48 protein-coding genes, 1 other RNA gene and 1 pseudogene are annotated in these 49,873 nt (G+C 42.6%); 16 read left to right on the top strand and 34 right to left on the bottom strand.

Going from position 1 to position 49,873, the window contains the following annotated elements; all coding sequences use genetic code 11:
- Together ABZA00_RS00480 and ABZA00_RS00475 are read left to right on the top strand one after the other, a co-directional pair.
- Positions 1-269, top strand: a 269-nt coding sequence (locus ABZA00_RS00480) for an EamA family transporter (protein ID WP_372880173.1), incomplete at its 5' end; no start/stop codon positions are given.
- Between the two features lie 112 nt (positions 270-381).
- Complete coding sequence (locus ABZA00_RS00475; RefSeq protein WP_372880172.1) at positions 382-579, top strand: DUF2892 domain-containing protein; 198 nt, start codon at positions 382-384, stop codon at positions 577-579.
- A gap of 358 nt (positions 580-937) precedes the next feature.
- Here ABZA00_RS00475 and rnpB read toward each other — a convergent pair.
- An RNA gene (rnpB, locus tag ABZA00_RS00470) (RNase P RNA component class A) lies at positions 938-1,303 on the bottom strand.
- A 65-nt stretch (positions 1,304-1,368) separates the two neighbouring features.
- A complete protein-coding gene (gene rsmI / locus ABZA00_RS00465) occupies positions 1,369-2,229 on the bottom strand; it encodes a 16S rRNA (cytidine(1402)-2'-O)-methyltransferase (protein WP_372880171.1) in 861 nt (286 codons plus the stop codon).
- A 191-nt stretch (positions 2,230-2,420) separates the two neighbouring features.
- Here rsmI and ABZA00_RS00460 point away from each other — a divergent pair, with 191 nt between their 5' ends.
- From ABZA00_RS00460 to ABZA00_RS00445, 4 genes are read left to right on the top strand one after another with little or no spacing between them, the layout of a single operon-like run.
- On the top strand, positions 2,421-4,292 hold the full coding sequence (locus tag ABZA00_RS00460; protein ID WP_372880170.1) for a penicillin-binding protein activator: 1,872 nt from the start codon (positions 2,421-2,423) through the stop codon (positions 4,290-4,292).
- The gene (locus ABZA00_RS00455) at positions 4,261-4,629 is read left to right on the top strand and encodes a YraN family protein (protein WP_372880169.1); all 369 of its coding nucleotides are present in this window, start codon (positions 4,261-4,263) and stop codon (positions 4,627-4,629) included. The genes ABZA00_RS00460 and ABZA00_RS00455 overlap by 32 nt, the downstream gene beginning before the upstream one ends.
- A 17-nt stretch (positions 4,630-4,646) precedes the next feature.
- Positions 4,647-5,231, top strand: coding sequence for an SIS domain-containing protein (locus tag ABZA00_RS00450; protein ID WP_372880175.1), 585 nt, complete (start codon positions 4,647-4,649; stop codon positions 5,229-5,231).
- A gap of 8 nt (positions 5,232-5,239) precedes the next feature.
- Positions 5,240-5,833 (top strand): BON domain-containing protein, encoded by a 594-nt coding sequence (locus ABZA00_RS00445; protein ID WP_372880168.1) that lies wholly within the window; start codon positions 5,240-5,242, stop codon positions 5,831-5,833.
- Between the two features lie 67 nt (positions 5,834-5,900).
- On the opposite strand, the gene ABZA00_RS00440 is transcribed toward ABZA00_RS00445, so the two are convergent.
- From ABZA00_RS00440 to ABZA00_RS00400, 9 genes are all read right to left on the bottom strand, one after another.
- The gene (locus tag ABZA00_RS00440; protein WP_372880167.1) at positions 5,901-6,131 is read right to left on the bottom strand and encodes a zinc ribbon domain-containing protein; all 231 of its coding nucleotides are present in this window, start codon (positions 6,129-6,131) and stop codon (positions 5,901-5,903) included.
- The gene (gene der, locus ABZA00_RS00435) at positions 6,131-7,600 is read right to left on the bottom strand and encodes a ribosome biogenesis GTPase Der (protein ID WP_372880166.1); all 1,470 of its coding nucleotides are present in this window, start codon (positions 7,598-7,600) and stop codon (positions 6,131-6,133) included. The genes ABZA00_RS00440 and der overlap by 1 nt, the downstream gene beginning before the upstream one ends.
- 79 nt (positions 7,601-7,679) lie before the next feature.
- Positions 7,680-8,879 carry an outer membrane protein assembly factor BamB gene (gene bamB / locus ABZA00_RS00430; protein ID WP_372880165.1) on the bottom strand — a complete coding sequence of 400 codons (1,200 nt, stop codon included), beginning with the start codon at positions 8,877-8,879 and terminating at the stop codon, positions 7,680-7,682.
- Between the two features lie 13 nt (positions 8,880-8,892).
- Positions 8,893-9,573, bottom strand: a complete 681-nt coding sequence (locus ABZA00_RS00425; RefSeq protein WP_372880164.1) for a tetratricopeptide repeat protein — start codon at positions 9,571-9,573, stop codon at positions 8,893-8,895.
- Between the two features lie 52 nt (positions 9,574-9,625).
- Positions 9,626-10,900 (bottom strand): histidine--tRNA ligase, encoded by a 1,275-nt coding sequence (gene hisS / locus ABZA00_RS00420; protein WP_372880163.1) that lies wholly within the window; start codon positions 10,898-10,900, stop codon positions 9,626-9,628.
- Positions 10,901-11,081: 181 nt separating this feature from the next.
- Positions 11,082-12,191 carry a flavodoxin-dependent (E)-4-hydroxy-3-methylbut-2-enyl-diphosphate synthase gene (gene ispG / locus ABZA00_RS00415; RefSeq protein ID WP_372880162.1) on the bottom strand — a complete coding sequence of 370 codons (1,110 nt, stop codon included), beginning with the start codon at positions 12,189-12,191 and terminating at the stop codon, positions 11,082-11,084.
- Positions 12,192-12,245: 54 nt separating this feature from the next.
- A complete protein-coding gene (locus ABZA00_RS00410) occupies positions 12,246-13,202 on the bottom strand; it encodes a RodZ domain-containing protein (RefSeq protein ID WP_372880161.1) in 957 nt (318 codons plus the stop codon).
- 16 nt (positions 13,203-13,218) lie between these two features.
- Positions 13,219-14,004: a type IV pilus biogenesis/stability protein PilW gene (gene pilW / locus ABZA00_RS00405; RefSeq protein ID WP_372880160.1), complete on the bottom strand. Its 786-nt coding sequence runs from the start codon at positions 14,002-14,004 to the stop codon at positions 13,219-13,221.
- Between the two features lie 189 nt (positions 14,005-14,193).
- On the bottom strand, positions 14,194-15,312 hold the full coding sequence (locus tag ABZA00_RS00400) for a bifunctional tRNA (adenosine(37)-C2)-methyltransferase TrmG/ribosomal RNA large subunit methyltransferase RlmN (RefSeq protein ID WP_372880159.1): 1,119 nt from the start codon (positions 15,310-15,312) through the stop codon (positions 14,194-14,196).
- Between the two features lie 1,003 nt (positions 15,313-16,315).
- Here ABZA00_RS00400 and yciH point away from each other — a divergent pair.
- On the top strand, positions 16,316-16,642 hold the full coding sequence (gene yciH / locus ABZA00_RS00395) for a stress response translation initiation inhibitor YciH (RefSeq protein WP_372880158.1): 327 nt from the start codon (positions 16,316-16,318) through the stop codon (positions 16,640-16,642).
- 44 nt (positions 16,643-16,686) lie between these two features.
- Here the strand turns inward: yciH and ABZA00_RS00390 are convergent, their stop codons facing one another.
- The 4 genes from ABZA00_RS00390 to coaE all read right to left on the bottom strand — a co-directional run bounded on the left by ABZA00_RS00390 (position 16,687) and on the right by coaE (position 18,910).
- Positions 16,687-17,031, bottom strand: coding sequence for a HopJ type III effector protein (locus ABZA00_RS00390; protein ID WP_372880157.1), 345 nt, complete (start codon positions 17,029-17,031; stop codon positions 16,687-16,689).
- Between the two features lie 18 nt (positions 17,032-17,049).
- Positions 17,050-17,241, bottom strand: coding sequence for a DNA gyrase inhibitor YacG (gene yacG / locus ABZA00_RS00385; RefSeq protein ID WP_372880156.1), 192 nt, complete (start codon positions 17,239-17,241; stop codon positions 17,050-17,052).
- A gap of 269 nt (positions 17,242-17,510) precedes the next feature.
- Entirely contained in the window at positions 17,511-18,242 is a 732-nt protein-coding gene (zapD, locus tag ABZA00_RS00380; RefSeq protein ID WP_372880155.1) for a cell division protein ZapD, read from the bottom strand.
- A 71-nt stretch (positions 18,243-18,313) separates the two neighbouring features.
- Positions 18,314-18,910 carry a dephospho-CoA kinase gene (gene coaE / locus ABZA00_RS00375; RefSeq protein ID WP_372880154.1) on the bottom strand — a complete coding sequence of 199 codons (597 nt, stop codon included), beginning with the start codon at positions 18,908-18,910 and terminating at the stop codon, positions 18,314-18,316.
- 126 nt (positions 18,911-19,036) lie between these two features.
- On the opposite strand from coaE, the gene nadC reads away from it, so the two are divergent.
- Positions 19,037-19,891 (top strand): carboxylating nicotinate-nucleotide diphosphorylase, encoded by an 855-nt coding sequence (gene nadC / locus ABZA00_RS00370; RefSeq protein WP_372880153.1) that lies wholly within the window; start codon positions 19,037-19,039, stop codon positions 19,889-19,891.
- 54 nt (positions 19,892-19,945) lie between these two features.
- Positions 19,946-20,785 carry a DNA ligase gene (locus ABZA00_RS00365; protein WP_372880152.1) on the top strand — a complete coding sequence of 280 codons (840 nt, stop codon included), beginning with the start codon at positions 19,946-19,948 and terminating at the stop codon, positions 20,783-20,785.
- 67 nt (positions 20,786-20,852) lie between these two features.
- Here the strand turns inward: ABZA00_RS00365 and mutT are convergent, their stop codons facing one another.
- Both mutT and secA read right to left on the bottom strand, forming a co-directional pair.
- Positions 20,853-21,227 (bottom strand): 8-oxo-dGTP diphosphatase MutT, encoded by a 375-nt coding sequence (mutT, locus tag ABZA00_RS00360; RefSeq protein ID WP_372880151.1) that lies wholly within the window; start codon positions 21,225-21,227, stop codon positions 20,853-20,855.
- 70 nt (positions 21,228-21,297) lie between these two features.
- Positions 21,298-24,015 carry a preprotein translocase subunit SecA gene (gene secA, locus ABZA00_RS00355; protein ID WP_372880150.1) on the bottom strand — a complete coding sequence of 906 codons (2,718 nt, stop codon included), beginning with the start codon at positions 24,013-24,015 and terminating at the stop codon, positions 21,298-21,300.
- Between the two features lie 156 nt (positions 24,016-24,171).
- On the opposite strand from secA, the pseudogene ABZA00_RS00350 reads away from it, so the two are divergent.
- Positions 24,172-24,387 (top strand): annotated as a pseudogene (locus ABZA00_RS00350) (hypothetical protein).
- Between the two features lie 258 nt (positions 24,388-24,645).
- Positions 24,646-25,098, top strand: coding sequence for a DciA family protein (locus ABZA00_RS00345; protein ID WP_372880149.1), 453 nt, complete (start codon positions 24,646-24,648; stop codon positions 25,096-25,098).
- 57 nt (positions 25,099-25,155) lie between these two features.
- Here ABZA00_RS00345 and lpxC read toward each other — a convergent pair whose 3' ends face one another.
- The 16 genes from lpxC to mraZ form a co-directional block, all read right to left on the bottom strand.
- On the bottom strand, positions 25,156-26,082 hold the full coding sequence (gene lpxC / locus ABZA00_RS00340; protein ID WP_372880148.1) for a UDP-3-O-acyl-N-acetylglucosamine deacetylase: 927 nt from the start codon (positions 26,080-26,082) through the stop codon (positions 25,156-25,158).
- Positions 26,083-26,167: 85 nt separating this feature from the next.
- Positions 26,168-27,334 carry a cell division protein FtsZ gene (gene ftsZ / locus ABZA00_RS00335; RefSeq protein WP_372880147.1) on the bottom strand — a complete coding sequence of 389 codons (1,167 nt, stop codon included), beginning with the start codon at positions 27,332-27,334 and terminating at the stop codon, positions 26,168-26,170.
- Positions 27,335-27,403: 69 nt separating this feature from the next.
- A complete protein-coding gene (gene ftsA / locus ABZA00_RS00330) occupies positions 27,404-28,636 on the bottom strand; it encodes a cell division protein FtsA (RefSeq protein WP_372880146.1) in 1,233 nt (410 codons plus the stop codon).
- A 52-nt stretch (positions 28,637-28,688) separates the two neighbouring features.
- Positions 28,689-29,387, bottom strand: coding sequence for an FtsQ-type POTRA domain-containing protein (locus tag ABZA00_RS00325; protein ID WP_372880145.1), 699 nt, complete (start codon positions 29,385-29,387; stop codon positions 28,689-28,691).
- Between the two features lie 49 nt (positions 29,388-29,436).
- The gene (locus ABZA00_RS00320; RefSeq protein ID WP_372880144.1) at positions 29,437-30,357 is read right to left on the bottom strand and encodes a D-alanine--D-alanine ligase; all 921 of its coding nucleotides are present in this window, start codon (positions 30,355-30,357) and stop codon (positions 29,437-29,439) included.
- Positions 30,354-31,817 (bottom strand): UDP-N-acetylmuramate--L-alanine ligase, encoded by a 1,464-nt coding sequence (murC, locus tag ABZA00_RS00315; protein ID WP_372880143.1) that lies wholly within the window; start codon positions 31,815-31,817, stop codon positions 30,354-30,356. The genes ABZA00_RS00320 and murC overlap by 4 nt, the downstream gene beginning before the upstream one ends.
- 56 nt (positions 31,818-31,873) lie before the next feature.
- Positions 31,874-32,950, bottom strand: coding sequence for an undecaprenyldiphospho-muramoylpentapeptide beta-N-acetylglucosaminyltransferase (gene murG, locus ABZA00_RS00310; protein ID WP_372880142.1), 1,077 nt, complete (start codon positions 32,948-32,950; stop codon positions 31,874-31,876).
- Positions 32,931-34,148: a putative lipid II flippase FtsW gene (gene ftsW / locus ABZA00_RS00305; protein ID WP_372880141.1), complete on the bottom strand. Its 1,218-nt coding sequence runs from the start codon at positions 34,146-34,148 to the stop codon at positions 32,931-32,933. Before ftsW ends, murG begins: the two co-directional genes overlap by 20 nt.
- Complete coding sequence (gene murD / locus ABZA00_RS00300) at positions 34,135-35,484, bottom strand: UDP-N-acetylmuramoyl-L-alanine--D-glutamate ligase (protein ID WP_372880140.1); 1,350 nt, start codon at positions 35,482-35,484, stop codon at positions 34,135-34,137. The genes ftsW and murD overlap by 14 nt, the downstream gene beginning before the upstream one ends.
- A 1-nt stretch (position 35,485) precedes the next feature.
- The gene (mraY, locus tag ABZA00_RS00295) at positions 35,486-36,568 is read right to left on the bottom strand and encodes a phospho-N-acetylmuramoyl-pentapeptide-transferase (RefSeq protein ID WP_372880139.1); all 1,083 of its coding nucleotides are present in this window, start codon (positions 36,566-36,568) and stop codon (positions 35,486-35,488) included.
- A gap of 55 nt (positions 36,569-36,623) precedes the next feature.
- On the bottom strand, positions 36,624-38,042 hold the full coding sequence (murF, locus tag ABZA00_RS00290; protein WP_372880138.1) for a UDP-N-acetylmuramoyl-tripeptide--D-alanyl-D-alanine ligase: 1,419 nt from the start codon (positions 38,040-38,042) through the stop codon (positions 36,624-36,626).
- Positions 38,043-38,081: 39 nt separating this feature from the next.
- Positions 38,082-39,584 carry a UDP-N-acetylmuramoyl-L-alanyl-D-glutamate--2,6-diaminopimelate ligase gene (gene murE / locus ABZA00_RS00285; RefSeq protein WP_372880137.1) on the bottom strand — a complete coding sequence of 501 codons (1,503 nt, stop codon included), beginning with the start codon at positions 39,582-39,584 and terminating at the stop codon, positions 38,082-38,084.
- 2 nt (positions 39,585-39,586) lie between these two features.
- A complete protein-coding gene (locus ABZA00_RS00280) occupies positions 39,587-41,419 on the bottom strand; it encodes a peptidoglycan D,D-transpeptidase FtsI family protein (RefSeq protein ID WP_372880136.1) in 1,833 nt (610 codons plus the stop codon).
- The gene (ftsL, locus tag ABZA00_RS00275) at positions 41,416-41,730 is read right to left on the bottom strand and encodes a cell division protein FtsL (RefSeq protein WP_372880135.1); all 315 of its coding nucleotides are present in this window, start codon (positions 41,728-41,730) and stop codon (positions 41,416-41,418) included. The genes ABZA00_RS00280 and ftsL overlap by 4 nt, the downstream gene beginning before the upstream one ends.
- A gap of 1 nt (position 41,731) precedes the next feature.
- Positions 41,732-42,679 (bottom strand): 16S rRNA (cytosine(1402)-N(4))-methyltransferase RsmH, encoded by a 948-nt coding sequence (gene rsmH / locus ABZA00_RS00270; RefSeq protein WP_372880134.1) that lies wholly within the window; start codon positions 42,677-42,679, stop codon positions 41,732-41,734.
- Positions 42,679-43,137 (bottom strand): division/cell wall cluster transcriptional repressor MraZ, encoded by a 459-nt coding sequence (gene mraZ, locus ABZA00_RS00265; protein WP_372880133.1) that lies wholly within the window; start codon positions 43,135-43,137, stop codon positions 42,679-42,681. Before mraZ ends, rsmH begins: the two co-directional genes overlap by 1 nt.
- Positions 43,138-43,428: 291 nt before the next feature.
- Here mraZ and rsfS point away from each other — a divergent pair, with 291 nt between their 5' ends.
- From rsfS to ABZA00_RS00240, 5 genes are read left to right on the top strand one after another with little or no spacing between them, the layout of a single operon-like run.
- Positions 43,429-43,755 (top strand): ribosome silencing factor, encoded by a 327-nt coding sequence (gene rsfS, locus ABZA00_RS00260; RefSeq protein WP_372880132.1) that lies wholly within the window; start codon positions 43,429-43,431, stop codon positions 43,753-43,755.
- Positions 43,755-44,225 (top strand): 23S rRNA (pseudouridine(1915)-N(3))-methyltransferase RlmH, encoded by a 471-nt coding sequence (rlmH, locus tag ABZA00_RS00255; protein WP_372880131.1) that lies wholly within the window; start codon positions 43,755-43,757, stop codon positions 44,223-44,225. The genes rsfS and rlmH overlap by 1 nt, the downstream gene beginning before the upstream one ends.
- A 6-nt stretch (positions 44,226-44,231) precedes the next feature.
- Entirely contained in the window at positions 44,232-46,118 is a 1,887-nt protein-coding gene (gene mrdA / locus ABZA00_RS00250) for a penicillin-binding protein 2 (RefSeq protein WP_372880130.1), read from the top strand.
- A 2-nt stretch (positions 46,119-46,120) separates the two neighbouring features.
- Positions 46,121-47,221: a rod shape-determining protein RodA gene (gene rodA / locus ABZA00_RS00245; RefSeq protein WP_372880129.1), complete on the top strand. Its 1,101-nt coding sequence runs from the start codon at positions 46,121-46,123 to the stop codon at positions 47,219-47,221.
- 6 nt (positions 47,222-47,227) lie between these two features.
- Positions 47,228-48,007, top strand: a complete 780-nt coding sequence (locus tag ABZA00_RS00240) for a septal ring lytic transglycosylase RlpA family protein (protein ID WP_372880128.1) — start codon at positions 47,228-47,230, stop codon at positions 48,005-48,007.
- 52 nt (positions 48,008-48,059) lie between these two features.
- Here the strand turns inward: ABZA00_RS00240 and pmbA are convergent, their stop codons facing one another.
- Positions 48,060-49,385 carry a metalloprotease PmbA gene (gene pmbA / locus ABZA00_RS00235; protein WP_372880127.1) on the bottom strand — a complete coding sequence of 442 codons (1,326 nt, stop codon included), beginning with the start codon at positions 49,383-49,385 and terminating at the stop codon, positions 48,060-48,062.
- Between the last annotated feature and the right edge of the window lie 488 nt (positions 49,386-49,873).

Genomic DNA, 49,873 nt, shown 5'->3' with positions numbered 1-49,873 from the left:
GCACCTGGACACCCCCCTTCCTGGCCACCATGCTCTGGCTGATTATTGCCGTATCACTCACAGCATACGGGATCATGTGGCTGCTTTTACAGCGTATGGAGGCAACGCGAGTGGCCAGCCTGTTCTATTTCAGCCCACCCGTGACCATGATGATGGCGTGGCTCGCCTTTGGAGATAGCATCAGCACAACGGATCTGCTCGGTCTGTTAGTGGCGATCACTGGCGTGCTGCTGGTGATAACCTCAAAGAGCAAAACCTCGTTGCGGTAAACGCTATCGATAAGAGAGATTTGCGCTTGATCAATGGCAAGGCAAGATGCTCTTTACCAAGCAGGGATTTAGGTCTACGGTTTAATTTTAAGGCAGTCATAGGAGCTGTATTATGAAACATAATGTTGGTGGTCTTGATCGTGCAGCACGTATTATTGTCGGGCTGGTTATTATTGCTGCGGGATTTTATTTTCAGAGCTGGTGGGGCGTGCTGGGCTTAATTCCACTGTTAACTGGCAGTTTAGCCTGGTGCCCGGCTTATTTACCTTTTGGCATATCAAGCTGTGCCTGTGATAAAAAAGAAAAATAAATGCCAGGAAACTCAATAAAGCCGAGTTAGTCACTTATGCTAATAATTGCCATTAGAGAATAAGTCCCCATGCTTTTTACAGGCGGACTGAAGTCCGTGTCCCTGAAATGCAAAAACCGCTGCTAATTGCTCAGCAGCGGTTTTATATATTAGTGGAGTGTTGCCGATAAACAGGGAGCTGTTGAACATCGCCATTCGCGTATTTCTGCTATAGTCCTGCAATCGCTCACAGGCTTAAGCAAACCAATCGTTTGCAGATTGTACAACTCTGCAGTTCGCATATTAACAGGCGGACTGAAGTCCGCGCCCCTGTAATGCAAAAACCCCGTTACTGAAAACAGCAACGGGGTTTAAAAAGGTGGGGAGTTGGCCGATAAGCCGGGTTCTGTCGTGAATCGTCATTCGTCTAGGCCTGCAATCACTCACAGGCTCAAGCGACCTACCCGCTTCCAGTATGGGCCATACCTCAGGAAGCCTATTTGGTCTTGCTTCGGGTGGAGTTTACCCTGCACCAAACTATTACTAGCTGGCCGGTGCGCTCTTACCGCACCCTTTCACCCTTACCTGCATTTATTTGCATAAACACATAGGCGGTTTACTCTCTGCTGCACTTGTCGTTAGCTCACGCTACCCAGGCGTTACCTGGCACCCTGCCCTGTTGAAGCCCGGACTTTCCTCCCCCGTTATCCCGAAAGATAACAGCGGCGACGATCTGGTCAACTCCGCGGCGGATTATACGGGATAGGAACACACAAATACAAGAACTATCCAAAACTAGTTGATTATCGCTTACAAATTCTCCAATCCCCATTTATACAGTTCATTTTTTTTCTGATCATGAATCTGCGCCGTTAAAGCCGCCGCTTTTTTCAGGGGCAGTTGCTCTTTTAATAGGGTCAGGGTATTCAACGCCACCTGAGGAATACTTTGTTCATCTTTTTGCGCCCCAGCAACCATTAATACAAATTCACCACGGCAATGGTTTGTATCCTGCTTTAACCAGTCCAGCATCTCTTGCGCTGCAAATGTATAAAATGATTCAAAGGTTTTGGTCAATTCACGGGCGATAACCAGTTTACGCTCACCGCCAAATACATTGATAATTTGCTCAACGGTATCTTGTATACGCCGTGGTGATTCATAAAAAATCATGGTGCGGGTTTCTTCAATCAGGGCTTTTAATTTATCTTGCTTGCCTTTTTCCTTGGCCGGTAAAAAGCCCTCAAAAGAAAAGCGATCCGATGGCAAGCCTGCCGCGCTCAGTGCAGTTATTGCGGCGCAGGCCCCCGGAATAGGAACAACATCAATACCGGCTTCACGGCATTCATTGACTAAATGATAACCGGGATCACTAATTAATGGGGTACCTGCATCAGATATCAACGCGATTGACTGTCCGGCTTTTATCTTTTCAATCAAAATTTGTCCGCGCTGGCGCTCATTGTGGTCATGTAACGGAAACATCGGTTTTTTGATTTGATAATGGCTTAATAACTTACCGCTATGACGCGTATCTTCCGCAGCAATCAGATCCACCTGTTGTAACGTCTCTATCGCCCGGTAGGTTATGTCGCTGATATTGCCGATAGGCGTAGCAACAATATAAAGTTTTGCTGGAAGTTGAGAAAAGATTTGGCTAATTTCGGACATATAATCGCCTTGATAAAGTGAATAAGATTGTTTAACTGAGGCGGCAATATTACACTATAGATATCTTGATACCTACATCGAATACCTGCTAGCTCAAAAGGGATAATATTTTGAACTTGATAAACTCAGCAAAACGCTTTTCATACATACTAATCATGACCTTAACAATGACACTGTTAACGGCGTGTAGTATGGGCCCTTCATCACCCGAAAACGTAGCGGAAGAACTATTTTCTGAATTAGATAACAATTCAGCATTCTATATTCAAAAAGACCAACTCAATACAGATCCAAATAATGCAGATTGGCAGCTTCTGGCTGTTCAGGCGCTTATTGAAGAAGGTGAAACTAAGCTTGCAGATTCTATTATTACCTATCTGCAAAAAAGAGAGCTTTCATCTAATGATAAAGCATCACTAGATCTATTAGTCGCGCAAAGTTTATTTGCAAAAAAACAGTTCACTCAAGCGCAAAAAGCATTAAGAGCCATTGATCCGCAGCAATTATCCTATTTTGCATCCATTGCTTCGTTGTCACTGCAGGCTAACCTTTATTCACAGCAGAAAAACCATTCAGGTGCAGCCAAAACTCTACTTGCTTTAACCCCCCTGCTGAAGAGTGATAAACGCAAACAGCAATACAATGATCTGTTATTAAGCGAACTGTCTTTGTTACCGTCAGACACCCTGGAGCAGTACCAGAAAGAAGCTGCAGTTGCACGCAGCGATGCAAGTTTGGATGCAAAAAGCATGGAAAAAGCTTTATTTAAAGAAGGCTGGTATGCACTTGCAGGCATTTACCAACGTTACCAATTACGTGCCAGTCACTTAAAAAGCGCGCTAGAGGATTGGAAATATACCTATGCGCAGCACCCGGCAGTCCCCTTTATGCCAACACAGCTAGCTAATATCGTCGAGTTTAAATCTTTTCAACCTACAAATATCGCCGTATTGCTGCCGCTTTCTGGACGTTTTCAGCAGCAGGGTAAAGCCATTCAACAGGGGATATTTGATGCCTTTTACCGTCAGCAACAGGCTAGCAGTTCCGTCGTCAGCGACGGCCAGCGCGTTAACGCACCAACACTGCATTTTTATGATACCAATGCACAGCCGGTAACAGAAATTGCTCCACTGTTAGCGCAAAATAATATTGATTTTGTGATTGGTCCATTACTGAAAAATGATATTGACGTATTTCTGCCTCTGGTTGAGAAAATGCCGGTGTTAGCACTAAATAGTTTTTCAACGCTGCCATCTACAGATAATAATGCTCAAGCAGCGGCATCGCCCTGGCATTATTCATTTTCACTGTCCCCGGAGCAGGAAGCGAAACAAGCGGTACAGTTTATCAGTGAAAATCAGCACCAAAATCCACTCGTGATTGCACCGAATTCTGACTATGGCAGACGCGTCGCACAGACATTTAAAGATGAATGGCTGGCACAAAATCAGCGTGAAATTGAACAACATTTTTTCACCTCTAAATCAAAATTAGGTTCATTTATCGGCCGGGTTTTACAAACAGACGAGAGCAAGGCACGTATTAATCAAATGCAAAGCATCACCAACCTTCCGCTTGAAAAGGAAGTGCGCAGCCGCAGTGATATTGATGCGATTTACCTGGTGAGTAAACGTGATGAACTGATCCTGATTAAGCCCTTTATCGACGTATCGGTCAGCCCTTTTGCAGACAAGATCCCAATTTACGCAAGCTCCCGCTCACACGAATTTGACCGCGGTGGCCTGCAGAACAGAGAGTTATCAAATTTCAAATTTTCTGATCTGCCATTTCTGATCAATCAGCAAAATGCAATAATGACTGAGCTTAATAAGGTCTTGCCACGACAATCCTATTCTGAACTGCGCTTGTTTGCACTTGGTTTTGACAGCTATCAGTTAGTCGAACAATTAGTGCAACTGCAAAACAATACAGCGTATCGCTACCAGGGTCTGGTCGGGGAATTAAGATTAGATCTGAGCAACACCGTGCAACCACAATTGAGTTGGGCAAAATACTATCAGGGCAATTTAGTTGAAATTACCTCGCCTGCTGCAAGCGAGTAACTCAAAAGGAGTACTTGCAGAGAAACGAGCCTTGTCTTATTTACAGGAGCAAGGCTTGTATTTAGTTTGCCAAAATTATTATTGCCGTTTTGGCGAAATAGATTTGATCATGTTAGATCAGGATACACTGGTTTTTATTGAAGTACGATATCGAAAAAACAGTAATTTTGGTGGTGCATTTGCTTCCATTAATAACCGCAAACAACGTAAAATAATTACCACGGCAAAGCATTATTTAAGCTCCTTGGATAATGAACCTTTTTGCCGCTTTGATGCTGTTGCTATCGGCAGCGAATCGACACCTCCAGCTTGGATTAAAAATGCTTTTCAAGAATAAGATGATACAACAAAATGATAAATGAAAAAATTCACGCACACTTTGCCGAGAGCATCCAAACTTCTATTGTTGCAGCGGAAGCGCTGCCGGAACAGATAGAAAAGGCCGCAATCGTATTGAGTGAAACACTGATCAGAGGTAATAAAATACTGGTTTGCGGCAATGGCGGTGCGGCTGCATTAGCACAGATCTTCGCTTCACACCTGCTCAATAAATACGAGAAAGACCGTCCTTCTCTTCCGGCTATCGCGATTACAGCTGATTCAGCTTTATTATCAGCCATTGCCACGGATAGCCATTTCAATGAGATTTATGCCAAGCAGATCGCCGCGCTTTCTCAGGAAGGCGATATATTACTGGTTATCAGTCATGGCGGTAATAGCCGTAATCTGATTAAAGCAGTAGAAACCGCACTGAGTAATAATTTGCAAATTATCGCATTAAATGGCGTTGATGGTGGCGAGCTTGCGGGGTTATTAGGCTCTGATGACATAGAGATCCGAGCACCGAGTGACAAGGGCTCTCGTATTGAAGAGATTCATCTATTAGTAATTAACTGCTTGAGTGATTTAATTGATCAGCAGCTTTTCCCTCAGCAATAAGGATTAATATGCAAAAAATTTTAACAAGCTTCTTTATTATCTCTCTTATAGTACTGCTGCAGGGCTGTGCCGGTGGACTGATTGTTGCCGCCGGTACCGCCGTAGCAGTCAGCAGCGATGAACGCAGTATTGCTGAGCAGCTCAGTGATGATACATTATCCATGGAAGCCCTGGATAAAATTACAGAACTTAACATTAATAATGAACATATCCGCATTAACTTAATAACCAACAGCGGTTATATACTGGTGATAGGTCAAGTCAGTGACATACAATTAAGCAGGAATATAGAGACACAATTGAACACTCTTAAAAATGCCAAAGGTGTTTATAACCAGTTAAGGGTTGGCCAACCGATTGGTTTTGCTCAGCAAAGCAAAGACAGCTGGATCACCACCAAGGTTAAAAGCCAGCTTACTGCAGACAAGTTTGTTAACCCTCTTAAGATTAAGGTGGTGACAGAGAATTCCGAAGTTTTTTTAATCGGCAAAGTAACGCAGGCGATGTCTGATCAGGCCACGGAGATCACCCGCCAGGTTGAAGGTGTAAAACAGGTAAATCGTGTTTTCCAGATAATTGCAGAGAAAAACAGCGCTTCCTGAGGTTAACAACTTCATTCAAAAGGCTTAATCTTGTGATTAAGCCTTTTTTGTTAATAAAAAAAGTTGCCTATTTTTCCTCTTCCACCAAAGTGTAGATGGCAGTCGATTTGCTTTTTAGTTCATTACACTTATTACACCAGAAATTTACCGCTCCGCATGCCTGTAAACGCTCTAATTCATCACCGCATTTATCACATGCGGCATGTAATTTAAAGTTGCTGTCACAGGCCGGGCAATGGCGCTTCTGAGCGCCGCTGCTGACTACTTCATGATTACATTTCGGACATAAAAGTTGCATTATTTTTTACCTTTTTTATGAAATTTCATCATTCGCTGACGTTTGTACATCTGATTTGGTGTTAATTTATTACGTCGCCCTTCAAAGGGGTTACTGCCTTCTCTGAATTCAATTCGGATAGGTGTGCCCATAATACCTAAAGAGCGGCGGAAGTAATTCATTAAATAACGTTTATAAGAGTCCGCTAATTTTTTCACCTGATTGCCGTGAATAACAATCAGCGGCGGGTTATACCCACCCGCATGCGCATAACGTAATTTTACACGGCGTCCGCCCACCATAGGAGGCTCATGGTCATCTGCCGCCATGGTCATAATACGGGTCAGAATAGAGGTAGAAATACGTTTTGTTGAAGAGTCATAAGCTTCTTCAACAGACTCATATAAATGCCCCACACCCGTTCCGTGTAAAGCAGAGATAAAATGAATTTTAGCAAAATCGATAAACCCTAAACGGCGGTCTAATTCACTTTTAACACGTTCCTTATCATATTCGGTCATGCCATCCCATTTGTTGACGGCAATCACTAAAGAACGTCCGGCATTAAGCGTATAGCCTAACAAACTTAAATCCTGATCGGAAATACCGTCCCTTGCGTCAATAATCAGCATCACAACGTTAGCGTCTTCGATCGCCTTTAATGTTTTGATAACAGAAAATTTTTCAACGGTTTCATTGACTTTCTTACGCTTCCGCACACCGGCTGTATCGATAAGAATATATTCCCTATCATCACGGGTCATAGGGATGTAGATACTATCGCGTGTGGTGCCGGGCATATCGTATACAAGCACGCGTTCTTCACCTAAAATACGGTTGGTAAGGGTTGATTTCCCCACGTTAGGTCGGCCAATCAAAGCCAGTTTAATAGGCAATGCTGCCAGACGCTCCTGCTCTTTCTGCAGCGCAGCTTCATCTTCATCACTGAATTCAAGCATTGCCTGCGGATCAGATAACTCGGCATCCACCTCAATCTCATCGAAAAAACCATCAAGAGCAACTTCAATCATCTGCCGCACACCTTTGCCGTGCGCTGCAGCAATTTGATAAACTTCACCCAGTGCCAGGGCATAGAACTCGGCGCAAGCGGAGTCAGCATCAACGCCATCTATTTTGTTAGCGACAATAAATACTTTTTTATCCTGTTTACGCAAATGCTCAGCGATCGCTTCATCTGCGACAGTCAAGCCCGCACGCGCGTCAACCAGAAACAAAACAGCATCGGCTTCTTCAATTGCCTGCAGAGACTGCCCGGCCATCAAGGCGTCAATGCCCTCTTCATCACCAGTAATACCACCAGTATCAATAACAATAAATTCCTGCTCGTCGATTTTCGCCTGACCGTATTTACGATCTCGCGTTAAACCTGGAAAATCCGCGACTAATGCATCACGAGTACGAGTTAAGCGGTTAAACAAAGTTGATTTGCCCACATTTGGACGGCCAACTAGAGCGACAACTGGTAACATATTTCAATCCTATAAAACAAAAAAAGCCCCTGCGCAATAAATGCGGGGGGCAGTTAGTATACAGTAAAAATTTAAGGAATTATTCTACATTTATCGACGGTTTTTCAATAGCAACTAATTTACCGCCACGAGACTGTAAATAAAGATGCGTTTGCGTCGCCAATGGTGCTTTATATAATCCCTGTGAATCAATTTTCTGCTGGGCGACAAACTCGCCGCTTTCACGCTCCATCCAGTGCAGGTAACCTTCTCCGTCACCGACAACAATATACTGATTAGCGACCGTCACAGCGGTAAGATTTCGGTATGAGAGTTGCTCATTTGCCCAAATATCATCGCCAGAACGGCGGTCAACGGCATAAACATGGCCGCGGTAATCAGTTAAATAAAGGCTGTTACCCGATAAAGTCATATCGTTATAACCGGAATACTGACGTGACCACAGTTCGACACCTTTAAGTAGATCAATGGCCGTCAAATTACCATTATAAGCAAGCGCATAAACCACACCGTTAGATATTATCGGTTGCGTATCAGCATCCACAATACGGTCCAGTTCAGTCGCACCAAAGGGACGTGCTATCGGTAGTTGCCAAAGTGCCTGGCCTGTTTCCAGCAATGCGCCTGAAACAAAACCATCTGCCCGGCCATAAATAATCCCGCCTTGTGCAATGGCTGGCGCGGAGCTGCTGCGCAGGGTTAAATTAGGCTGTTTATTCGTCAGTGTCCAGAGTAATTCCCCGGTGACACTGTCCAACGCAATAAGATCGCCACGGCTGGTATGAACAACTATTTTACCATTATCGTAAGCCGGTTTAGCCAGCACTTCACCACTGACTTCAGCTAACCACTTTAATTTACCAGTGTATTTATCAATTGCCAAAACCTGCGCGTTTTCAGTACCGATAAATAACGTTTCCACTGCCAGGGTAATACCACCGGCAAAACGGGCAGAGCGATTCAACAAATTACTTTGATGCTTATCAAAATCATTGAACCAAAGTAATTTTTTGCCATCAAGCGAAAAAGCTTTCACTTCGCCATCGCGAGAAGCAGCATAAACAGCTTCTGAGTCGGCTGCAGGCTGGAGTTGCGAATAATATTTATCCACACCATCGCCAATACTTTTCTTCCACACGATCTTAGGCTGGTAAGATGCCTCGAAAACAGGCAACTCAGCCATCACGACCACATCTTTTTCACCATCAAAAAGGGAACAGCCGGTTAATAAAAAAACTGTTCCGGAAATAACAGCAATAGGTTTAAGCCATTTGTTCATCTGATCTCTCAATCTATTTTTCTGTGTCAAGAATGGGTGCTGCCATCACTGCTTCGCCCACGCCGGCAAGATCATCAAATTGTAATTGTAAAACAGGATCAATATTTCCCTGAGTTGCATTTACTGCATCCTGAAAGGCTGAGCGTGCTTTTTCCAACTCACCCTGTTTTAAATAAATGCTGCCTTTAACCTGGTTAGCTTTGGCTAAAAAACTTTCATCAGTAATTAATGCCAGTGTCTGCAGCGCTTGGGAGTATTCTCCCAATTCAGCTTCCACCCGCGCTAAACGCAGGTTGATCAGTGCATTAAGCGGGGCATATTCATTTTGCGTCTGCAGCTGTACAAATTGCGCTTTAGCCAGTGCAAAATCTTTCTGCTCTACCGCTTCTTTGGCGAGTAATAAAGCAGCCAATACGCCGTAGTTATTATCCTGGTTATTGGCAACAAAGGTTTGCAGCTCGGCAAGTCCCGCTTCGCCGCCGAGTTGTTCAACTTTGACCAGCGTGTCCGTATAAGCCTGTGACGCTTCCTCCTGGCTGCTGATCACTGACTCGTTATAAAAACGCCAGCCCCAAAGCCCGGCCAAACCAACAACGGCAGCAATGATTAATGTATTGCCGTTTTCTTTCCACCATTGCTTAATGGCATCAACTTGTTGCTCTTCTGTTTCGTAACCTTCGATAATATCGACCACTTGTTATTCCTTGTTATATATTTTTATAAATAATGCAGTTAAACAGGCTTGCTTAAAAATAACTAGGTAATACCTCAGTTAGCTCATCGATTGCAACGCTTTGTTGTTCATACTGGCCTTGTAAGTCTTTAATTGTGACACAACCACTGTTCAACTCATCTTCACCGATAATCAGTGCTAAACGGGCGCCGCTTTTATCTGCACGTTTCATCTGCTTTTTAAAATTACCACCACCACAATGATGCATCATTTTAATCTGCGGTAACTGCGTACGAATTTGTTCAGCTATCTTAAAACCGGCAGTATCTGCGCCATCACCGACTAATACACTATATATATCAACATCTTTTTTAACATCATCGTTTAATGAAAGAGTTTCCAACATTAAAATGATTCTTTCAAGTCCCATCGCAAAACCGACTGCAGGGGTGGCCTTGCCACCAAGCTGTTCAACTAACCCGTCGTAACGGCCGCCCGCACAAATAGTGCCCTGAGCGCCAAGACTATTGGTCACCCACTCAAATACAGTACGGTTATAATAATCTAAACCACGTACTAAACGCTCATTAATAACGTATTTAATACCCGCTGCATCAAGGTATTTTTGCAGAGTGGCGAAGTGCTCAACGGATTCCGCATCAAGATACTCAGAAAGTTTGGGCGCATTAACCAATAAAGCCTGAATGTCAGGGTTTTTACTGTCCAGAACGCGTAACGGATTGCTGGTCATACGGCGCTTGCTGTCTTCATCGAGCTGTTCAACATGAGCTGACAAGTATTCAACCAGTGCATCTTTATATAACGCGCGCGCTTCGTTAGAGCCTAAAGAGTTGAGCTGCAGTTCTACCTGGTTATCTATACCCAGATGTTTCCATAAACGGGCAGAAAGCAGGATCACTTCCGCATCAATATCTGCACTGGCAATACCGAAAGCTTCCACGCCAAACTGGTGAAATTGACGATAGCGTCCTTTTTGCGGGCGTTCATGCCTGAACATAGGGCCGGTATACCATAAACGGCGTTCTTGATTATATAATAAACCATGCTCGTTCCCGGCACGCACACAGGATGCTGTACCCTCGGGGCGCAAAGTTAGGCTATCACCGTTACGATCGGCAAAGGTATACATCTCTTTTTCAACGATATCAGTTACTTCACCGATTGAGCGCTTAAACAGATTGGTGTTTTCAACAATCGGCATGCGAATTTCAGAGTAGCCGTAACTGCTCACCACTTGCCTGAATAATGACTCTAATTTTTGCCAGACCGGTGTTTGCTCAGGAAGGGTATCGTTCATGCCACGAATTGCTTGGATCTTTTTTGCCACAATGATTTCCGAATACAGTTGATAATAAAATAGTGAGCTATTATAAGGACTTTTCAGATTAGATGAAACTATACAGCAAGGTTTCTCAGACAATTTATAATATCTAATTTAACAACTTATAAAAAAGCCCGTTATTATTTGAAAAATAACGGGCTTGTGACAGATTTAAGTTGTCGGTAATTTAGCCTTTGACGATAATATTTTTCTGATCCATGCGGCTGACACGCGCTCGAATTTTCGCTTCCAACTGATCAATCACCTTGTCATTATCAAAACGCTCACGCTGACGCACGCCGTCTTCATAAAAACCGCTTTTATTTTTCCCCCCGGTGATCCCTAAATCAGAAATCAGTGCTTCTCCCGGGCCATTGACCACACAGCCGATAATGGAAACATCCATCGGCATAATAATATCTTCAAGACGCTGCTCCAATGCATTAACCGTGGAGATAACGTCAAACTCCTGACGTGAGCAGGTCGGGCAGGCGATAAAATTAATGCCACGGCTACGGATCCGTAATGATTTTAAAATATCAAAACCCACTTTAATCTCTTCAACTGGGTCAGCAGCTAATGATACCCGCAGAGTATCGCCTATCCCTTGCGCAAGTAACATCCCCAAACCAACTGCTGATTTAACCGAGCCACTGCGCAACCCGCCTGCCTCAGTAATGCCCAGATGCAGTGGTTGAATGATCTGCTTTGCAAGTAATTGATATGATTCAACTGCTAACAGTGCATCAGAAGCTTTTACACTCACCTTAAACTGATCAAAATTAAGCCGGTCTAAAATATCAACATGCCGCAAGGCGGAATCAACCAGTGCCTGTGCAGTAGGTTCGCCATATTTTTCCTGAATATCCGTTTCAAGGGAGCCGCCGTTTACACCAATACGAATAGGAATATTACGATCCCGGGCACAGTCAACCACACTACGGATACGTTGTTCATTGCCGATATTACCGGGGTTAATGCGCAAACAGTCAACGCCATATTCAGCCACTTTAAGTGCGATACGATAATCAAAATGGATATCTGCAACCAGTGGGATATTAGTGAGTGCTTTAATTTCCTTAAAAGCTTCTGCTGCATTCATGGTCGGCACTGAAACTCGGACAATATCTGCACCAACGGCTTCTAAGCGTTTGATCTGTGCAACGGTTGCGGCAACATCAGTGGTTAAAGTATTGGTCATCGATTGCACGGTAATGGGTGCATTTCCACCAACAGGAACATTACCAACCATGATCTGTTTTGATTCACGGCGTATAATTGAAGAAGAATGGCTCATAATACTTTTACTCTTTTTTAATAGAATATCTTTAAAAACAAATGCTTGAAGGATTTACTCCGGGATATAAAAGTTTGCCGTGCGTCCCGCGACAAAAGCACGGTCGAGGCTTTTTCCCTGATAGTTTATGGCAACTGCACTTGGATCACCTAACTTGACTTTAAAAGGGGCAACACCTTCTATTGCCAGAACAAAATCCTCTTTATAAAGACCGAAAGCTAAGCGTTTACCAGTCGCATCATTTATTTCAGTCCAGCAATCTTTTACAAAAGATAAAGTCAGCAGCTCGCTGCCAGAAGTTTTTTGCTGTGCAGGCTGAGCATCAGCAATAACCTCGGTGACGTCAGCAGTTGTATCTCTTTGCTCTGTGCCACCAGCTTCATCGATTACGATTGGTGTTATTTCCCGGTTGCTTAGCGGTTCGGCACTGTCAATATATTCAATCGTTTCAAGCGTTTCATTTTGTTCGTCGGCAGTTTGTTCTTCAGCACTACTAATAGTGGTGACGTTTTCCACTTCAGGGGACTCTTCCTGACCAATCGGCAGCGGATTAAAAGCTTTATTCCCTTCATTCAGGTTGTTTTCTGATAGAGCTTCAGTTTCAATACTTGCTGATGAACCTGTACTTAACAAACCGAACTGGTTCACAATGCCCACTGCAACTGCAATTACCAGCAGAATAAAGACAAACCACAGGGGAATTAATTTCTTTTTACCGGCCGGCACGGCACTGGCCGTTGCCTTTAAGCTGCTTTCAGGCTTTGGCGATTTTGCCAGTTGCTGATACTCGGCAAATTCGTCAATAGACTTTAAGGCAACCAATTTGGCATAATTAGCCAGATAACCACGCAGGTAAATCGGAGCGTATTTGCCGCTTTCAATTAGCGCTGTTATGTCGCCTTCTAAATCCCTGACAGCACTTCTGCCCAGATTTAAACGTCCGGCCACCTCATCAACGGACAATGAGGCCTCTAATCGGGCATTATGTAGCGCGAGGCCTAACGGGGTCATTATTTTTTGGGGTTCGTTATCTATAGTATTCATGATTTAAATAATCTAATGCTTGACGTGATTCAGGAAATTTTTCTAATAAGAGTGCAGCATATTTATTAAGACTCGCACTCTTTTCTGTGGCATAACTTAAGCGAATCCACTGCCATAAACTTTCAGCAGACTGCCCATTTTGTTTTTGGTAATTAATTAAATTTAACTGTGCTTCTTTATAATTTTTTTGGGTGATATTTATTTTGGACAGAAACAGATGCAAATATAATTTATTGGGATTATGGGAAAGTGAATATTGATAATAGAATAACGCCTTATCGAAATGTTTCACCTCTTCGGCACACAATCCCGCATTCTCATAAGTATCGGCAACCTTTGTATAACTTGTTTGCTCAATGGCAGTTAAAAATGCCTTTTCCGCTTCTTCGTAACGCTTTTGCCTACATAAAAAGGCACCATAATTATTGTAAGTATCTGAGTTGTTTCGATCCAGCGATAAAGATTTTTTATACAACTTTTCCGCTGTATCATTTTCATTTACTTTTTCATAATAATAGGCAAAAGCACGATATACATTCGCATCTTTGGGCTGATACTCTAAGGCTTTTTCAAGATTTTCTTTCGCTTGCTGCATCTGTTTATTTTCTATAAGACGTATGGCAAGCTTAACACGTATCTCTGCCGCACCTTTCGGGTCAAAAGCCAATTTCTGACCTGTTGCGGAGTTTTTTGTGGTAGTAGTAACTTCAGTTGAGGTACAAGCTGATAATAATAACAAACATAAAATAGAAACAAATAGTTGCTGCATATATTCCTCAAAATGGCGCTAAATTATCTAAGAGATCATCAATATAGCAATATATTAACGACTAGGGCGGGCAATATCCACAAACACCTGCAACATATTTGAATGAAAAGACTCAGCCTTTCATCCATTTTATGACCTTTGATGGAACTTAGAACAGTTTATCTTGCCTGCAATTCCAACTAGTTACCATTAAAGTTCATTGATTGCGATATTTTCACCCTGTTGGCGTTTTTTCATCGTACGTTTGGTACGATCAATGACATCGCCAACCAGTTGCCCACAGGCTGCATCAATATCATCGCCGCGTGTTTTACGTACTATTACGGTATGACCATATTCCATTAACACTTTATTAAAGCGGTCCACCCGACTGTTACTCGGTTTCTGGTACTCATTACCAGGGAACGGATTAAACGGAATAAGGTTTATCTTGCAGGGAGTATCTTTAAGAACATGAGCCAATTCGTGGGCCTGATCGGTAGAGTCGTTATAATGATCCAGCAGTAAATACTCGACTGTCACCTTACCACGGTTTGCATTAGATTTGTCGATATAACGCTTCACACCCGCCAGGAAATCCGCAATATTGTATTTATCGTTAATCGGCATCATTTCCGAACGTAATTTATCATTGGCAGCATGCAGAGAGATCGCCAAAGCAACGTCAATACGATCACCTAAAATATCAAGTCCCGGTACAACACCTGAAGTTGAGACAGTGACACGGCGTTTTGAAAGAGCATAGCCCCAATCATCGAGCATCAATTCCAATGCAGGGATAAGATTATTAAGGTTAAGTAATGGTTCACCCATACCCATCATAACCACATTGGTAATTGGACGCTTGCCGCTCTCCCCCATCACACCGATGATTTTAGCAGCGCGCCAGACCTGACCGATAATTTCGCTGACCGTTAAATTACGGTTAAATCCCTGCTGGGCAGTTGAGCAGAAGTTACAGGCTAATGCACAGCCCACCTGTGAAGAAACACATAAGGTTGCACGCTCTTTTTCCGGAATATAAACGGTTTCAACTTCCTGATCACCAACCGTCATTGCCCATTTTATCGTACCATCACTACTGCGCTGCTCAACTTTGACTTGTGGCGCAACAATCTCAGCCCGCTCTTTTAACTTTTCGCGTAATTTTTTGTTGACGTTAGTCATCAGATCAAAATCATCGCAACCATAGTGATAAATCCATTTCATCACTTGCTCTGCACGAAAGGGTTTTTCGCCTAATTCCACAAAAAACGCACGTAAACCTTCGCGGTTCAAATCCAATAGGTTTACTTTTTTAATATTCATGAAAGCCTCGTTAACAACAATAAATACTCAATAATGCTAAGCATCCTCAAAATCAGGGGGAGGATTGTACAAAGGTTAAATAGATTTAGCCAGCGTCAAAACAACAAATAAAAACACTTTACCCGCTGGAAAATTAATTTTTATCATTAACCAACTGTCAGCATTGGAATTTGTTGCTTTTCTGAGCAACTACAATAAATTTCGGGTGAAAGTTTGTCTCCCCTGTTATTGGGGTCTGTTGATCTTTCGCGGTTAATTTTTATTCGAGATAAAAACGTTTTAATCGCGACGCGAGGTGTGTGGCTCAGTCATTCTAAGTAAATACCTCGCAACAAAGAGTAAAACGCTTTTAGCCGCCCCCTTCGGGCAGCCCTTGTTGGCTCTTTCGACTGCGTTACCGCCTGTTTATGTAGAATAACTACACTACGCAGGCTCTGCCTTGTATAAAGAACCAACAAACTGCTGAAAGACAATCTCGAAAGATCAACAGACCCTAATGTTATTTGAATTTTACCACGTTTTAGGGGCAGTTGATCTTTCGCGTGCATTTTTATACCAATCTAAGCAAGTAAATGATCTAATATTGCGCTGCGAAAATGAATGAGAACAAGGCGTGTTAGCGAAGGAATAGGGATCTCTTTCGAGTTGACATAACGCTGAATGAGTGATTTTTAGGCGCTCCCGAAGGGCGGGAACTTTCAGCATGTCATTATGATCCCAGCTCGCTTTAAGCCCTTGACTGTTGACTCACAACCGCTTACTCTTAATTTACTTAAAGACAATAAAATCATAATGTTACACAATATAGCGACAGGGCTGTCTGAAATAAAAAAGCCAAGTCGGTGCTAGTATTAATAAATTTTATTGAGCCAATGGCTACAGAAATTTAAGCAATTGTACGATACCTTGCCCGTTTTCGCTCTCTTATAAGCAAACTGCTTCTTCAAGTAGCTTGGGTATAATAATATGTTAAACTGGCAAAAAATGACTACCGGAAGAGAATATGAACTTCAGCGATCTTAACCTTGTGTACTCCACTGATAGTGGAAAAATAAACCAACCAGCAGAGAAAAAAAAAGCGCCGGTAGGTGACGGCATCATTCGTATTCATCGTGAAACTAAAGGCCGTAAAGGCAAAGGAGTGATCTTAATTAAAGGTCTGCAACTTGATGAAAAAGCACTTAAAGAGCTTGCAAAAGAGATAAAAAAACGTACTGGAACGGGAGGCAGCGTTAAAGATTTTGTTATCGAAATTCAAGGCGATCAGCGCGATCTTGTTAAAACACTTTTGGAGAAAAAAGGCTACACGGTTAAATTGGCCGGAAGTTAAAGTTAAAGCACATGAAAAGGTCATCTTCATGTGCTTTGTAAAGATTACTTTTCAGTCAACGCCTGTCCTGAAAACTTAATACCCTGCCAGCCGGATATCATAAATTGACGAATATTTTGATGATCGCTTGCCTGAGGATGCTTTAAAACATCTTCCCGGTAATAACGGCCAAAACAGGCCAGTGTCTGCTGCTCATCCAAATGATGCAAATTTGCAAAAGAAAATATCTTGCAGGAGCCACTGTTTTGACCGGCTAAATTCAAATGCTGGCCATTTTGGAATTCAGTTTCACTAAACCGGTAATTTTTTTCTATTAACGCGATTACATCTGAGAATTCTATCTCGTTCGGCTGTTTCTTTATTTTTTCTAAAAAATCATTAAATTGCATACTCTTATTTTGCCTTTGTTATGAATCAAAATATATCGTTTTATCCCGGGGCATATCCTCAGGAGTGATCGACTCACCTTTAATTGCTTTCTCTTCGCTAGCCCATTCACCGAGATCGATAAGTTGGCAGCGTTTACAACAAAATGGACGGTGGCTGTTTTCAACTATCCATTCAACTTCTTTTTTGCACGTCGGGCAGTTAACTTTCATAAAAACTCCTAGGGCGTGTTGATCTTTCGCATGCATTTTTGCAGCGATTTGTTCGTGTTTTATACAAGGCAGAGCCTGCGTAGTGTAGTTGTTCTACATAAGCTGGCGATAACGAATACGATCGCGCGAACAAATGCTGCCCTACGGGTTCATCTAAAAGCGCCCTGCGTTGCTCGTCGTTTACAGAGAATAACTATGCTTCGCTCCTCGCGCCTTGCTCAGAACGCTTTTAGATTAAACAAAATTTGTACTCGAAAGATCAACAGACCCTAACAACAAATTTGCTTAAATGAAACACTCTCTTGGGTATTCGTTTCACTTGCAGCACTCATAAAACGGATTGAATAGCGATGCTTGTGACCGCTTATTACGGGATAAACCGCTTGTTTTTGATCAACTTCAACAATAATAAAGCCACAATTTTCAACTTCAGCCTGATAAAAACCATTTTTAGCGAGTTGTGTTGTGACTACTCCTTGAGAACGTTTTATTTTAAGGAATAATATTAAGGCTTTTTCCAGACAGGCAAAATGACTGAACCAGGATTGTGCATCTTTCTGACGTTTTTCTAAGTCACCGGCAAGCCAAAAGTGAAACTGCGGTAAATCAAAATTACAGGTACCGCTTGGAATAAAAAAGCGCTGCTTTAAAGAGGTTAAAAAACGGTTACTTTTAAAATAACGCAGTTGTTTTGGCAAGGCCAGTACAGCCTGAACAAGTGCTTCAATTTGTTCAATTAAGTCTGTAACCGCCTGACGATCAACTTGTTCATAATTTAGCCAACCATGCATCTGTTCTGATAACAAACGTAAATCTTTAACTAAATCATGGCGAATATCGCTTCGCTCTGCTAATTCAAGCAATTCAAATAACGCTTTAAAAAACACGGTCGTGTCATTTCCATGCTCAAAAGAGATACTCATTTTGAGTTGAGAGAATAAAAACTCGAAACGTAAATAACTGCGGCTTTTCTCATTAAGAGGGTATTCAAAAGCGATCATTTCTATCTAAAGGTATCCAGGAAAAAACATAACAATACAGTAAAAGTTGACAAACAGGAAACAAATGCGAATTAGTTTTTCAATTTCCGAAATTGCTGATCAAGCAGTATTACTTTCCTTTGTAATTCAGGCAGAGAAAGCTTGCTATTATCGATAATAAAATCAGCTTGCTGCAGACGTTGTTGGCGATCTATTTGACTTTTTATGATCGCTTTAATGCTTTCTTCGCTGCTTTTATCACGTTGACATGCTCTTTGCACCTGCAACCTTTCCTCAATATCAACAACCAGATTGTAATCGGTTAATCGTTCTAATTTATTTTCAAATAATAACGGTGCTTCCAATAGTGCATAATCTCCTTTAACCACAAGCAGTTGCTGCAATATTTTAGCGCGGATAAGAGGATGTAATAAATTATTCAGCCATAATTTATGCTCTTCATTTTGAAAAATAAGTTTGCGCAGCAGAGCCCGATTTAATTCTCCATGCTGTAATATTTCATTACCAAAATGCCGGGCAATTTCAGCTAAAGCCGGCTGCCCTTTTTCAACAACTTGCCGTGCGACAAAATCAGCATCAATAATCTGCACGCCTAATTCAGAAAAAAAACGTGATACCGTTGATTTACCACTGCCAATGCCGCCCGTTAAACCGATAATTAATGTCATGCTCTTCCTTTAGGTTAGATTTATTACCTATTTTGCTGTTTTTATTTGGTGTTGTCACTTTAGAAGATTGGTATTGACAATGCATTAAGGTAATATTTGTTTTTTTATTTTTAATGGAAATTCACCATGGTTGCACAACATATAATCCGCAGTGTTAAAATTGCTTTAGATGAAGATTTAAACGGACTTTCTCCGCTGGAAGGCGATATCACAGCGAATTTAATTCCTGAAGATAAACAATCTAAAGCGGTTGTGATAACACGTGAGGATGCTATTTTTTGTGGACAAGCATGGGCCGAAGAGGTGTTCAGACAACTCGGCGATCAGGTCAAAATAACCTGGTTTGTCAAAGATGGTGATTTTGTAAAAGCGGATAGTCAATTATTCACCGCTGAAGGCCCTGCCCGCACTTTATTAACCGGTGAACGCAGCGCCCTTAATTTTATACAAACCCTCTCTGGTATTGCCACAAGAGTTAAGCGTTACACAGATTTAATAGCAGAAACAGATTGTAAGTTACTCGATACCCGTAAAACAATACCCGGCTTACGTAATGCCTCAAAATATGCTGTATTATGTGGAGGCGGTGTTAATCATCGCATTGGCCTGTATGATGCGTATTTAATCAAAGAAAATCATATTCTTGCCTGCGGCAGTATTCGCGCGGCAATTGAGCTGGCCAAAATCCAGAAACCGGGAGTACTGGTAGAAATAGAAGTTGAGTCTATCACAGAATTAAAACAAGCATTAGAGGCCGGTGCCGGGCGCATAATGCTGGATAACTTCAGCATTGCCATGATGCAGGAAGCCGTCGCCATTAATCGCGAAAACCCGAATTATCAAGCTGACTTAGAAGTTTCCGGCAATGTAAACAGCAAAACCGTTCTCTCTTTTGCACAAACGGGAGTGGACTATATTTCTGTGGGTGCGCTGACTAAACATGTTCAGGCTGTTGATTTATCAATGCGTTTTATAGATTGATTGGTAATTATGGAATACACTCCCTAAACTGGTAAAACAGCTAGGGAGTTTTTTATGTTGTATAGTGTTTACGTTCTTTTACTTCTGTTTTTTTCACCATTATCCTACGCAGGCGATCTCCCACCACCGCCTATACAGCTTGCCACAATTTATCACCCGGATATTAAAATAGAAAAATATTGGGTAAGTGAAAAGCTTGATGGTGTGCGCGCCTATTGGAATGGCCAGCAACTGATCTCTAAGCAGGGTAATATTTTTCATGCTCCCGATTGGTTTATTAAAGACTTCCCGATCATCCCTTTAGATGGTGAGTTATGGATTGGTCGTAATCAATTTGAAAAGGTTTCCAGCATCACCCGCAAACAAAATGCCACGGATCAGGAGTGGCAACAAGTCTCTTTTATGATTTTTGATATGCCCGGATCTTATGCGCACTTCACTGCACGTTTAGCAGTTCTGGAGAAGTTAATAGAGTTAAGTGATTCACCCTACCTTAAATTGATTAAACAGCAGCAACTGCAGAGCAATGAACAGTTACAGTCATTATTAGAAGAGGTTCTCGCACAGGGTGGAGAAGGTTTAATGCTGCATAAAGCGGATGCTTATTATCAGGTAGCCCGTAGTAAGGATTTACTGAAATTAAAAAAACAGGAAGATGCAGAAGCTGTGGTTATTCAGCACCTGCCGGGCAAGGGACGAAACAGCGGCAGGCTCGGTGCACTATTGGTTGAAACAGAAACAGGGATACGCTTCAGAATTGGTACAGGCTTCTCGGATCAGGAGCGTGAGAATCCACCGCCAGTTGGCGCAACAATCACTTATACCTTCAGTGGAAAAACAAAAAATAATGTCCCGCGTTTTGCCAGTTATAAACGTATCAGAGAGATTTATTAAATATTGTGGTACGCAACAGGATTCTGGAAATACCCGGATTTTCTGAATTCACTGCACCAATGAAAAATTACAGTTTGGCAATCACGGCCGCATTAGCCTCTGGAAATGTATAATTTTTTAATTCCGCTTTGTTAACCCAGCGCATAACCTGACCTTCATTAGCGATTGCCTCTCCACTAAATTTACTGATCAGGAAAAAATTTAAATTAAGTTGTTTATCACCATAATCAAAAAACATCCTATCAAATAAGCTGTAATCAATGGCTGTGATTGCAACTTCCTCGTGCAACTCCCTTAACATTGCCTGTTCCGCCGTTTCATTTTGATTCACTTTGCCGCCGGGAAACTCCCACTTCCCTCCCTGATGGACACCATCAGGACGTAAGCAGATCAGAAATAAATTTTCTGTTTTTTTTACAATGGCAATACTGATTTCGGTCATATAGATAATTTTCCTATAAAAAAGGCTCTTAAAAAAGAGCCTGATTAAGCGTTAAAAATGCGGGGGAAATCTAAGCAAGTTTACCGTGGCACTGCTTGAATTTTTTGCCTGAGCCACACGGGCAAGGTTCATTCCGCCCGACTTTTCTTTCCTGGCGTTTAAAGGTGTCATCTGCACTTTCTTCAGAAACTGTTTCACCATGGTTCGCTTGTGCATGCTGCATTTCATGTTTAGCCTTCGCTTCAGCCTGACGGCGTTGTTCCTGAATGGCTTCAGCCTCTTCTTTCGACTGCACCTGTACTTTAGACAAAATCGTCACAACATCACGCTTTAAGTTTTCTAACATTTGTAAGAATAACTCAAAAGATTCGCGTTTGTATTCCTGCTTAGGATCTTTTTGTGCGTAACCGCGCAGGTGGATCCCCTGACGCAGATGATCCATTGCTGCAAGGTGTTCTTTCCATAATGAGTCGATTGTCTGCAGCATTACCGATTTCTCAAAACTGGCGATAATTGCCGGACCAACCTGCTCTTTTTTAGCCTGGTACAAATCTTTGGCATGCTCTACAATTTTTTCACGAATAGTCTCTTCCTGAAGATTCGCATCATCGATTAACCATTGCTGCACCGGCAGTTCAATTAAAAAGTCTGATTTTAAACGACGCTCTAACCCTTCCAGATCCCATTGTTCAGTCAGTGAATGCGGCGGCACATATTCATCAACACAACTGTTGAACACATCATCCCAGATCTGTTCAATAGTGTCGGTGATCTCCTCGCTATCCATCACACCATTACGCTGCTGATAAACCACTTTACGTTGATCGTTAGCCACGTCATCAAAATCCAGAAGCGATTTACGCATATCAAAGTTGCGCCCTTCAACTTTACGCTGCGCATTCTCGATAGCACGGGTAACCCAGGGATGTTCGATTGCTTCTCCCTCTTCCATACCGAGTTTTTTCATCATATTCGATACTTTTTCTGACGCAAAGATACGCATCAGGGCGTCTTCCATGGATAAATAGAAACGACTTTCACCCGGATCCCCCTGGCGTCCGGAGCGCCCGCGCAGCTGGTTATCGATTCGGCGGGATTCATGGCGCTCAGTACCAATAATATATAAGCCACCGGCATCAAGAACCTTCTGGTGCTCCTCTTTCCAGGCAGTTTTTTCTGCTTCTATTTTTTCTTCGCTTACATCACCTAACTTGTCCAGACGAGCCTGCAGGTTGCCACCAAGCACAATATCGGTACCACGTCCCGCCATATTGGTGGCAATAGTAACAGATCCTAAGGCTCCTGCCTGAGCAATAATATCAGCTTCTTTGGCATGGAATTTAGCGTTTAACACACTGTGTTTAATCTTTTCTTTATCCATTAAGTGCGATAACAGCTCAGAATGCTCAATAGATACTGTACCGACCAGTACCGGCTGACCTTTATCCAGACGTGTCTTAATATCATCCACAATTGCCTGATACTTTTCCTGCTCAGTTAGGTAAACTAAGTCACCGCCATCTTTACGGATCATCGGCTTGTTGGTCGGTACCACTATGGTTTCTAAACCATAAATAGACTGGAATTCAAAAGCTTCTGTATCAGCTGTACCCGTCATGCCTGCTAATTTTTCATAGAGGCGGAAATAGTTCTGGAAAGTAATTGATGCTAATGTCTGATTTTCATTTTGAATTTGCACACCTTCTTTGGCTTCCACCGCCTGGTGTAAACCCTCAGACCAGCGACGCCCCGGCATTGTCCGTCCGGTGTGCTCATCAACAATAACAATCTCACCTTTATCCGTGACAATATATTCAACATCTTTTTCAAATAAAGTGTGGGCACGCAGTGCGGCGTTGGCATGATGCAATAAACTGATGCTCGACGCAGAATATAATGATTGCTCCGGATCAAGCAAACCACGATCCTGTAAAATACGCTCTACTTTTTCCTGGCCACGCTCAGTCAGTAAAACCTGTTTATTTTTTTCATCAACGGTGTAGTCCCCTTCGCCGATATATTCTTCAGTGTCTTCTTTATCCTGCTTAGTCAGCATAGGAATTACTTTATTCAATTCAGAATATAATGTGGCATCGCCGTCAGTTGGACCGGAAATTATCAGTGGCGTTCTTGCCTCATCTATTAATATTGAGTCAACTTCATCAATGATGGCATAGTGCAGCGGACGCATAACACGTTGTTGCGCCTCAAAGGCCATATTATCGCGCAGGTAATCAAAACCGAATTCATTGTTGGTACCATAAGTGATATCAGCAGCATAGGCAGCGTGCTTCTCTTCCGGCGCCATCCCCGAGATATTTATACCAACGGTTATTCCCAGGAATTCAAAAAGTTTGGCATTCCACTCCGCATCGCGGCGGGCAAGGTAATCATTCACAGTAATAACATGCACACCTTTACCGGTTAACGCATTCAGGTAAGCCGGTAGTGTCGCCGTCAATGTTTTACCTTCACCGGTACGCATTTCAGCAATTTTATTATCATTTAAGATCATGCCGCCAATTAACTGCACATCAAAATGACGCATCCCGAATACTCGTTCAGAGGCACTGCGCACAACAGCAAAGGCTTCAACAAGAATGGCATCTAAACTTTCACCCGATGCGATGCGTTCTTTAAACTCTGCCGTTTTAGCTTTTAAGTCAGCGTCGCTTAACGCTTGCATTTGCGGTTCTAATTTATTGATTTCATTTACCACTTTACGCAGTTTCTTTAAATAACGGTCATTACGACTGCCTATTATTTTTGTTATTAGCTGTGTAATCATTTTATGTTTCTCATTGTATAAAAATTAATAAATTTAATGTTAATCCGTTTACGCCAAACCCTGTTTCGGAAAGCCGTTACTCTTTTTTGCTAGGGTCTGTTGACCTTTCGCGGTTAATTTTTGTTCGAGATAAAAGCGTTTTAATCGCGACGCGAGGTGTGTAGCTTAGTCATTCTAAGTAAATACCTCGCAACAAAGAGTAAAACGCTTTTAGCCGAACCCTACGGGCAGCGCTTGTTGGCCCTTTCTACTGCGTTATCGCCTGTTTATGAAGAATAACTACACTACACAGGCTCTGCCTTGTATAAAGAACCAACAAACTGCTGCAAAAACAATCTCGAAAGATCAACAGACCCTAGTACAGATAGATAAAGTCAAAGCATTGCTTATAAAAACAGATCCATTCATATAAAATGATGCCGGATAGCAAGCAGATAACCAACTTTATTAACACGCTGTTTAATTAAAGAAGATGGTGGCTAACTTATATTATTTCAAGCCTGCAAAGCAATTCAGTGTAAAACAACAACAGGCCAGCAGAGTTTTTATAAATTAAAAGTAGAATCCGTTTCCTTACGTGAGCAGATAACCGCTATACTCTTCATTGTGTATTTACTGTCGATGAAATTAATGAATAGAACCCGAAAACCAAAATCCGTTTCTTCGTTATTAAATAAAAGCGCTCTGCAACATGATATGGCACTGATCACGAAGCTTAACAGTTTACTACAAAGCTATTTAAAACAACATAATATCGAAGGATATAGAATAGGAAATTTGCAAAATGGGAGCTTGCTTATAGAACTTCCTGATGCGACCTGGATGATGCACCTGCAATTTATGCGCACTGAGCTGCTGACACTGTTACGCCAGCAAGCACCGGCATTAACACGGATCAATATCAAGGTAAACCCAGCGCTGGCTAAAACCACTAACAAACAGCATATTCAGCCGAAAAAAAATATTAAACGGGCAGAAAAAATGCCGGCAGACGTTGCCGAGTCATTATTAGCATTAGCCGAAGATGCTGATCCTGAACTGCAGGCTGCTTTGCGTTCATTAGCCAAATACTCTAAACACTGAAGACAAAAAAAAACCTTTAGAAAACTAAAGGCTTTTTTAAAGGTTTTGTCAGTTCAGCTAAACAGCGTAAACCGGTGAAATGTACTGAACAGGCGATTCAGCTACCGGCTCTTCAAATGTCACCATTTCCCAAGCTTCCTGATCTGCTAATAAAGCACATAAAAGCTGGTTATTCAGTGCATGGCCGGTTTTATAGGCTTTCAGATGCCCTAAAATTGTATAACCGGAAAGATAAAGGTCACCAATTGCGTCCAGCACCTTATGTTTAACGAACTCATCTTCGTAACGTAAACCATCCGGATTTAATACACGAAACTCATCTAAACCAATCGCGTTATCCAAACTGGCACCCAATGCCAAATTATTTGATTGCAGGTATTCAACACTTTTCATAAAACCAAAGGTTCTTGCTCGACTGATCTCTTTAACAAAAAGATCGCCTGAAAAGTCCATTTCTATATGCTGATTTTGCCCTTCAAATACCGGGTGGTCGAAGTCGATTTTAAAATCTAAACTAAAACCTCTATTCGACGGGTGTAACTCAGCCCATTTGCCTTCTTTCTCATCTTCAACACGCACGGTTTTTTTAACGCGAATAAACTTTTTAGGGCTGTTTAACTCTTCTATACCCGCTGATTGAAGAAGAAAAATAAACGGACTGGCACTGCCATCCATAATCGGGATTTCAGGGGCATCCACATCAATAATGATGTTATCGATTCCCAACCCTGCAAGTGCAGCAGACAGGTGTTCTACCGTTGATATTTTTTGCCCTTGTTCGTTAACTAAACAAGTACACAAAAGTGTTTCCTGGACAGCTTGCGCATGCGCTTTGAAAGTAACAATAGGATCCAGATCGATACGACGATAAACAATACCAGTATTTGCAGGCGCAGGATGCAGCTCAATAGTCACCTTATTGCCGGAGTGCAAGCCGATACCAATTGACTTGACGCTCTTCTTAAGGGTTCTTTGTTTAATCATCGTTCCTCCTACTATTCTCTTTAGAATACATAACTCGCGGAACTTTACCAGTTTGTGAACAACATCGCAAACTGGTAATTAAAATTTAATCAGCTTGTTTACGTAAAAATGCAGGGATATCCAGATAATTTCCCTCTGCTTTTGCCGCAGGTTCTGGCTTTTCCTGTACTTCGGGGGTGCTGGCTACTTCAGGCTTGAGCGGTTCAACGTTTACCGCCGGAGCTGGGTTCGCAGCAAGATCTACCTTACGTTCACCAAGGCCCGTAACAATAACTGTCACATGCAATTCGCCGGTATCAATCTCAGGATTAACAGTCACACCATAGATAATTTGCGAATCATCAGAAGCGAACTCTTTCAGCGCATCACCGACGATATGGTATTCATCCCAACTGAAATCCATGCCTGCAACAATATGCACCAGCACACCGCGGGCATTGGAAAGATCAACATCTTCCAGTAACGGACAGGAGATAGCTTTTTCGACAGCCTCTTCGGCACGATCTTCGCCCGCAGCAACACCGATTCCCATTACAGCATTAGTGCCCGCTTCTGTCATAACCGTTCTGACATCCGCAAAGTCAATATTGATAGTGCTTTCTTCATTATTGATTATTGCCGAAAAACCGGAAACAGCATCATATAACACACCGTTTGCAGCACTCAGAGCATCCAGAAATGAAACCCCGCGCGGTAATGACTTCTGCAGTTTATCATTGGGAATGATAAGCAATGAGTCAATATGCTCAGATAAACGGGCGATCCCCTGATTTGCGTAGTTAATACGTTTTTTGCCTTCAAAGGTGGAAGGCTTGGAAACAACACCAATAGTCAGTGCACCAAGTTCTTTAGCCACCTCGGTCACTACAGGAGAAGCGCCCGTTCCCGTACCGCCGCCCATGCCTGCTGCGATAAACACCACATCCGCACCGGTTAACAGCTCACGAATTTTATCTTTATCTTCTAACGCTGACTGATAGCCGATTTCAGGATTTGCACCGGCACCTAATCCATTGGTTATATTTGCACCAAGTTGTAAACGAATATCTGCTTTTGATGAACGTAATGCTTGCGCATCTGTATTCATAGCAATAAATTCAGCGCCAGTTAAGCCCTTTTCGATCATGTAGTTGATCGCATTACCGCCACCGCCGCCTACGCCGACTACTTTAATAACAGCTTGTTGTTGATGATCATCATTGACTATTTCAAACATTTGTTCTTTTTCCACTTTATATGAATTATCAGACATAGTATCACCGCCTTGGTTATACAAAAATTAATTACTAATATTATTTTTTAATCCAGCTCTTAAATTTATTTAAAACCAACTCTTAAACTTATTTAAAATCACTGAGAAACGGCTTACTTCCACGCCTTCATAACCCTCGCTGAGCAGTACATTTTTAAAACGCAATAACCCTAACGCTGTTGAATAGGCAGGTGTAGTGACATCTTCCGCCAACCCCTGCAGGTTTTGCGGCTTACCTATACGTACCTGCATATTATCAAAAATTTTCTCTGTGACTTCAATTAACCCCTCAATTTGTGCGGAACCACCCGTTATTACAATCCCGGCAGCCAATTTCCGTTTTAAACCATCCAGTTCAAGTCCGCTATTGAGTTTACCTAACTCTTTTCTTATTAAACCAAGCAGTTCACTATAGCGAGGCTCAATCACTTCAACTAACCTTTGCCGCTGCAGAGTCCGTGCCGAACGACCGCCAACGCTGGTTAACTCAATCAACTCGTCCGGACTAACAGACTCGCGTAACAGACTGCCATGCTCTATTTTAATTTTTTCAGCTGAGCTCGGGGGGGAACTGAATGCATAAGCAATATCATTAGTCACTGAGTTTCCTGCATAACCTAACACTAAGCTATAACGCAATGCACCGGCAATATAAACTGAGATGTCCATCGTACCGCCGCCTATATCAACGACGCAAACGCCTAATTCTTTTTCATCATCACTTAAAATAGCGGTACTCGAAGCGACGCCGGAGAAGGTTAGCTGATCGATTGACAAACCGCATAACTCAACAGCTTTTTCTAAATTTTTGACCAGATCGTTATGACAGGTAATCAAATGCACATCCGCTTTTAATTTAACTCCGGATAATCCGAGAGGGTTATTAATACCCTCTTGAGAGTCAATTGCATACTGCTGTGGAATGACATGCAATAAACGCTGGTCATCACGTATTCTCACCGATTGTGCATTATGAATAACATTGGCAATATCATACTGGGTGACTTCATTATCCTCGATAGCCCAGGTGCCCGATTCATTTCTCGACTCAATATGCGTGCCGGAAACGGATAAATTGACTGAAGATACTTTACAGTTTGCCATCTTTTCAGCAACCGATAATGCTTTTTGAATTGCCGCAACGACAGCATCTAAATCAGTAACAGATCCCCGTTCAACACCTTTGGCGGGCGCCTCTCCAACACCTACGACATTGATCGTATCATTAGCCATCTGCTCGCCAATTAAGAGAACAATTTTACTGCTGCCAATATCTAATCCAACTGTATAACTACTGTCCATATCCAAAACTCACTGTTTATCTTTCTCTAACGACACAATCTTGTGTTAGTCATTAACTATCAAGATTTTCTTTTTTCCAACCAATCGCGATGCCCGTATCATAGCGCAAATCTAAATAGTCAATTGTGTTGATATCATATTTGCTTTCTATCAATGGAAAAACAGTTAAAAATCGCTGAATACGGTCCAGTTTCTGCTCTTTTCCAAGGCGCAAGGCTATCCCACTTTCTAACATGATGCTGCTTGAGTTACGCTTATCATTACTTAAAGATGCAATTTTAAATTTGTTCACTTTTAATAACTGCTCAACTTCCAAATAAGTCTGCAGTACTTGTCTGGCAAATTCATCTTCGCCATAGAGCGCAATATACTGCCCGGAAACGCTCTCAGGTGAGGCTTGAATAATCTCCCCGCCCCGATTTAACAACATTTTATCATTCCAAATTGCAATAATTGATTGCTCAACGATATGAATTTTTATTGTATTAGGCCATTGTTTACGTATTGAAGCAGAATAAACCCACGGCATATCTTCAATCTGTTTCTGAATCTCTGCAATTTCCAGTGTGAAAAAATTCAAACGATTTTTCTGTTTTTTTAAGACTAAACGTACATCATCCGATGAAACATGCTGCATTTCACCAGTTAAAATCAAGGAAGTTAGCGGCAATGATTGCTCATCGGTTAACCATGCTTTTAATTTAAAGTAACTGTCCTGCAACCCATAAATTAACAGGAGAAAAAAGATCAAACTTATCCATTTGCCAATTTTGATCTTTTTTAATTTATCCCACATAGTATTACAGCGTTTGCTTTAAAATTTCTATTACAAGCTGGTCAAAATCATAACCGGCCTGTTTAGCTGCCTTAGGCACCAGACTGGTTTCAGTCATGCCCGGTACGGTATTAACCTCCAGCAAATACCATTGCCCTGACTGATCCAGCATAAAATCAACTCGCCCCCATCCGCTGCAACCTACGGCTGCAAAGGCATCACTTGCCAGTTGATTTAATTGTTCCAGCTTATCCTGCTCAAGGCCGCAAGGACAGTGATACTGTGTATCATTAGATTGATACTTAGCCTGATAATCATAAAAAGCATTATTGGTCTGCATCCGAATAGCCGGCAATGCTTTACCATTTAACATCGACACAGTGTATTCCTGACCTGTTATCCACGTTTCCAGTAACACTTTATTATCAAACTTAAAAGCTTCATTGAGAGCATCAATCAGCGCACCTGCATTACTCACTTTTGCCATACCGATACTTGAACCTTCATTAACCGGCTTGACCATTACTGTCCCTGATAATTTTTTGAGTATATCTTCAGCTTGCCTTGAGTTAAAGGTGTCTTTTTCAATAATTTGATAAGGCGCAGTCGGTAACTGCAGGCTTTGCCAAATCTGTTTGGTTTTTGATTTATCCATGGCAATGGCCGAACTCAATACGTCACTACCTGTATAGGGGATATTCAACGTGGTTAAAAAACCTTGTATCACCCCATCTTCACCACCCCGACCGTGCAGAACAATAAAAGCACGGTCAAAGTTTAATTTTTTTAGCCCGGTTATATCATCAAATTTAGGATCAAAGGCATAAGCATTAACCCCCTGGCGTAATAATGCACTCAACACGGCTTTTCCGGACCTTAAAGAAACCTCCCGCTCCGCACTGTTACCACCAAATAACACAGCAACCTTACCAAAATCTACACTCATTCTCTGCTACCCGCTTGTTTCATTTTTTCTATATCTAGTTTTAATTCAGCTAAGGTTTTTACCACCTTGCCGATATTGCCAGCCCCTTGCGTCAGGACTAGATCACCCTCAGCAATAATCTGGGCGAGCATCGCCGGCAGATCCTCCGGATTGGCGACAAAAATAGGCTCTTTACCGCTGCGCTGCCGTATGGTCCGACATAAAGAGCGGCTATCGGCACCGCTAATAGGTGCTTCACCTGCGGCATAAACATCAAGTAGTAAAAGTTGATCAACTTGTGCCAGAACATGCGCGAAATCTTCATAAAGATCCCGTGTCCTGGTGTACCGGTGTGGTTGATAAGCCATTACTAAGCGTTTATCAGGCCACCCCGCGCGTGCAGCGTTAATGGTCGCTTGTACTTCTGTCGGGTGGTGCCCGTAATCATCAACTAAAATAGCTTTACCGCGTCCCGTTTCAAATTCACCATATTGTTCAAAACGGCGGCCGATACCGGCAAATTCATTAAGAGCGGATAAAATTGACGCATCATCAATATTGTCTTCCATTGCAACAGCAATCGCGGCCGCAGCGTTTAACGCATTATGTTTACCAGGCAGATTCAACTGGATTTTCAAGACCGGCTTATTAATTCGATGCACTAAAAACTCACTGCGATTCACGCTTTGTAAAAAGCCCGAAATGCGTACATCAGCCTGTTCATGAAAACCATAAGTTATCGTTTGGCGGGAAAAATGGGGAATTAATTTCTCAATAACAGGATCGTCTAAACACACCACGGCCGTGCCATAAAAAGGCAGATTATGTATAAAGCGGATAAAAGTGTCTTTTAATACTTCAAAATCCCCCTGATAGGTATCCATATGATCTGCTTCAATATTTGTTACCACGGCAACCATAGGCTGTAAATGTAAAAATGAAGCATCGCTTTCATCTGCCTCAGCAATTAAATAGCGACTTTGTCCTAATTTTGCATTAGTACCGGCGCTATTTAATAACCCCCCGATAACGAAGGTGGGATCCAGCTTAGCCTGCCCGTAAATACTGGCTATTAAGCTTGTTGTCGTGGTTTTACCATGTGTTCCCGCAACGGCGACACCATGGCGATAACGCATCAGCTCAGCCAGCATTTCTGCACGGCGAACCACTGGAATTCGAGCCTGCCGGGCAGCTAACAGTTCGGGGTTATCCGCTTTTATTGCCGTTGAAACCACCACCACTGAAGCCCCATATATATTATCCTGGCGATGTCCGATAAAAATTTCAGCGCCAAGTGAACGTAATCGATCAACGACCGGATTTTCGGCAATATCTGAACCTGATATTTTATAACCTTCATAGGCTAATACTTCGGCAATACCGCCCATACCTGCACCACCGATGCCGACAAAATGGATTTGTTTCACACGGCGCATTTCGGGTATCATGGTACGGATTTGGGTTAGATCGATTTTCGTCATAATAAGTCACTTTTATAAAATAAAGTTATCAGCAATAATAATGCATAGCATGTTGCTTAAACTAATTGGTTACAGATAGCAGTAACACGCTCAGTAGCATCAGTAATTGCTATTTTCTTGCTCTTTTGGGACATTTCAGTCAGTAATCCTCTATTTTGTAGGAATGTACGCAAATAATCACTTAATTTTTCTTCAGTCAGCTCTTTTTGTGGAATTAATACCGCCGCGCCCTGATCAACGAGATATTGCGCATTTTTAGTTTGATGGTCATCAACAGCATGTGGTAAAGGCACAAAAATAGCCGGTAAGCCTACCACAGCGATCTCCGCAACGGTCAATGCTCCGGCGCGGCAAATAACCAAATCGGCCCAGGCATAAGCACTGGCCATATCAGCAATAAACTCTTTTACGTCAGCCTTAACCCGGCGTTGTTGATAGCTCTCTTGTAAAGCCTGATAATGGCCTTTGCCGCTTTGATGGAGAATATTCAATTGTCTATCTGCAAAGGTACTGAAAACTAAAGGTAATAGATCATTTAATACCTTAGCGCCTAAACTGCCGCCGACAACCAGAATATTCAGCGGGCTATTCTCAGGGGATATCTTTTTACCGGGCAACGCTACAAGTTGCTTACGCACGGGGTTACCTACCAACATAGCTTTTTTATGATCAAAGGCCCCCGAAAATCCCATTAAAACCCGTTTAGAAAAACGTGATAAAATTCGGTTGGTGAAGCCTGCTGCGGCATTTTGCTCATGTAAAATCACCGGTATCCCCATTGTCCAGGCAGCGATACCACCCGGTCCGCTGGCAAAACCGCCCATTCCCAAGACCAAATCGACATGGCGTTTTTTTAATACCGCACGCGCCTGCCAAATAGATTTAATAATGCGTATTGGCGCCATCAACAGACGCTTTAAACCGTTTCCCCGTACCCCGGCGATATCAATGAAATCAATTTCATAACCGTGTTCAGGAACAAGTTGTGCCTCCATACGATCCGCTGTACCCAACCAACTCACTTGCCAGCCCTGCTCTTTTAGTGCATCAGCCACCGCAAGACCAGGAAAAACATGTCCCCCGGTACCGCCGGCCATTACCAGTAATGTTTTTTTAGTGTGTCTCGACTTCATCTTTTATTTCTTTTAATTTAGGTTTCCGGGGGCTTTTGGCTTTTTTTCTCACGTTTTTTGCAGCAAAACGTGTTTCGAAATCAATGCGTAATAATAAACCGACGGCCACCGCGATAGTGATCAGGCTTGAACCGCCATAACTGACCAGAGGCAGTGTTAATCCTTTGGTCGGCGCAATGCCTGACGCCGCACCGACATTTACCGCTGTTTGAAAAGCAAACCAGATGGCAATCCCAATAGCAACATAACCGGAAAAAACAGCCGTCTGCTGGAGTGCTTTTTTACCGATCGAAAAGGCTTTATAAACCAGCACAAATTCTAAAATAATAACAATACTCACACCAACAAAACCTAATTCTTCGGCAAGTATTGCCATAATAAAATCGGTATGTGCTTCCGGCAGATATTCTAATTTTTGTACCGAGTTGCCTAACCCTTCACCAAACCAGCCGCCGCGTCCAAAAGCCATCAGAGATTGTGTTAATTGGTAACTTCGACCGAAGGGATCTGCCCAAGGATCTAAAAATCCAAAAACACGCGCCATACGGTAGGGAGAGGTGAGGATCAAAACAACAATAACAGTTAACATAGCAACGCCAATACCAATAAATGAAATCAGTCTGGCATTGGCAATAAAGAGCATGCCCATCATCACAATAACAATCACCACCGTTGACCCTAAATCCGGTTGCAACATTAGCAATAATGAAAAAAAGAACAATATTATCAATGGTTTAATAAAACCTTTAATAGTATCAATCACTTCTTTTTGGCGGCGACACAGGTAACTGGCTAGAAAGAAAATAATGGCAAGTTTGGAAAACTCTGAGGGTTGAATATTGACCGGGCCAAGACGTAACCAGCGGTGAGCACCATTGACTTCAGTGCCGACTATCAGTACCGCAAACAATCCGAAAAAAGCCAAAAAAAGGATAATACTCTGATAGTTATACCAGCGCTGCATGGGCACATTAACAACAGCGCACAACAGTATCAGGCAGAGTATCAGGTAAACGGCATGGCGCTTTAGAAAACGAAACGGATCAGATGATAAAGCAATACCCTCAGGAATAGAGGAAGAAGCGACAATAACCAGACCTATACACATCAGAGTAAAGGTGACGATTAGCAGCTGCTGATCATAAGGCTGCGACGGATTGCCGCTGAAGCGATGGCGTATCCGGTTAAATAACTTCATCAGCTTTTCCCGCTGCTAATGCTTTAACTAAAGATTTAAAATGGTCACCTCGAGCCATAAAGTTTTTATACATATCTAAACTGGCGCAGGCCGGGCTTAATATAACCAGATCGCCCGGTTTTGCCATCAGGTAAATCTTGGCAACGGCTTGATCTAAATTCTCCACCAGTTGCGCACGTTTATTCTGTTTGGCTATTTTATCTCCATCTGCCCCAAAACAGATAATCGCGCCATGAACCTCGTGCAGGACGGCCGATAACTCACTAAAATCAGCACCTTTGCCAGCTCCGCCTAATATCACATGCACATCACCTGTGATGGTTTCCGATAATCCGGCCAATGCGGCTTGCGTTGCACCGACATTGGTCGCTTTTGAGTCATTTATCCAGCGGACATTGTCTATCTGCGCAACAAACTCACAGCGATGCGCCAAACCGCCATAGTGCTGCAGAGTGGTTAACATTGCAGCTTCACTTAAACCGACCGCTTTACCCAAGGCAAAAGCAGCCAGGGCATTCATCCAATTGTGCTTGCCGCTTAATTTTAGTGCCCTGACAGCCAGTACCGGCACGTCCTCTTCAGCTAAAAATACCTCGCCATCTGCATCTTTGATCAGACCGTAACAACCTTGATCGAAACCAAAACTCACATTATTAGGGCTGTGTTTTTCAGGGTAAGTTAACTTGTCATCGCGGTTAAACAAAGCCATCTTGCTCTGCTTATAGATACGCTGTTTTGCAGCAATATAATGCTGATAAGAGTCATATCTATCCATATGATCCTCACTGACATTTAAGATCGTCGCGATATCAGCGTTTAATGAAGATGTTGTTTCCAGCTGGAAACTGGATAACTCCAGAACATATAAGTCGACCTCCGGTGCCAGTAAATCCAGGGCAGGAACACCAATATTACCGCCGACAGCAACCTTTACCTTTGCTGCCGCGGCCATCTCACCCAATAAACTGGTCACCGTACTCTTGCCGTTTGAACCGGTAATAGTCACTAACTTGGCGTGCGCATAAGCTGGCTCTTTAAGCTGCCGGGCAAATAACTCAATATCTCCAATAATCTCACGACCTTTTACAGCTGCAAATTGTAATGCCGGTGTTGCCAATGCAATACCGGGACTGGCAATAAGCAGATCAAATTGAGCAAGTAACTCACCGCTCAACGGCCCTTTAATAAGCTTAACGCCAGAACTAAGTTTGTCCTGCCCAGGCGGACTCTGGCGAGTATCAAATACGGTGACTTGTTTCCCCTGCTTTAATAGAAAGTTAACGCAGGATAATCCGGTTTCTCCAAGCCCTACAACTGCAATCTGCTGACTAGACATGTTAACGTACCTTTAGTGTCACTAAACCGATTAAGACTAAAACAATGGTAATAATCCAGAAACGGACAATTACTCGCGGCTCAGGCCAACCTTTTTTCTCATAATGATGGTGAATTGGCGCCATTCTAAAAATGCGCCGTTTACGCATTTTATAGGACCCCACCTGCAGGATGACCGACAGTGTTTCGACCACAAAGATCCCGCCCATAATAACCAGCAAAACCTCCTGCCGCACCAAAACAGCAATTACACCGAGTAAAGCCCCAAGTGCGAGAGAGCCGACGTCCCCCATAAAAACTTGTGCAGGGTAAGTATTGAACCATAAGAACCCTAAACCGGCCCCGACAACAGTGCCGCAGATAATCACCAATTCACTGGCTTTAGGGATATAGGGAATATATAAATAATGAGCATAATTTACATGGCTGGTCAGGTAAGCAATTAATGCAAATGCCGCAGCAACCATCACTGTGGGCATAATCGCTAAGCCGTCTAACCCATCGGTTAAATTAACCGCATTACTGCTGCCTACCACAGTGAAATAAACTAAAGGAATAAAAGCCATGCCCAGATAAGGCATATATTCTTTAAAAAACGGCATTACAAAAGTGAGTTCAGCCTGTGAGGAAGCGGTGAACAGCAAAACCCCGGCGATGATCAATGCGCTAACCGATTGCCAGAAATATTTCCAGCGGGCGATTAAACCGTCAGGATGTTTGCGAATCACTTTTAAATAATCATCCATAAAACCAATGGCGCCAAATGCAAGAGTGGTAAAGAGCACGATCCACACATAATGGTTATCCAGCCTCGCCCATAATAAGCTTGCAAAAGAGATTGCCCCGAGAATTAAAATACCGCCCATGGTAGGCGTTCCCGCCTTACTGAAATGAGATTCGGGACCATCATTGCGTACAACTTGCCCGATCTGAAATTTTTGCAAAAAACGGATTAATTTAGGTCCGAAAAACAATGAAAATGCTAATGCGGTTAATACCGCCATCACTGTCCGCACTGACAAATATGTCAGTACATTAAAAAATGTAAAATGGTTCGAAAGTAACTCTGCTAACCAGACTATCATAGTCTTATATCCTGTTGATTAATGATCATTATTGTTGGCACATCGATGGCCGAATTTATTGCGCAGCATGTTTAATAAAGTTGACCAGCTCTTCCATTTTTGCACCACGAGAGCCTTTCACCAGAATCGTCAGCTTTTCATTTTGTTGTAACAATACATCCTGCAGGTAACTATTTAGCTGATCTTTATCAGTGAAATGTACTGCTTCGCCACCGCCGGCCTGCAAATAAGCATGATGGGTTTTCAAGGTCAACTGACCGACCGTCATCAGGCCCTGAATCCCTTTGTGCGCGGCATATTCACCAATCAGTGCATGTTCATTGTCGCTAAAGTTCCCCAGCTCTGCCATATCGCCGAGAATAAGAAGGCGGGCAGTAGGATATTGCATTAGCAGATCGATAGCCGCTTTCACAGAAGCAGAGTTAGCGTTATAACTATCGTCGATTAAGGTAATCAATTCGCCGATTTGGCAACAATCAACCCGACCGCCAACCTGTTTCACAGCACTCAAACCGGCTTGAATGGCCGCAGGCTGACAGCCTAACGCTATCGCCATTGAAGCGGCTGCCAGGGCATTACTGACATTATGCAACCCGGCTAAATTTAACTGGATATTAACCGCCTGGCGTTCCCCGTCAAAGGGCAGATTTAAAACAAAAGCAGCTTTACCTGACGGATCAAAATGGATATCTGCCGCATACAGATCCGCTTTAGTATCCGCCGTAGAAAAAGTTAAATATTGACGGTTTAACTGCTGCAGTTGCTGCAAATAATCGTTGGCAAAATTTGCATCCAGGTTCACCACAGCTATCCCATTTTCCCCGAGACTTGACCAGATCTCCCCCTTCGCCCGGGCAACCCCTTCCAGAGAGCCGAAACCTTCAAGATGAGCGGGCATCACATTATTGATTAATGCCACATCGGGGCGGGCAAGTTTGGATGTATAAGCAATCTCACCAGCATGGTTTGCGCCTAATTCCACCACGGCATAACTGATTTTTTCAGTTAAACGCAATAAAGTAAGGGGTAAGCCAATATCATTATTGAAATTGCCGGCAGTGGCTAAGACACTTTCATTATTACCGGCATGGCTGCGTAATATTTCACTAAGTAACTCTTTTGTAGTAGTTTTACCGTTACTGCCGGTAATCGCTGCACACTTCAGATGCGGGATTTTCTGCCTGACATAGGTGGCTAATAAACCTAAGGCGATGCGGGTATCTTTTACGACAATACAGGGTAACCCGCTTGCTGTTTTCTGTTCAATCAATAAAGCAGCTGCGCCTTGTTTTGCGGCGAGGTCTAAAAATTGGTGGGCATCATAATTACCCCCACGCAAAGCGATAAAGAGATCGCCAGATTGAATTTTTCTTGTATCGGTACTGATATTATTAATAACAACCTGTTGCTCAGTGCAATTAATAACCTGCCCATCTGTTGCTTTCGCTATTTCAGCAAGTGTTAAGCTGATCATGTTAATACCTTTTTATTATTTTTATCTGGTAACAGCAAGTCACTCAGCTTTTTGTAATGCGGCTAATAATGCTCTGTCACTGTAATAAACACGTTGTTTACCAAAAATCTGGTAATCTTCATGGCCTTTTCCGGCGAGCAGTACAATATCACCAGACTGTCCGGAATTTAATAAAAAATTCACCGCCTTCTGACGATCATGAATAACCTCAACCCGCTGCGGGTCTGTAAACCCCTGCAGGATATCCTCAACGATACAAACAGCGCTTTCAGTACGCGGATTATCATCAACCAAAACTACTTTTTGCGCATAGGCTTCGGCAACTGCAGCCATTTGCGGACGTTTACCACTATCGCGATCACCGCCACAGCCAAAAACACAGATAAGTCGGCCTGCAGATTTATGCTTCTGCAGCGCTAATAAGGCTTTCTCTAATGCATCGGGCGTATGGGCATAATCAACTACGAAGGTGATATTACGCTTGGCAAAATGGTACTGCTCCATGCGACCGGGTACGGTATTTAATTTCGGAAATATTTTTTCTGCCTGCGCTATGCTGATATTTTCGACCAGCAACTGGGTTAATACAGCCGCTAAATTCGCGACATTAAAATCGCCATAAAAAGGAGCTGATATTTTACCTTCTCCCCAGCTTGACTTGAATGAAAAATCAATACCTTGAGTATGATAATCTACATCAGTTATACGTAAATAAGACTGCTTTTTAGTTAACACATCGGCCTTAAAACCATAACTTATTGCATCGGGAAAATCAGCCAACCACTGGGCACCGGTAGGATCATCCACGTTAATGATGCGCTGCTTTAACGGAAACTTTTCAAACAGAGATTTTTTGGCCGACGCGTAGCGCTCCATAGAGCCGTGATAATCAAGATGATCGCGGGTTAAATTGGTGAAAATTGCGCTTAAAAAAGGTAATGCAGATACACGGCCTTGATCCAGTCCATGTGAAGAGACCTCCATTATCGTATATTCGACTCCCTGCTGCTGGTACCGGCGCAATTCAGAGAACACAGATATCGCATCTAACGTCGTATTTAAGCTGCTTTTTAGCTGGCCGAATAAACCGTTACCAATAGTCCCCATCTGGGCACTTTGCCTGCCCAATAAAGTAAAACAATTGGCTAACAGAGTGGCGATAGTTGTTTTACCATTGGTGCCGGTTACCGCGATCACTTTGTGTAATTTTGTTTTCCCGAAAAAAAAACGGTATGCCAACGCACTTAATATTTCAGGGAGATTATAAACTTCGAACACCGGCACACCTGAGACTAATCTGACCTTGCCATGTTCAGATTTATCTTTAGTTTCCGACAACACGGCACAGGCGCCCATTTTAATAGTGTTAGCAATAAAATTACGGCCATCATGCTGCGCGCCCTGAATGGCAACAAATAGATCACCGCGGCCAATCATCCGGCTGTCTAAAGTTAATCCTGAGACAATGATTGAACTGTCATAGGCTGTTAACCAGGGAGAGATTAAATCATCTAATAAAATGGTCTCGGAATAGTGAGGCATGTTCAATTAGACTCCAGATAGGTATAACGATCATTGTCGTCATCCGGACGAACATGACTTAATAAAAGAGTACTTTTCATCACGCTGGAAAAGACAGGTGCTGCAACATCACCGGCATAATACCTGTCACCCTGCGGCTCATTAATCATCACGGCAATAGCAAATCGCGGTTTACTTGCCGGGGCTAATCCGGCAAATACCGCGACATAATCGTCTCCGTAACCACCGGCTTCGGCTTTACGTGAAGTGCCTGTTTTACCTGCAATTCGATAACCCTCGACTTTTGCTTTAGGCGCAGTGCCCCCTTTTTCACTGACCCCTTCCATCATTTCCACAACCTCACGGGCAATATGATTCGGGATCACCTGTTCTCCCTGTACCGGCGTGGAATTTTTTAAGATTGAGGTCGGATAATCTATACCACCGCTTCCCAAAATTGCATAGGCCTTGGCAAGCTGCAGGGTGGTGGTGGTTATGCCATAACCGAAGGACATCGTCGCCAGCTCAAAATCAGACCAGCGGCGTCGTATCGGCAAACGACCGGCACTCTCACCCACTAAGCCGATACCGGTATCATCTCCAAAACCAAAATCGGCAAAGGTTTGCTGCAGCTGATCAGGCTGCAGGCGTAATGCCAGTTTACTGACTCCAATATTACTGGATTTTTTCAAGATCATGGCCAGATCAATTTTACCCAGATTATGTCCATCACGAACACGACGCCCACCAATGTGCATCCAGCCCGGCGACGTATCAATGACTTCGTCAACATCGGTTTTTTTATAAATCAGAGCACTGGAAACCACTAAGGGTTTAACCGTTGAGCCAGGCTCAAAGGTATCAGTTATGGCACGGTTTCTTAGTTTATAAGGCTGGTACTGATTGCGGTCATTAGGATTAAAGGATGGATAGTTTACCATCGCATAAATTTCACCTGTATTAACATCCAACACAACGATCGAGCCGGAAGTGGCATCGTTTATTTTTACGGCTCTTTTTAGCTCACTATAAGCCACCGCTTGAATTCGCTGATCAATACTGAGTTGTAAATTACCCGCTGCTTTTTTTACTTTTAGGATCTCTATATTATCGATAACATTACCGAGGCGATCCTGACGTACACGTTTTTTGCCGGTTTGCCCCTGCAGATAATCATTATAACTTTTTTCTATTCCTTCAATCCCCTGAGAATCAAGATCGGTTAGTCCTAAAATATTGGCGTTAATTTCTCCGGTAGGATAAAAACGGTGCGATTCCAGCTGTTCCGAGACACCTGGCAATCGTAACTCTTTGATATATTCTACAATTTGCTGATTTACCTGGCGTTTAAGGTAAACAAATCGGGCATGCGGTTTTTGCATGATTTCAGCCAGTTTATCAAATTCAATATCCAGCACTTCAGCTAAAGCCGGCCATTTTTTTGACTCGTTGAATAACTGTTTTTGATGTGTTTCTTTACCCGTTTTAGTACTGACAACAACACTTTCCAGATACTCCTGCTTGCTAAAAGCGAATTCCTCTTTCACTACTTTAGGATCCACCCAAATCGCATAGGCGGGCACACTAACCGCTAACTCTTCACCGTTTCTGTCTTCAATATTTCCACGATGCGCGACGGATTTTGTCACCCGTAAACTGCGTTTGTCCGCTTCATTAGTGAGATATTCAGGCTCAATAACCTGCAGATAAGCTAAGCGACTGATCAATAATACAGCAATCGCCGCAACCAAAATTGAAACAAAAATATAACGTCCTGATGAAAACGTTCCATAGACACTTTTCTTCCTCGTCGGAAGCTTTATTTTCTGCCTTTTCAAATTCCTTCTAATTTTCATCTTAATTCCACTAACACACTGTTATTTTTTGTTGTTTGTGACATGGACAATTTCTTCACTGCAATACTACGAATACGGCTATGCTCATCCAGAGTATGCTCTTCAATTAATAAATTTCGCCACTCAATCATTAAATTGTCTTTGTCCTGCGATAAGCGCTCAATTTTAGTAACCAATCCGCGCGTTTCATGGGTAATATAAATATTGTAAATTGCGCTGCACACAATCAAAATCCCCAGAAGAACTGAAAAAAAATTTCTGCGTAAATCAGTGGCGATTAAAGACAGTAAACTCTTATCCGGTGTATTCACATCACTCGCTCTCTGGTTGTGCTATTTTCTGTGCAACACGTAATACGGAACTGCGCGCCCGTGTGTTTTCATTAATTTCCTGTGCACTTGGTTTAAGTGCTTTGCCGAGTGATTTAAGTGTCTTGCCCTGTTTCATCTGTTCTTCTGTTAACGGCAGACCGGGAGGGTATTCACGCCCCTTTTCCTGCTTGCGGATAAAACGTTTAACGATCCGATCTTCTAACGAATGGAAACTGATCACTGACAGATGGCCGCCAATGGCTAATATCTCCAATGCACCATCAAGTACTTTGTGGATTTCTTCTAATTCACTGTTTATATAAATTCGAATAGCCTGAAAACTGCGCGTTGCCGGGTGTTTTTTCTTTTCTCTTTTGGGGCAGAGGCGCTCTATTAATTTAGCTAATTGCAGTGTGCGTATAAACGGGGTTTCATCCCGGTCTGCGACAATGGCACGGGCAATTCGGTAAGCAAACTTCTCTTCACCGAAGGTTTTCAATACCCAACCAATATCATCAGCATCCGCTTTTGCTAACCACTCTGCTGCACTTATTCCCGATGTCGGATCCATACGCATATCCAACGGGCCATCACGCATAAAACTAAAACCACGCTCAGCGTCATCAAGTTGCGGGGAAGAAACACCAAGATCCAGTAATACTCCATCAACTTTACCGGCAAGCCCTAAGGCTTTTATATATTCAGCCAGGCCAGAAAAAGGACCATGAATAATAGTAAAACGCGGATCTTCTTTCATCAGCGCTTCACCGGTTTCAATGGCGCGAGGATCGCGGTCAATTGCAATCAACCTGCCCTGTTCGCCCAATTGAGCAAGAATATGGCGGGAGTGACCACCACGTCCGAAAGTACCGTCTACATATATACCGTCTTTTTTTAAACCTAAGCCGTTCACCGCTTCATCAAGCAATACTGTGATATGTTTAGCCATTAAAGTGAAAACTCCCTTAATCCTGCACTTAATTCTTCTCCTGACGGCAAACCATCCTGTAAATCATCTTGTATTTGTTGATTCCACATCTCTTCATCCCACAATTCAAATTTATTTAACTGCCCAACCAACATTACTTTTTTTTGTAATTTTGCATGTTGTCTGAGGATTGGTGCGATTAAAGCTCGCCCACTTTTGTCCAATTCACTTTCTGTTGCATAGCCCAAAATAAGACGCTGTATTCGGCGCTCCTGCGGGTTGGTACTCGATAAAGCACGCAATTTCTGTTCAATCAACAACCATTCATTAAGCGGATAGATCAGTAAACAGGGCGACTGGATATCAATAGTGCACACAAACTGCCCCTGGCAGGTATCTGCCAGCCAGTCGCGATATCGTGTTGGAATTGCGATTCTTCCTTTAGTATCGAGATTGATTGCATTAGCACCGCGCAGCATAACTATATAAGATCCATATGGTAATTTTAATGAAAAAGATGCGCTTTAGAGAAAAAATACCCACAATAATACACTTTTCCCCACATTTCTTTGAAGTCTAATAAAGTATGGCGCTTTTGCAAGCAATGGATTTCATTATTTAGTGCTACCGGGCAGATGGCTGCATTTAAACAGGTAATTAAGGTGAATTTAAAAAAATCAAATACTCAACAAGACTATCAAGGCAGAGATTGGTCGTGATATACTGCGCAACTAATTAAAATTTTTACTCTATTAATAAAGGAATTCCCTTTGCAAGACGAACAATTGATAAAATTTGTATTACAACAACTTGAAGATATGAAAGCGAAAGATATTACGGTGATCGATGTTTCAAAAACCTCAGATGTCACTGACACTATGATTATCTGTACCGGTAATTCTAAGCGCCACGTTCGCTCTGTAGCAGAGCAAACAGCACTGGCAGCCAAGAATGCAGGCGAACCTGCGCTGGGCATCGAAGGTTTAGAAGGCAGTGAGTGGGTATTACTGGACTTGGGCAATATTGTTGTACACGTGATGCAGGATGAAACAAGACAGTTTTATCAACTTGAAAAACTTTGGGAACATTCAGCTTAATGAAAATTCAGTTAATCGCAGTCGGCACAAAGATGCCCGACTGGGTTGAAAAAGGATATCAGGAATATGCCCGGCGCTTTCCTAAAGAGATGCAGCTTGAATTGCTGGAAATCAATGCAGGAAAGCGTGGTAAAAATGCAGACATAAAAAGGATATTGAAAAAAGAGGGGGAATTGACTCTGGCAGCGATCCCTAAAGGTAATAAAATTGTCACACTTGAGGTAACAGGAAAAGCATGGACAACAGAACAACTTGCCGATGAAATGAACAAATGGCAGTTAGATGCGAGAAATATCAGTTTATTAATTGGTGGTCCTGAAGGGCTCGCACCTGAATGTATTGAAAAGTCAGAACAACGCTGGTCGCTGTCGGCTTTAACCTTACCCCACCCGTTAGTCCGGATTATCGTAGCTGAAAGCTTGTATCGCGCTTTTACTTTAACGATTAACCACCCCTACCATAGAGAATAAATAAACGTGGTTAAAAAACGCATCAACATAAGGAATCATTCCGCAGAATCCGCATTGTTTATGCGCCGTACTTTGGTTATTTTTATCGCCATAATGGTTGCCATTGGTATTTTGATCAGTAACCTCTATTACCTGCAGATAACCTCTTTTAACAAATATCAGACCCGCTCTAATGCAAACCGCATCAGTGTGCAGACGATTCCGCCAAATAGAGGTCTCATATACGATCGCAATGGCATTATTATTGCCGAGAACCGTCCGGTTTATAATCTGCAGGTAATTGTTAATAAAACTGAAAATTTAGAAAAAAATATTCTTGAGCTGCAAAAATTATTAGCCTTAACAGATCAGGAAATAAAAAATTTTTATACCCATAACCGCAATGCAAGATCCTTCAAAGCAATCGTCATTCGCCAGCAATTAAGCGAAAAAGATGTCGCTATTTTTAGTGTTAATCAGCACAAGTTTAAAGGATTTTCAATTCAGGCTAATCTTAAACGTTTTTATCCTTTTGGTGATACTTTCACCCACGCGCTGGGTTATATCGCCAAAATTAATAGCACTGACCTGCAGCGCATTGAAGAGAAAGGTGAAAGTGCACGTTACCGAGCCACTGAATATATCGGTAAACTGGGGATAGAAAAGTATTATGAAGATTTATTACATGGGCAACCCGGTCAGCGTCAGGTTGAGGTCGATAGCTGGGGTAAAGTGATCCGCACCCTTAGCTTCACTCCCCCGGTTCCCGGAAAAGACATTATATTAAACCTTGATGTAAAACTGCAATTAAAAGCACAACAGCTATTAGGTGAAAACCGTGGCAGTGTGGTAGTGATGGATGCTAGAACAGGCGGGGTTTTAAGTCTGGTATCAAGCCCAAGCTACGATCCTAACCTTTTTGTAAAAGGCATCGGGGTTTCACAATACCAGGAGCTTCTGCAGTCAAAAGATCGTCCCTTAATTAATCGGGCTACTCAGGGACGCTATCCGCCAGCTTCCACCATTAAACCGCAAATGGCCTTATTAGCCTTGGATACCGGTGTCATTACTGAAAAAACAGAAATATACGATCCGGGTTGGTGGATTGTACCAAATTCTAAACGGCGCTTTCGCGACTGGAAGCGTTGGGGTCACGGAAATGTCGATGTTTATCATGCGATAGAGGAAAGCTGTGATACTTTTTTCTATCACACCGCTTATAAAATGGGGATCGATCGGATCAGTCCTTTTATGCAACAATTTGGTTTTGGCAATTACAGCGGTCTTGACATCGGCGAAGAGACTAAAGCTATTATGCCCTCACGGGAATGGAAAAAAGCACGCTTTAAAGAGCCCTGGTATGACGGTGACACTATTTCGGTGGGTATCGGGCAAGGTTACTGGACCGTCACCCCGATTCAATTAACTAAAGCAACGGCTATTTTGTCCCGTAAAGGTGAGTTACTCGAGCCGCAGATGCTGCAATCTATTATTTCTGATGCAGGCCCGGTTGTACCCGAAGTAACACCACAAACAGCGATCCAGCTGAAAGATGCTCATTACTGGAAAATAGCTCTGGATGCGATGCATGGTGTGACGGGTAAAAAATCCGGTACAGCTTATAAAGCATTTTCCGGCAGCACCTATTCCGTCGCCGGTAAATCAGGTACCGCCCAGGTTATTAATATAAAAGAAAATGAAACATATGATGCGGATAAAATAGATGAACGCCATCGCGATAACGCGATGTTTGTTGCATTTGCTCCTTTTGATTCACCTGAGGTGGTTGCGACGGTTGTGTTAGAGAACGCGGGGGGCGGGAGCAGTAACGCAGCTCCTATTGTACGCGCCTTATTTGATGAACATTTTGCTAACAAAGTCTCCTCACCTGTTATGCAATCAGCAGGTTTATAATCATGGTCAGCACCCAGGCTCAAAAGAGTATTTTCTATCGCTTACACATCGACCCTCTGCTTTTAATCGGGTTATTTTCGTTAATGGGGTTAAGTCTCACCGTTCTTTATTCGGTGGGAGGAGATGAAATGCTGTTAAGGCAAGTCATTCGCTTATCTATCGCGCTCGGTGTAATGTTTTTAATAGCACAAATTCCGCCTGAAATTTACCAGCGCTGGACACCGGCGATTTTTATCATTATTGTTTTAATGCTGATCGCGGTGTTGGTCTTCGGGCACGTCGGCAAAGGTGCCCAACGCTGGTTAGACCTCGGTTTCACGAAGTTTCAACCATCTGAAATTATGAAACTGATCATGCCTTTTATGGTCGCTTATTATATTAGTGAGTATAACTTGCCTCCCCGTTTGAAAGATATTTTTATCTCCCTGTTAATTGTGCTTATTCCGACCCTTTTAATTGCCGTGCAACCAGATTTAGGCACGTCAATATTAGTAGCCTCATCGGGTATCTTTGTGCTTTTCCTGTCAGGAATTTCCTGGTTATATATTGCTGTTGCAGCAGCGGCTGTGCTCGCATTTATTCCCATTTTATGGTTTTATTTAATGCATGATTACCAACGCGGCCGGGTGTTAACGCTATTCGATCCGGAATCTGATCCCCTCGGTGCGGGATACCATATTATCCAGTCTAAAATTGCCATTGGCTCCGGCGGCCTTTCAGGCAAAGGCTGGTTACAGGGAACACAATCTCAACTTGAATTTTTACCTGAACGGCATACCGATTTTATCTTTTCCGTTTTTTCTGAAGAGTTTGGTTTTCTGGGCATCTTAGTACTGTTATCTGTTTATCTGTTTATCATTGGCCGGGGGTTGTGGATAGCAAATAAAGCACAGGATAGCTTCACAAAATTAGTGGCGGGCAGCATTACCCTGACCTTTTTTGTTTATGTGTTTGTAAATATTGGTATGGTAAGCGGTTTATTACCCGTGGTTGGTGTCCCACTGCCGTTAATAAGCTACGGAGGCACCTCGATTGTGACTTTAATCGCAGGTTTTGGCGTACTAATGTCAATCAATACCCATAAACGTTTTAATTCTAAGTAAGAAAAAATGAACAAATTTAAAATATCGATAGTGTTTCTGCTGGTCAGTATGCTTGTTGCGTGCAGCTCCTATACTTCTAAGGGTCGTTACCAAATAGAGCAGGATCACAGCCCGGATAACATTCCGCCATTAGGTCATGTTGAAGACGTCAATCCCCGTTATGAGCCTTATTCTATTGGTGGTAATAAGGATTACAACGTACGGGGGATTGATTATAAAGTACTGACGGGGATTACAGAGCTGACCGAACGGGGCAAAGCCTCATGGTATGGCAATAAATTTCATGGTCACTTAACCTCCAACGGTGAGCGTTATGATATGTTTACCATGAGTGCCGCTCATAAAAACCTGCCGTTGCCCAGTTATGTTACTGTCAAAAATTTGGAAAATAACAGGCAGATAACTGTGCGGATCAATGACCGGGGACCATTCCATGAAGGGCGGATTATTGATCTTTCCTACGCTGCAGCGCATAAACTGGGTATATTAAAAAATGGTACGGCGGAAGTTGAAATAAACCTGCTGCATTTTCCTGCAGAGGAAGATTCGGCAAATCAGTTTAACGGTGAGTATTTCATTCAATACCTGGTCACCTCTTTGCCCGATAAAGCGAATGATTTAGGTAAGGCACACAGTCAACAATATCAGGTGGCAAGTTCATTTATCCGTGAAGATAAGCTTTATAAATTACGCTTAGGCCCCTTTAACAGCCAATTAAAAGCAGAGAATATATTGGCCAAAATGAAAAACATCTACCCTGAAGCCTTTATTCTGCATAATCAATAACTCTTGCTTACTAAAGCCTGTTTCTAAAACAGGCTTTTTTGCGTTATATATATTATTGCCCTGCTATTTTCATTTTATTGATTAAAATAGAGCCGGTTTTAAGACTACTGCGCTGGTCAACATCATTAGCCACTCCAACAATCCCCATAAACATCTCTTTTAAATTACCGGCAATGGTTATTTCATGCACAGGATGAGCAACCACCCCATTTTCAATCCAAAAACCTGATGCGCCGCGGGAATAATCTCCGGTCACCATATTCACCCCCTGCCCCATCAATTCGGTTACAAACAAACCGTTGCCCATCTCTTTAAACAGCCCGGCCAGGTCTAAATTACCTGTTTTAATAAACCAATTATGAATACCGCCTGCATGACCGGTACTTTTCATGTTCAATTTGCGGGAAGCGTAACCGGGTAACAGATAGGTCTGTAATATGCCGTCTTCAATAATATTACGCTTAGTGGTTTTGCCACCTTCCTGATCATATGGACTGCTGGCAATACCTTTAATAATATGCGGATCCTCAGCTATCTGCATCCACTTCGGGAAGATTTGCGTATCTAAACTATCCAGCAAAAAACTCGATTTTTTATATAAACTCATACCGCTGATGGCGCTAACCAGGTGACCGAATAAACCGCTTGCCACTTCCGGGGCAAAAATAACCGGACTCTCCTGGGTGTTTATTTTAGCTGCACCCAAACGTTCCACAGTACGTTTTACCGCATCTTCAGCGACCCACTTAGCTGAGAGCAAATCCTTTACATCACGGCCGCTGGTGTAGCTATAATCCCGTTGCATCTCCTGCTGCTGCTGTGCAATCAGCATACAGCTCAGGCTATGACGGCTAGTTGCATAACTGTGCAGAAAACCATTACTATTGCCGTACACCTTAATGCTTGCATGGCTGTTAAATGCCGCTCCGTCAGAGTTAACAATGCGAGAATCGCTGGATAGTGCGATATCTTCACACTCTTTGGCAATTGCCAGAAAATCTTCAGTCGTACAGCGAGTCGGATGATAAAGATCCAGGTCAAGGGGAGCCGTTTCCAAACTTTCAGGATCCAGTAAACCTGCATAGGGATCTTTACTGGTAAATTTAGCGATATCAACCGCGGCTTTAACACTTGCATGAATAGCTTCGAGACTTAAATCAGCAGTGGATGCGCTACCTTTACACTGATTCAGATAAACGCTGATTCCCATCGCCCCATCATGATTAAACTCAATATTTTCAACTTCGCCTAAACGTGTATTTACGGAAATTCCCGTTGATTTTCCCAGGGCAACTTCAGCCTGATCGACGCCCAGTTGTTGAGCAAATATTAATGCTTCATTGACAGCATTTTCGAGTTGTTGTTTCTCTTCAATCATGATTAATACACCACCTAGAATAAAATAAAATATGAGAGGAAAATTATGATCTTATTAAACCAGTTAACAACAGTGACGCTTTGTAATTTATGATTAATAACACCGGAGTACATCGCAGGCGTACTGCATTTTAAAATCGTTCACGTATAATATGCTCATGATACTTCAAGATGCTTTATCAGGAGTCAGCTCGGAGAGCAGAATAAGGCTCAGCATGAGGATAATGGTGTTCCCTTATCGAATGCTGTAACGCAATACTGGTTTCCGAGCTGAGCCCCCTTAGGGCAAGCCAAATTGTATTCATCTGCGTCGTTATAAAATATCAATGTAGGGTGACTATACTTCAATTTTATGTCTAGCATCTAAAAACAATTTGGCTTGCTGATTTTGCATCTTGAAGTAACATGGGTATAGAATAACATGCTTTAAAGCAACCTTCCTGCGATGATGTTATGATGTGCGTAATTATACCCTTTAACCGTGATAGA

Origin of the sequence: Psychromonas sp. (genome assembly GCF_041586535.1) — a bacterium.
Lineage (GTDB): Bacteria > Pseudomonadota > Gammaproteobacteria > Enterobacterales > Psychromonadaceae > Psychromonas.
This window is presented reverse-complemented; position numbering and strand designations above follow the sequence as displayed.

Excerpts from the sequence above, each read along its gene's own strand:
- ABZA00_RS00390 (WP_372880157.1), bottom strand. The coding sequence starts at position 17,031 with ATGCAATTTAATGATTTTTTAGAAAAAATAAAGAAACAGCCGAACGAG.
- ftsW (WP_372880141.1), bottom strand. The coding sequence starts at position 34,148 with ATGAAGTTATTTAACCGGATACGCCATCGCTTCAGCGGCAATCCGTCG.
- murD (WP_372880140.1), bottom strand. The coding sequence starts at position 35,484 with ATGTCTAGTCAGCAGATTGCAGTTGTAGGGCTTGGAGAAACCGGATTA.
- nadC (WP_372880153.1), top strand. The coding sequence starts at position 19,037 with ATGGTTGCACAACATATAATCCGCAGTGTTAAAATTGCTTTAGATGAA.
- murC (WP_372880143.1), bottom strand. The coding sequence starts at position 31,817 with ATGACGAAAATCGATCTAACCCAAATCCGTACCATGATACCCGAAATG.
- yacG (WP_372880156.1), bottom strand. The coding sequence starts at position 17,241 with ATGAAAGTTAACTGCCCGACGTGCAAAAAAGAAGTTGAATGGATAGTT.
- mutT (WP_372880151.1), bottom strand. The coding sequence starts at position 21,227 with ATGACCGAAATCAGTATTGCCATTGTAAAAAAAACAGAAAATTTATTT.
- ftsA (WP_372880146.1), bottom strand. The coding sequence starts at position 28,636 with ATGGACAGTAGTTATACAGTTGGATTAGATATTGGCAGCAGTAAAATT.
- zapD (WP_372880155.1), bottom strand. The coding sequence starts at position 18,242 with ATGATCGCTTTTGAATACCCTCTTAATGAGAAAAGCCGCAGTTATTTA.
- rsmI (WP_372880171.1), bottom strand. The coding sequence starts at position 2,229 with ATGTCCGAAATTAGCCAAATCTTTTCTCAACTTCCAGCAAAACTTTAT.
- mraZ (WP_372880133.1), bottom strand. The coding sequence starts at position 43,137 with ATGCTGCGCGGTGCTAATGCAATCAATCTCGATACTAAAGGAAGAATC.
- bamB (WP_372880165.1), bottom strand. The coding sequence starts at position 8,879 with ATGAACAAATGGCTTAAACCTATTGCTGTTATTTCCGGAACAGTTTTT.
- secA (WP_372880150.1), bottom strand. The coding sequence starts at position 24,015 with ATGATTACACAGCTAATAACAAAAATAATAGGCAGTCGTAATGACCGT.
- ABZA00_RS00240 (WP_372880128.1), top strand. The coding sequence starts at position 47,228 with ATGAACAAATTTAAAATATCGATAGTGTTTCTGCTGGTCAGTATGCTT.
- lpxC (WP_372880148.1), bottom strand. The coding sequence starts at position 26,082 with ATGATTAAACAAAGAACCCTTAAGAAGAGCGTCAAGTCAATTGGTATC.
- coaE (WP_372880154.1), bottom strand. The coding sequence starts at position 18,910 with ATGACATTAATTATCGGTTTAACGGGCGGCATTGGCAGTGGTAAATCA.
- yciH (WP_372880158.1), top strand. The coding sequence starts at position 16,316 with ATGAACTTCAGCGATCTTAACCTTGTGTACTCCACTGATAGTGGAAAA.
- ABZA00_RS00475 (WP_372880172.1), top strand. The coding sequence starts at position 382 with ATGAAACATAATGTTGGTGGTCTTGATCGTGCAGCACGTATTATTGTC.
- rlmH (WP_372880131.1), top strand. The coding sequence starts at position 43,755 with ATGAAAATTCAGTTAATCGCAGTCGGCACAAAGATGCCCGACTGGGTT.
- ABZA00_RS00320 (WP_372880144.1), bottom strand. The coding sequence starts at position 30,357 with ATGAGTGTAGATTTTGGTAAGGTTGCTGTGTTATTTGGTGGTAACAGT.
- ispG (WP_372880162.1), bottom strand. The coding sequence starts at position 12,191 with ATGAGCCATTCTTCTTCAATTATACGCCGTGAATCAAAACAGATCATG.
- murF (WP_372880138.1), bottom strand. The coding sequence starts at position 38,042 with ATGATCAGCTTAACACTTGCTGAAATAGCGAAAGCAACAGATGGGCAG.
- ftsZ (WP_372880147.1), bottom strand. The coding sequence starts at position 27,334 with ATGTCTGATAATTCATATAAAGTGGAAAAAGAACAAATGTTTGAAATA.
- rodA (WP_372880129.1), top strand. The coding sequence starts at position 46,121 with ATGGTCAGCACCCAGGCTCAAAAGAGTATTTTCTATCGCTTACACATC.
- rsmH (WP_372880134.1), bottom strand. The coding sequence starts at position 42,679 with ATGGCTAAACATATCACAGTATTGCTTGATGAAGCGGTGAACGGCTTA.
- ABZA00_RS00345 (WP_372880149.1), top strand. The coding sequence starts at position 24,646 with ATGAATAGAACCCGAAAACCAAAATCCGTTTCTTCGTTATTAAATAAA.
- ABZA00_RS00440 (WP_372880167.1), bottom strand. The coding sequence starts at position 6,131 with ATGCAACTTTTATGTCCGAAATGTAATCATGAAGTAGTCAGCAGCGGC.
- ABZA00_RS00460 (WP_372880170.1), top strand. The coding sequence starts at position 2,421 with ATGGGCCCTTCATCACCCGAAAACGTAGCGGAAGAACTATTTTCTGAA.
- ABZA00_RS00365 (WP_372880152.1), top strand. The coding sequence starts at position 19,946 with ATGTTGTATAGTGTTTACGTTCTTTTACTTCTGTTTTTTTCACCATTA.
- ABZA00_RS00400 (WP_372880159.1), bottom strand. The coding sequence starts at position 15,312 with ATGAATATTAAAAAAGTAAACCTATTGGATTTGAACCGCGAAGGTTTA.
- ABZA00_RS00410 (WP_372880161.1), bottom strand. The coding sequence starts at position 13,202 with ATGACCCCGTTAGGCCTCGCGCTACATAATGCCCGATTAGAGGCCTCA.
- pilW (WP_372880160.1), bottom strand. The coding sequence starts at position 14,004 with ATGCAGCAACTATTTGTTTCTATTTTATGTTTGTTATTATTATCAGCT.
- pmbA (WP_372880127.1), bottom strand. The coding sequence starts at position 49,385 with ATGATTGAAGAGAAACAACAACTCGAAAATGCTGTCAATGAAGCATTA.
- ABZA00_RS00445 (WP_372880168.1), top strand. The coding sequence starts at position 5,240 with ATGCAAAAAATTTTAACAAGCTTCTTTATTATCTCTCTTATAGTACTG.
- murE (WP_372880137.1), bottom strand. The coding sequence starts at position 39,584 with ATGCCTCACTATTCCGAGACCATTTTATTAGATGATTTAATCTCTCCC.
- der (WP_372880166.1), bottom strand. The coding sequence starts at position 7,600 with ATGTTACCAGTTGTCGCTCTAGTTGGCCGTCCAAATGTGGGCAAATCA.
- ABZA00_RS00280 (WP_372880136.1), bottom strand. The coding sequence starts at position 41,419 with ATGAAAATTAGAAGGAATTTGAAAAGGCAGAAAATAAAGCTTCCGACG.
- murG (WP_372880142.1), bottom strand. The coding sequence starts at position 32,950 with ATGAAGTCGAGACACACTAAAAAAACATTACTGGTAATGGCCGGCGGT.
- mraY (WP_372880139.1), bottom strand. The coding sequence starts at position 36,568 with ATGATAGTCTGGTTAGCAGAGTTACTTTCGAACCATTTTACATTTTTT.